Genomic DNA, 55,959 nt, shown 5'->3' on the forward strand with positions numbered 1-55,959 from the left:
CATCGATATCCTTGTTGCGATTGGCATTCGCCCAATGATCAAACAGATCGGCAATCGCCTGGCGATCCTTGGCTTGTTTTTCTGACATCAGACATATCCTTGCGTTGGTAGTGCGAGGGGTTTGGCTTCATGATTGGTTGGCCTGATCAGCCGTCGGCGACCGCACGCTCAAGTGCCGCGATATCGATCTTTTGCATGGTCATCATCGCGGATGCCGCGCGTGCGGCGATGGCCGGGTTCGGATCGCTCATCAATTCAATCAGACGGGTCGGGGTGATTTGCCAAAACACGCCAAACCGGTCTTTGACCCAGCCGCAATCGCGCGGCTCCCCGCCGTCGGACAGGCAATCCCAGTAATAATCGACCTCTGCCTGATCCTTGCAGTCGACGACGAAGGAAACGGCTTCGGTAAATGTGAAGTCAGACGGAAAGTTAAGCGCGACAAACTGTTGACCGAAAAGTTCAAAGCGGATGGTCAGAATGCTGCCCTCCCGATCGGCGAAGGCAGAACTTCCGCGCATGGTTTCACCGACTTTGGCATCGGCAAACACCGAAACATAGAAATTCACGGCTTCTTCAGCGGTTTGATCAAACCATAAAAAAGGACTGATCTTCTGCATGGGGCATTCTCCTTGCCGGGCAGAATGGGCCTATGGGCAATCACGATCAAAAAGGGCGATTTATCAGCATTTTCTTGTTTTCCCATTTGACAAATACGTTGATATCAACATAATTTATCCATGTCAAAAAAAGATTTCAACCATAGCGATCAGATCGTCCCCTATGCCGATACCATAATGGTAAGGGACTCGTGTCTTTGCCTGCATGTCCGGCGTGCGGCACGTACCGTCGCAAGACGGTTTGATGACGCCTTTCGCCCCCTTGATCTGACCAGCGGACAATATTCACTTTTGATGTCGTTAAACCGGCCACATCCGCCGCACATGAAAGATGTCGCCGACCTTCTGGCGATGGATCGCACCACTTTGACGGCCAATCTCAAACCGCTTGAACGGCGTGGATTGATTGAGATTACACCAGACCCCAAAGACAAGCGCGGCCGCCTGCTGGCTTTGACCAAGGACGGCTTACACCTTCTCAGTCGCGCCTTCCCGATCTGGCAGGAAACCCAGCAACAGCTGGAAAATCAGGTCGCTGACACGGACCCAAAGCAGCTTCTGGCAGCGTTGATCAACCTGTCCCAGGAACCGGGCAACTAAGCCCGGGCTTGGCAAAGCCAAACGGGATTAGCCGATCTTTAGCCGGAATTTTTGAAAGCAGGCCCCGTCATGGGAAACCGTTGCTTCGAACACGGCACCAAGTCGCCTTAACGCGGCGAGTTTGGTGCGGGTTGGCGGTAACAGGAAGGTCACCGACGAAATACGCGGATCAGATCGGGCAAATTCAAGCGCCTTGTGCGTGATTGCTATGCCAAGCCCGAAGCACTCCGGTCGCAGCACCAGCCCGTAATCCCAGTCATCGCCTTCTTTCTGAAACCCGCCCCAGCCGACATAGGTGCCATCATAAAAGATCGCCCAATGCCCCAGGCCATCGCGCTGCCAACAGGCCTTCTTGGCTGCCATGAAACGGGCAACATCATCCTGATCCCACGGACCGTTTAGTAACGGCATATGATCCGCCAGGCGCGGATCGGACATATGGGCAATCAGGGTTTCGGGCGCGATATCGTCAAGCGAACCAAACGAAATCGCATTGGATCGGGTTGTCATCAGGCAAGACCAAAATCAGGCAAAGAAAAAGGCGCAAGAACCATCGGTTCATAGCGCCCTTCATCGGCCTCTTTGTCAATCAAGCCCACCGGCATCGGCCATCACATTTGCGATAGCGGCCTAGTCCGAGGTTTCGTCATCCGTTTCGCGCGGCGGAAGGAATTCCTTGCGGCACGGCACGGCAACCTCATCAACCACGGTCCAGCCGAAATTACGGAACTTGCCGAAACTGGCCTTTTTCATGGTGATGCCGCTTTCCTTGTGCTTGCGCACTTCCTTGGGGTCTTCGCCCTCAATCCGTTCAGCGCGGACCCAGGCGCGTTCACGCATGGCTTTGGTAATTGTCGGTTCGGTCATCGGCTTTTCGCAATTCAATCTTCAAAAGGCGGCGATAGCATGTCTGGCGGCGTTTGTCGCAGGTAATCGAAGGATTTTCTGATCAATCACCATCATGGGGCAGGTGGAAGGTGGTCTCGGTAAAGGATTCACGTTCCGACATGATCGCCATCCAGTCGCGCACCCGCACCGGGATATCAAACCGCCGGTCCGGCCAGCGGAAATCAATGTAATAAAGCGCAATCAGCACCGACCAGGTGCCAAGATGTGGCGCCTCGGTGCGAAGCGCCGGAAGACCATCAAGAATCGCCTCGATGCCAGAAGTAATCGCCTGCGCCTGTCTTTCCATTACGTCTTCGGAACGATCACCGTCTTCGCGTTGGGAGTCGGCATAAAGTCGGGCGGTTGCCGCCATCATGCCATCGGCCAAACCCTGCCATTTAAGCGCGCTTAAGCGGGCTGGGCCGCTTTCGGGGATCACACCCTTTGAAATGCCCTGGGATTTGGCAAGTTGGTCAAGATAATCACAGATCACGGCCGATTCAAAAACCGCCATGCCGTCTTCAAGGATCAGGGTCGGCACTTTGGCAAGCGGGTTATGGGCACGCAGCGCCTCATCCGTCCACGGGTCAATCAGGATCTCGCTGATCTGTTTTTCCAGACCCAACTCACGCAAGACAACGCGCACCTTGCGCGAAAAGGGTGAAGTTGGCGCGTAATAAAGCTGCATCATGATCCAAAGCCCCTTGCCATTGGCACATTTCCGTCGGCTACGCTTCGCGGTCAAACGCGCAAATCCGGCGTCCAGCCAATTCCTTCGAGATGCCAGTTGGCATGCCAGTTGGTGTCTTTACGTAACAGTGTAAGGTAATTTCGCGCCGCACAATAGGTACCTTTGCGTTCCGGCAGCGGTTTTAACTCTGTCGGCCGACCCGGAAGCGGGTTCTCCCCGATCCATGCCAGAAGGCCCAAAACCCTGGCAAAGGTGGGGGGCGGTGCGGTGTGCGAAATGCCCGATGCCACCAGTTGATGGATGGTTTTACCCCGTGTTTCAAAGGTGCCCCGGGTTGCAACATGGATTTCCCCCGAAAGCAGGGTGATCTCATGGTCATGCTCGTTGGCGATTTCTTCGATCAGCTCAAGGAAACGGCACCATTCGCGCCGGTGCCAGCGGCTTTGCCACTGATCGCGCAGGTCATCCTCGTATTTCTGGGCACGCGGGGAAAGATGCAACACCATCTCGATCAACGATAGTCGTGGCCCGATCACCGGCACGCTCGACATCAGAAGAATACGATTGCCATCCGGCACGGTTTTGAGCATCTCGGGCAAATCGCGCCAGCCATGGGCCCCCATCACGTCATTTGGTGTCCGTTCGGATCGCAAATCGGGCGCAACAATACTGACCCCCGGAAAATCGGTGCGCCAGCCAAGGCTTATGCCCTCACGATCCTTGACCATATCGGGCAAATCATCGGGTGTGCAGCCAAGCTGCATCAGGCAAAAGGCCTGTCGTGCGCAGTCAAACATGCCCTTGGCAACGGCACTGCCCTGAAACCACTTCTTGTGGCTGCCCCAGCCATCAAAAATGTCATGGTCATCCCACATCATAAGCGACGGCACGCGCGCCAGCATGTGGCGGATCTGCGGTTGGCCATAAATCGCCAGATAATGATCAAGATAGAATTTCAAAACGGCGTCGCGCATGACATCGGAAAACGCGGTCGCCAACCGTTCGCTTCGCCCGGCCTTGTCCCAGGCAATGATATCCTCGTGGCATTCCCAGACGCCGTCGGCGTAAATCTGATCGCCACCATGCAGCAAAAGCGAGAAGGGCTGTTTTGCGTGTTCTTTGCCCAAATCCGTCCATAACGCATTGCGGTCTTCAAGCGGCCGGTCCAGATCGCCGTCTTCCTGTCCGTTGCACGACACAAACCCGATGCGAAGATCACCCCCAAGATCGGTGCAAACCTCGTATGTTTCGTTTCCGAAACTATATGATGCCGCCCGGTTTGACGGCAATTCAAAATCAAACCGCCAATAGCTTCGGCCAAACAGCGTTGCAAGCTTTGACGGCGCAATGACCTCACGGCCATTTGCCTTCAATTCCGGGATTTCTGCACCATCATCGGCAACCACAAGGGCGGCGATTTTTGCCGTCTTGGCATCAGCACCCCGGGCAAACAGGAACGGCCCGAAAAGATCCTGATCGGTGATTTTTGTCGCCTCGGAGCTGGTCATGCGCTGTTACTACCTGCCAAAATGATGTGAACTTGACCCTTGAAACATACGTTTGATCGCCGCGTTAGTTCCAGCTTAGCGGAACCGGACGGCGACGGCATCGTCAAAGTCACACAAGAGGCCGACATAAAAAAGGCAAGCAGCATGAGGGACTTGTCGCTATCATCAACGGGTTAACCGCAAAAATTGGAGAAACCCAGTGACTGCACAGCGCCCCAAAGCCATTCCCACCGTTCAGGTTGATGACGATGCTGTCAAGGTGACCGAATGGCACTTCCCGCCCGGCTCCGAAACCGGTGATCATGTTCATGGCATGGATTATGTCGTCGTCCCGATGACGACTGGCACCCTGACCATTGTTAATGATGACGGTACAACGTTTCCGTCCGACATGACCGCCGGGAAATCCTATGCCCGCAAGACCGGCGTGTCCCATAACGTGATCAACAACAATGACTTTGCCATCACCTTTGTCGAGGTCGAGGTCAAGGCGCGCTGATCAAAGCCCGCCTCAAGCCCCACAAAAATCACCCAGCAAAAAGGGCAGGTGATCGTCACCTGCCCTTTTTAGCTTCACCGAAATGGGGAGCTCGGCCTAGCCAAGCCGCGTTTCAATCGCATCCCAGATCAGGCTTTCAAGTTTGGAGCCGTCAAACCGGTTGATCTCCTGCAAGCCCGTCGGCGAGGTGACGTTGATTTCCGTCATGTAATCGCCGATGACGTCGATCCCGACAAAGATCAGATCGCGCTTCTTAAGCTCCGGCCCGATGCGATCGCAAATCTCGCGCTCACGCGGGGTCAGCATCGATTTCTCGGCCACACCGCCGACATGCATGTTCGAACGTGCCTCACCCTCGGCCGGAACGCGGTTGATCGCGCCCACCGGTTCTCCATCAACCAGAATGATTCGTTTGTCGCCCTTGCGCACATCAGGCAAATAGGCCTGCACCATCAGCGGTTCACGCGACTGGGCAGCAAACAGTTCCAAAAGCGAATTGAGGTTCTCGTCACCGGGTTTAAGGTGAAACACACCCGCCCCGCCATTGCCAAACAGCGGCTTGACGATGATGTCCTTGAATTCTTCGCGGAATTCCTTGATGCGGGCTGCCGACCGGGTGATCAGGGTCGGTGGCATCAGATCGGGAAATTCGGTGACAAAGATCTTTTCCGGCGCATTGCGGACATGGCCCGGATGGTTGACCACAAAGGTTTCCGGGTGGATCGCCTCAAGCAAATGGCTTGCGGTGATATAGTTCATGTCAAACGGCGGGTCCTGACGCATCAGGATCACATCGGTTTCGCGCGCCAGATCAATCACCCGTGCTTCGCCCAGATCATGGTGGTTGCCATGTTCGTAGCGCAACGTCATCGGGCGGACTTCCGCCTTGATCCGGCCCCGGTCATAGAACATGTCATCGGGATGATAGTGCAAAAGGTCATATCCCCGCGCCTGGGCTTCAAGGCCCATGACAAAGGTCGAATCCCCCTTGATATCGATGCTCTCGATCGGGTCCATCTGGATGGCGACGATACGGCTCATTAAACGTGTTCTCCTGCTTGCCGGTGGTCAAATGACCTGCAATTAAGGCTCAAAACGGCCAATTAAGGTCATTTGCGGGCATGGCTTGACCCGGCTGGCCTTCCCGGCCAAATGATGCGATATGTTACTCGCAGTGAGTGGTTACTATTTGGCACGATTTTTATCATCCGCCATTCACCTTCTGCAATCGCCATGATTGCGATCAACGAATTGTTACGAACACCGGTAAGACACATGACCCGTTTGACCCAAGAACCGAAGACTCGCTGGAAATTGTTTGGCAAGAAAGGCCGCGCCGTTCTTGCGGCAAGTGTCATTGCGTCCGCCATCGGTCTTGGTGCCGTCACCAGTCTGACCCTGTTGCCAAGCACAGCCCACGCGCAAGCAAGCGATCAGATCACGCCTGAGATGATCGAAAAAATCGAAAACTATCTGGCCGGGATCACGACGCTGAAGGCCGAGTTCGTTCAGATTTCATCGGATGGCGGTGCGGCCGAAGGCGATCTTTATATGGAACGCCCGGGCAAGATGCGGTTTGAATATAATCCGCCAGCCCAGATCCTGCTGGTCTCGACCGGTCATGATTTCATCTATTATGACAAGGAAATCAACGCACCGACCTATTTCGACATTGATGAAACCCCGGCCGGGATCATCCTGGCGGAAAACATCTCGCTGACCGACAAGGTCAAGATTGTCGATTATCGTCGCACGGCCGAAACTGTGCGCGTTGAGCTGGTGCGCAAATCCGATCCGGGTGCCGGAAGTGTAACCCTGGTGTTTACGGAAAAGCCGATGCAACTGCGTCAGTGGAGCGTCAAGGACCCGACCGGGGTCGAGACCACGGTCACCCTGTTCAATACCGAAGAGGGCATGCAGCTTGACCCGGAACTGTTCAAATTTGAACGCATCTGGCCAAATCAGCGCAACTAGCCCAAAAAAATTTCCCATCCGATTTTGATGTCTTTGAACCGCCCGTAAACCGGTGCCGGATCAAGAATATTTTCTGATTCAACTGCTTGGCCAAGTAGTGAATGTAATTGTGATTTCGTAACGAAATCACCGCCGATTGGAATCAGCGAAAAGTTTCAAAATTTGTCGGCTTTTTCGGGCCCAAACCCATGGCATGGACGCCCTGTGCTTCCTATATGTGAGTCTGTCACAAGGTTCCCCTAAACGACGGGAACCCGGTGTGAGGAAAAGGTCTCCCCTACCTTTCCTCACGCTCCAGATTATCGGAGCGCTGGCGTCCGGTTCTCCCCCCTGGCCGGACGCCTTTTTTTTGCCTGATGCCTGCGATAGATGTCGCATTCTTGGGAAATCTGCAAAGCCACCCCCTGATTTCACAGGCTGTTAATTTTAATTGCCTACTAAACTGATGCATGATTCCCTTGCGGATATATTCCGCAGACTCGACACATGACAGGACAGGACCAACATCTTCCATGATCAATGACTTTCTGAAATCCGTTGCGCAGTTTTCCGACCCGCGTTTTCGCAAAGTTGTGCTGATCGGTGTTGCCGGTGCGCTGGCAACCATTGTCGGGTTGTGGGTCCTGATCTGGTTCGGCCTGAATTCCATCACCTTCTTCACTGATGGTGGCTGGCTTGAAACCGCCGTGGACTGGCTTCTGGGCATCGGTCTGACCCTTCTTGTGCTGTTGCTGTTTCCCGCCGCCACGGTCCTGATCTCGAGCCTTCTGCTCGATCAGATTGCCGACGCGGTCGAAGACAAGCACTATCCGACCCTGCCCGATACCCGTCCGCAGCCGATTATTGATGCGCTGATCAGCGGTCTTAAATTCGCCCTGACGGCTTTGGCGCTTAACATTTTGATTTTGCCGCTTCTTCTGGCCGGCCCGCTCTATGTCATCGCGTTTTACGGGATGAATGGCTATCTTTTGTCGCGTGAATATTTTGAACTGGTTGCCGCACGCCGCTATGATGCGCGGACGGTTGAGGCCATTCGCAAAAGTCGCCAGAAAAAGCTTTGGATTGCCGGGGTCGGTTTGACCTTCCTGATGACCATTCCCTTGGTCAATCTGGTCGCACCGATCATCGCCACCGCCTTTATGGTCCACTATTCTGTGCGTCTTGGCACCTATGTGCCCGAGACTGCCTGACCGGTAACCGCAAGGCCGATACACCTAGACCAACACCGAAACTGCAACTCTAAGGATCTGGTCATCCCATGTTTGGAAAGAAAAAAGCCAACAAAACAGTCGACAGAAGTGCGACTTCGTCAGATACATCTCGCCTGGATGGATCAGACAAGCTTTCCGGGACGATGACCTCGGCCTCTGATGCTGCATCTGACAAAGCCAGCGAAACCCGCACGTTCGAAAAAACAGAAAAACGAACAGAGCCGCGGCTCTTCACCCAACCGCGCACAAAGGATGAACCGCAAATGTCCAGCAAACCGCACTCCACCAACTTCCGCCCGGAAATCCCGAAGCGCCCGCTTGAAATCCCGACCCGCGGCAGTTCCGGTCGCCCGGGAGGATCGGGTAGCCACTCCTCCGAGGGCAAGAAACTGACAGTTGGTCGCGACATCACGCTTAAAGGTGAAATCGGTTCCTGTGACGTTCTGGTCGTCGAAGGCGTTGTCGAAGCCCAGATCAAGGAATGCTCGCGCCTCGAAGTTTCCGATGGCGGCAGCTTCATCGGTTCTGCCCAGGTGGATGAGGCCGAAATCAGCGGCAAGTTCGAAGGTGAACTGACGGCTGGCCGTGTGGTTGTCGTCCACTCGGCTGAAATCAGCGGCAAAATCACCTATGGTGCGCTTCAGATCGAAAATGGTGCCCGCATCAAGGGCGAGCTGGAATATGTCGAAGGCGCTGACACCGGTATAAGCCGCGGCGGCAGCACCGGCGCAATCACCATCCCGCGCAAATCTGACGATTCCTGATTTTTAGCGCGCATGATTGCCCTGACCCAAACATCACCCCGAACAGACGTCACCCGTCCATTCGGGGTGATTTTGCTTCTGGCGCTCATTGCCATGGGTCTATCGGCCTGTGGCGGCGGGTCGTCAGTGCCACCGGGTTCGACAAACACCAATTACGGCGAGCTCAATACCAAGGGCAACGTCACCACGACCCAGCCCGAATCCCGCAGGCGGCCTGAAAATTCAAAATCACGCACCACCACGGCCGCCATCCCGTTCAAGCCGGTGCCCAACGCATCGCTCAAGGGGCTGTCAGAACCGGAAGTCGAAGCCAAAATCGGCGAACCGGAAATGATCCGCGGCGAAGGTGACATCCGCGTCTGGCAATACAGATCCGATCAATGTTCGTTTGATGCCTTCTTTGCCCCGGCAACCGAAGGCGCGCCTCGTGAACTCCGTCACATGCTGGCGCGAATGCGGCGCGGAAATCAGCCGATCACGGTTCAGGATTGTTTGGATCAGGTGGTCAAAAAGAATCTCGCACGCGGCTGACACCTGCCGATCAATTTTAGTGGTGTGACAACGGTTTACCGGTAATCCCGTCAAGAAGGGCATCACCAGCCATGGCTGGCGTCCGGCGCCATCCACAGAATAATTTGTAAAATTTGCCTGTTGGCACCCGGTTGGACGCATTCCTTGGTTTAATCTTTACCTTTTGGCGGCAATCTCGGAAAACGAACCTCATAAATTTGCCATATCCTTTGGATTTTATGCGTCCTAACGTGGTCCGGTCGGACCGATCCCGAAACTTCAGACACGATACGCGACCTCATGAAAAAACACGCCCATCGTCTCGTCAGAAATTCGTTTGCCGCCGCTTTTGGCGCGGTTGCCTGTCTGCTTGCGCTTGGTTTTGCGACCAATGTGGCACAGGCCCAGAACTCCCCGCAGCTGATTGATGTTTACGGCAAGTGGGAAGCCTACACCTATTCCGAGGATGGCCAGAAAGTCTGCTATATGGGCAGCCAGCCGACCTCGGCCAAAGGCGACTACACCCAGCGTGGCAAAATCTATGTCATGGTCACCCATCGCCCGGCACTCAAGCTGCTTAATGAAGTCAGCTTCATTACCGGCTATACCTACAAATCGGGCAGCGAGGTTGATCTTCGAATCGATTCCAAAAGTTTCAAGCTGTTCACCCATGATGACTCCGCCTGGGCGGTAAACAGCGAAGAAGACCGCAAACTGGTCAGCGCGATGAAAGCCGGATCGACCATGGTTGTGGTTGGCTATTCGTCACGCGATACCAAGACCACCGATACCTATTCGCTGTCGGGCTTTACCAACGCCTATAACGCGATTTCAAAGGCTTGCAACACCAAGCCGGTCAACTGATCCTAGCTGATCAAACCGGTTGGTGGGGCCGTCACAGCCTGCTTTGCAACCGTGATTGCAATGCTGTGATAGCTGCAATGTGAAATTTATCGTTTCTAAATCGACCCGGCCCCGCTATATGCGGGGCCAAGCATTTTTGCATCATTTCTGGTATAGTCCCGCTGACGCCAGAACAAGACGGCCAAAAAGCTGTCTGGCAAACCCACACTACGCAAAAGAGAGAGCCCGGGATGACCGACGTCCTGACCGAAAACGCACCCCTGACCGATGCCCCTGCCAAGCAGGATGGGCCGTCGCTGTCCGACTTCGTTTCGCGCGCCGCCAATGGGCAGGCTGCCGACGGGCGTCGTGATCTGGTCGGCATCACCCGCGAAGAACTGACCGAACTCATGGCTGGCATGGGCGAAAGCAAGTTCCGCGTCAAACAGCTTTGGAACTGGATCTATAACCGCGGTGTTACCGACATCGAGGACATGACCAACATTTCCAAAAAGCTGCGCGATCGCCTGGCGCAGGATTTCTATGTCGGGCGTCCGGTTTTGACAGCCGATCAGAAAAGTACTGACGACACCCACAAATGGCTGATGAAGTTCCATGACGGCAACGAGGCCGAGACGGTCTATATCCCTGATCGCAACGAAGATCGCGGTGCTGTCTGCATTTCATCGCAGGTGGGTTGCACGCTGACCTGCAAATTCTGCCACACCGGTACCCAGCTTCTGGTGCGTAACCTGACCCCGGGCGAAATCGTCAGCCAGTTCATGGTCGCGCGCGACAGCTACGGCGAATGGCCGACCCCGGCCAATGGCATCCGTCGCCTGTCAAACATCGTCATGATGGGCATGGGCGAGCCGCTGTTTAACTATGAAAACGTTCGCGATGCCCTGCGCATTGCCATGGACGGCGAAGGTATTTCGATCTCGCGCCGCCGCATTACGCTTTCGACCTCGGGCGTGGTGCCGGAAATCGTGCGCTGTGGCGAAGACCTTGGCGTTGGTCTGGCGATCTCGCTGCATGCGCCTGATGATGATCTGCGCAACGAAATCATGCCGATCAACAAGAAATACCCGCTAAAAGAACTGATGGATGCGTGCCGGAACTATCCGGGCATGTCGAACGCCCGTCCGATCACCATGGAATATGTCATGCTGAAAGGCGTGAACGACAAACCCGAACATGCGCGTGCGCTGGCCAAACTGGTCAAAGGCGTTCACTGCAAGTTCAACCTGATCCCGTTCAACAAATGGCCGGGTTCGGATTACGAATGCACGCCGACCAACGATATCAAGAAGTTCGCGCAAATCCTGCTTGATAACGGCTACGAAGCGCCGATCCGCTGGCCGCGCGGCCGCGATATTCTGGCCGCCTGTGGTCAGCTCAAATCCGAAAGCCAGCGCCAGCGCAAATCACGCGTTGGCAGCACCGGTGACGCAGGTGGTTGCGGCAAATCGGATGCCGGCAATGAAGGCATCGTTGCCGCCCAGTAAGCCTGACACCAACAACGACCCAAAATCGATCAACACCGGATGGCCTTGCTGTCCGGTGTTTTTCTTTGCGCTGTCCCTGTTTCAGGTCGCTGCGCCGAAATATCCCAAAAACCGTGATTTAGATCGTCGGTTTGATCTTGGTCGGTATTTTGATCGTAATTATAAGATCATTTGACGTAATCTAGTTCAGATCCAGCGTAATTCCGGCTTCTTGTCCGATCCCTTGTCAGGGGTATGGATGTCATCGACATTGACGCTTATGGCAAGAATACCGCCAAGGCCGCCTTCGGTCATTTCCGACAATCGAATGCCAATCCAGTCCTGATCAAGGCCGCGCACATAGGTGTCGCGCGCCGCCAGATCAGTAAAATCAATGGTAATGGCATGGGTAAATCCCTGACTAAGGCCGCTTCCGGTCATCTTTGGTCCGCCGCTAAAGGCCAATGCGCCCGGCACTGAAAAGGCAACTTTTTCAAGTTCGCCGATCATGGTGTCGATGTCGCTTTGCGCGATATGGCTTGGGATCTGCAGCAACACAATATGACGGATCATGAAGTGCCCCCTGTTTGAGTATCCGCATCCTGCCAGCTTGCCGGATCGATGCTGTTGGGCAACAGGACATATTTGCGGCCCTGCCGATTCATGTGGCCGGCATAAAGGGCCGCGTCCTCGCCCGGGCCAAAAAAGATGTCACCGCGCACCGGCCCACGAATGGCCCCGCCGGTATCCTGGGCCACCATCAGGCGGCGGAATGTACGGTCCGCATTCATCGGATCGCTGGTTTCAAGCCAGACCGGCACCCCCATGGCATGGAACCTGCGATCCACTGCCAATGACCGGCCCGGTTCCAACGGCACCCCTTGCGATCCCAGCGGCCCCGCTTCGGGGTCATTCGGATCAACCTTGAGCGGCTGGAAAAACACGTAGGATGCGTTGGTATTCATCACCGCATCGGCTTCGCCCGGATTGTCATGCAGCCATTTGCGGATCGATTGCAGCGATACGGTTTCACGCGTCAGCACCCCGCGCGCAATCAATTCCCGCCCGATGGCAAAGTAGGGATGACCGTTGGTCGCGGCATATCCCACCCGAAGCACACTTTCATCGGGCAGAACCACCCGACCAGACCCCTGAATTTGCAGGAAAAAGGCATCTACCGCATCATCGACCCAGACCAGTTCAAGATCGCGGTCCGATAATGCCCCTTCCTCGATCGCTTCGCGGTCGTAATAGGGTTTGATTGCATCACCCGCGATCCGCCCGACCAGCTTGGTGCCTTTCAGATCCTCGCGGAAATCGCCAAGATCGATTGAGACCATGTCATTGGGCTTAAGATAAAGCGGTGTCTGATACGCCCCGCCGCGGGTCAGTTGGCCTTGCAATTCCGGCTCGTAATAGCCGGTAAAAAGGCCCTCGGCCGTATCGCGATTGCCACTGAGATAGGGTCTGAAACCGCTTTCAAAGAACGCACGCGCGTCTTCTTTGCGAAGGCTTTCAACATCAAGGGAAACCGCGGTTTCGCAGCTATCCCGCCACTGGCCGATGGTCCCCATGCGCGGATCAGGCCCGACGGGTTTGTCATCACTGCGTCTTAGCATCGCCTGGCACGACCGGGCAAAGGCCCGCACAGTGCCGCGCATATCATCGGTCTGCCAGCCATCAAGATCGGCGAAAGTGGCCGGGCGCAGGGTCAGTTTGTCTTCCACCTCGGCCGGGGGTTCGATCTGTCCGGTGATTTGTGGCCAAAACATCCAGATCAGGGCAGCAGCCGCACCGACCAGCACAGAAACAAGGGACAGGCTGCGCGATAAAACCAGTCGTCTTTTCAAGATGGAAACCCGCTTGTAACAAGGCAAACGTTACCGTCTCGGATTCTGCGCCCAAGATCGGCTTTGCGAAAACCCGATTTTGCCCCTGACATGCTTAACAAGCCGATAATTGCGCCGCGCCCGGTGCCCCGCAAACATGAAAAAAGGCGACCCGGTTTATCGGATCGCCTTTGATATGTTTGGTCTTTGCGAAACCCGCGTTAATCGGCGGTTTCTTCTTCCGGGGTTTCGGTCGCAACCAGCTGCCAGTTCGGATCGCGGCTTTCGATATTGCGCGCGAATGTCCAAAGGTCTTCAGCCTCGACCACCTTGTTGGGGTCGCCATCGACAACATCGCCCTCGGCATTGCGAATGACCGAGACTTCCTCGGACACGAACTTGACCGTGACATAGGCGGTGCGGCCTTCAAGGCTGGCGTCATGGATAGACGCGCTCTTGATACCGACCAGGGTGGTTTCCTCGTGCTCGCCCTTTTCAGCGCGGGCATCGATGGCAGCGGCGAAATTCTTGTAAACCTCGGCCGAAAGCAACGGGTTCAGGCCATCCTTGTCGCCCTTGGCAAAGTATTCGACGATCATTTCGAACGCCATGCGCGCGCCATTGAGGAAGTCCTGCTGGGTGAAGTTCGGATCGTGCTTCTGGATCTCCTGCAGGGTTGCAAACGTGCCCGAAGGAACATCTGCCGCATCCTGATCGTTACCGGAGTCCGGCAGGCGATAAACATTATCGGTCTGAGCTGCGGCGTCTTTCTGGCCTTCATTGTCATGAGTCTGACGGCCAAAGATATCGGACGGCCCCTGCTTTTCATTGCCGGTGCGACGGCCAAGCACGCCGCGCAAACGCAGCACAAGGAAAACCGCAATCAGAGCGAATAAGAATATATCGAAATACTGCAAGACGGTCTCGTGATCCTAATGGTTTCAAACTGGTTGTCTGTATATCACAACCGTGGTGGAGAGATGGTATGAACTTAACCAAATGCAAGGGCAACTGCCGATTACCCGGCAAGATGTGATCATCTTCACCCTTCACCGGTGCGATATGCGCCGGGGCAAGGCCAAGATGACGATCTGCCGCATTTTTGTCGCGTTGTCACATTAGCGTTCCCACCAACTAACCAACGAACTTAAGTGTGCAGATTAATGAGAAATCGCTGAAAACCAAGTTGTTTTCTGCAATAGTTTCAGCAAGACGTCAGCTTTGGCCGTAAAATGTATGTGATAATACGACATTTGCGGCACATACAGGCAATCGATCGCCAGTAAACGGAGAAACAATGGGCTTTTACTTTCTCGCGATATTCGTCGCCATGCCAATCATCGAAATCGCGGTCTTCATTCAGGCCGGCGAACTGATCGGGCTATGGCCGACCATTGGCGTGGTTGTTCTGACAGCCATCATCGGCACGTCCCTGATGCGTGCCCAGGGGTTGCAAACCCTGGCCAAGGCGCAAAGCCAAATGGATCAGGGCGAAATGCCCATTGGCGCCCTGTTTGACGGCATCTGCATTCTGATTGCCGGTGTATTGTTGCTGACGCCTGGCTTTGTCACCGACACCTTTGGCTTCCTGTTGCTTGTCCCGCCGCTGCGCCAGCTGATCGGGGCCAAGGTCATCATGAAACTGGTCCAGTCGGGCAATATCCGGACAAACTTCCGCGGTGCGACCTATTCCAGCGGTGCGCAAGGCGGACCAAACGGGCGCGGACCGAATGGACCCGGTGGACATGGCGGAGCACGGGCGCGCGGTGCCGGGCCGATCATTGATGGCGATTTCGAAGATGTCAGCCCGAATGACCCGTCAAACGACACCGATCGCAGCAACGATCCGGGCGACAATCCCGAAACACCGCGCAATTTGCCCCCGCGTGACGAGACGCGCTGAATTCATCCGAAAATCACTAAATCAGAAGGTTGACCGACACCCCCGGTCAGCCTTCTTTGTTTCAAAGGCCTTTGTCCGTAATCGGGACAACCAAACCCCCGGAAATACGGGCTTTGATGTGGGCTTTGAGCCGCTCTGATTGGCTTGCCCGTGCAGGCCAGACGTGCTAGGCCAACAAGTCCAATTTATCTGCCGCAACCGGGCGGCGTCAGTAATAAGCATTTCAGCCAAGGCAAAGCCTTCAAGCCGAAAGCTTTTTTCTGATCAAGACGAAATGACCTCTAAGGGAGCTAGACTTTAATGGCCGAGAATACCACCGGTGCAGAAGGCGCAGCAGAACAGAAGCAGCAGCCGGCCGCAAATCCGATCACGATCCACACCCAGTACATCAAGGATCTGTCGTTCGAAAACCCGAACGCACCGGAAAGCGTTGCCCTGCAGCAGCAGCCGAAAATCAATATCGATGTTGATGTTGAGGCCCGCACCACCCAGGACCAGAAACTTCACGAAGTCACCATCAAGATCAACGTCAAAGCCGACGTTGGCGACAAGGTGGCCTTCATTGCCGAACTGCAGTATGGCTGCGTTGTGACGCTGAATGTTTCTGACGAACACCGCCTGCCGGTTCTGATGATCGAAGTTCCGCGCCTGCTGTTCCCGTATGTCCGCAAGATCGTCGCAGACCTGACCGCAGATGGTGGCTTCCCGCCGCTGATGATGCAGCAGATTGATTTTGCTGATCTTTTCCGCAAGAAATTCGCATCCAAGATGGAAGGTCAGCCGGCCGGTAACGCCTGATTGACCCCATTCATCGGATTTTGGTTCGATACCAAAACGATTACAGAACAAAGGCCGCCAGTTTGGCGGCCTTTTTATTTTAAAATCGAAACGTTTTCGCTGATTGGCCGTCAAACAGGCCCGATCAGAAGGGACGAGCGATCACCATGAAGACGACAATGATCATCAGGATCGTCGGTACTTCATTGAAAACGCGATAGAATTTTTGCGATTTCGTATTGGCATCCGCTTCAAACGCCCGGCGGTAACGCGCCATCATCATGTGCGCGATGGTCATCAGAACCACACACAGCAGTTTGACGTGGAACCAGCCTTCGGTCATGACACCGGCCGCATGGATCAGATAGCCGCCAAAAATCCAGGTCGCGATCATTGCCGGGTTCATGATGGCGCGCAAAAGACGGCGTTCCATCACCTTGAATTTCTCGCTGGCTTCCGAGCTCGGCGCGACTTCGCAGTGATAGACATAAAGCCTTGGCAGATAAAGAAGACCCGCCATCCAGGCGATCACGCTGATGACATGCAGGGATTTGATAATGCTGTAGCTATCCATCTCTCTCTTCTCTGGATGTGACGGTCAGGATCGGCAGGTTTAAGACCGCGTAAGCGGGAATTTTTTGAATTTTTCCGACCATAACAGCAATCAGGCCGATCCAAAAACAGAACCGGCCCGATTGGCGTTATAACTGTGATCTAAAGCGCGTCGCGCTTTAGGCCAATTCAGGCCCCGGCAGGTTTCAGCGATGGCTGCTTGGCGACCGCACAGGAATGTTCATCCGGGCACCACCAACCGCGCGTTTCGACCGTGTAGTCATCCGGGCCTTTTTCATCGAGCTCGTCCTGGGTTTGTTTTACAACCGAAACAAGTCCGGCAATAAACTTCGGATGGGAACAGACCGTGCGCACACGTTCATAGATCGGCACGTGTTTTTCATGCGCCAGTTCGCCATATTCGATATCAAGCTCGACCAAGGTTTCCGAATGCTCGGTGACAAAGGCAATCGGCACCACGACGATGCCCTTGTTTTCCTTGCCAGCACGCGCGATCTCGTCCTCGGTCGATGGGCCAATCCATTCCATCGGCCCGACCCGGCTTTGATAACAAACGTTCCAGTCCAATCCATCGATCGCCATTTTCTCGACCACGGCGGCCGATGTTTTTTCGATCTGCGACTGATAGGGGTCACCGCGCTTGGTAATCACGGCTTTGGGCACACCATGGGCGGAAAACAGGATGCGCGGCTTATCAATGCCAAGTTCTGTAGCCTTGGCCAGGGCACGGTCATAGCCCGCCTTGATCATCTCAGCCGATGCTTCGACAAAGCCCGGATTGGTCGGATAGCAGCATGCGGTTTTGATCGGGGATGTCAGGCCAACCTTGGCACAGGCCCGTTTCCAGTCCTTGACCGACGATCCGCTAGTGGTGGTTGAAAACTGCGGATAAAGCGGAAGCAGGATCTGTTCGTCCGCGCCCCATGCCTTGACCGCGGCTGCGGTATCATCGGCAAACGGTTTCCAGTAGCGCATGGCGATAAAACAACGGTTTTCATAACCGTCATCTTCGCCATTGAGCGCCGTTTGCAAGGCATCGGCCTGCTCCTGGGTCAGTTCCAGAAGCGGCGATTTACCACCGATATGGTCATAAATCTCGCGCGCAATCGGCGCACGGCGACGCGAAATCAGCTTTGCCACCAAATAACGGAACGGATTGGGCAGGCTGATGATCGCCGGATCGTTAAACAGGTTGAACAGAAACGGCTCAACAGCTGCCGGACTGTCCGGCCCCCCCAGATTGAAAAGAACAATGGCGCGTTTCTTGCGCGTCGTCTCGGACATTTGGCTATCCTTCATGTCAGATCGTGTCTGGACCGGTTCCCGACAAACCGGGAATGATGTAAACCCGTCGCGCTCCGGCGCCTATTTTGGTCAAACCGGACCCAAGCGCAACAGGCAACGCCCATCATACGCATTGAATTTTTCAATCGATTTGATTGATTTCAAAAATCACAAAATAAAATGCAGCAATTGCCGACATTTACCCTTTGTAATCCCGAATGAAGTCGACCAGCTGGCCAACATGTTCCGGTGGGGTTTCCGGCGTGATGCCATGGCCAAGGTTAAAGATGAACGGCCCTTTGCCCAGCGTATCAAGGATGCGCTTGGTTTCATCAAACATCGGATCGCCACCCGTGATCAGCAACATCGGATCCAGATTGCCCTGCACGGGCCCCAGTTTCTGGAGGTTTTCCGCCACCCAGTCGAGTTTCACCCCGCTATCAAGGCCAACCGCAGTCACACCGGTTTTCTGTTTGAAATCAACCAGATGCAAGCCACAGCCGCGCGGGAAGCCGATAATCGGCAGATCCGGGTGCACGGCGCGCAAATTGGCAACGATCTGTTTGGTCGGCTCGATCACCCAGCGATTAAAGCCGGTCTCGGACAGAACCCCGCCCCAGGTTTCAAACAGCTGAATGCATTCTGCCCCGGCCTCAACCTGCTTCAGAAGGTACTGCGTGGTTGCCTCGACCAGAATGTTGATCAGCTGGGCAAAACCATTCGGATCGCCATAGGCAAAGCGGCGGATATTCGGGAAGTCCTTGGAACCCTTGCCCTCGACCATGTAGGTCGCAACGGTCCAGGGCGCACCGGCAAAGCCGATCAGTGCTGTGCCGGATGGAATGGCATGTGAAAGCTTTGAAACCGTCTCATAGATCGGACCAAGCGTGTCATGAATGCCTTCAACTGAAAGCTTGCCCAGGCCTGAAGCATCGCGGATGGCCTCAAGCTGTGGGCCTTCTCCCTGCTTGAAGGCCAAATGCTGTCCAAGTGCCTGCGGTATAACGAGGATATCGGAGAACAATATTGCCGCATCGAAGTCAAAGCGCCGCAGCGGCTGGAGCGTAACTTCGCAAGCAAGATCAGGATTATAGCAAAGATCAAGGAAAGAGCCTGCTTCTGCGCGGGTTGCGCGGTATTCTGGCAAATAGCGGCCAGCTTGGCGCATCAGCCAGATCGGCGGTACCGGCAAGGTTTCACCAGCAAGGGCACGCAAGAAGGTCTTTTGGGTGTTAGGCATCTGGTTTCCTGTTTCTCTGTCCCGATCGCTTTTTTGATCTTTGGCCTGACACGTGGCGTTCGGCCATCTGTCAGAACCGGCTTTGTTATTTCGTGAAATGTGCCCTGGGGCCTTTGCCAAGACGTTTTCCACGTTCTGCCTAACAAAACCTTATTTAATAAAAAAGGATGTTGTTTGTGAGTGGTTCCCTGTGGATAACAGGGATTAAATTTCACGCACAGTTTATTCACATTCCGACTCGGGAAAAATGATTCATCTCAACCGGCCTTGGGGAAAACTGTGTACGACTCCGAACGACTCCCGGACTCTGCCTTGGGAAAAGACGTTTTTGAATAATGGGGATAAGGTGAATAAGTCTGGTTTTTGCAGTCTTATCCCTGTTATTACGGGAAAAATTTGGCACTTATCCCGCTCGGGACAGAGCACTTGAGAAAGTTTGTATGAGCGGGAGGATAATTCCTGTGGAAAAAATCGGGCCGGAGTCGCACCCGTTATCCACATTTATCCACAGGGCCGACTCCGATCCGCTAACTTCGGGTTGCGATAAAACTCTTATCCATCCGGTTAGTGATCGGTATTTTGAACAGCCGTAACGTTGTTTGAATAAAGTTAGAAAAATCGTTTGGTCGGCAAAAAGTGGATAAGATTCTGCTTGGGTCGCCAAAAATTGACCAAAGAAACGGACAGGCATGGTCGGGACGGACAAAATTTTCCATCTTCATCTGGTCTCGGACTCAACCGGCGAGACGGTCGATGGCATTGCGCGCGCCTGTGTTGCGCAGTTTCCCGATGTGCGTGCTCATGAACATGTCTGGTCGCTGATCCGGACCGACGCGCAGCTCGCCCGTGTCTTGGCCGATATCGAACGCAATCCGGGCATCGTTCTTTACACCGTCTTTGACAGCGACATCCGCCGCAAGCTCGAAGAAGGCTGTCGTCGTCTGCAGGTCCCCCACAGCCACGTGCTTGATAATACCGTCACCATGATGGCCGGGTATCTCGGCCAGCAATCGCACGGCCGGACCGGTGCGCTCCATAAAATGGACGAGGAATATTTCAACCGGATCGAGGCGATTGATTACACCTTGACCCATGATGACGGGCAATCGGGCTGGGATCTGGAAGATGCGGATGTGGTGATTGTCGGTGTCTCGCGCACGTCCAAAACCCCGACATCGGTTTATCTGGCCAATCGCGGCATCAAAACCGCCAATATTCCCTTTGTGCCGGGCTGCCCGTTGCCGCCGGAACTTGATCAGCTCAAAAAACCCCTGGTGGTTGGCCTGATCAAGGATGTTGATCAGCTGGTCTCGATCCGCAAAAACCGCCTGCGCCAGATCGAACGCGGCGAGGGCGGCGATTATGTTGACCCGGTCGCAGTCCGCGATGAAGTTCATCAGGCACGGCGATACTTTACCGAACGCGGCTGGAAGATCATTAATGTGACCCGCCGATCGATTGAAGAAACCGCCGCCATCATTTTATCGACCATGTATGACCGCCGCGGTCATTAAGCTGCACCAACAGGATAAACATATGCCCAACACCCATCGTCTTATTCTCGCATCCAGCAGCAAGGCCCGCCATGCCATGTTGACCAATGCTGGTGTCAATTGCGAAGCCGTCGCCTCGATGATTGACGAGGATGGCTATAAACAGGCGATGAAGGCCGAGGGTGCGACGGCGGCCGAGGCCGCGGAAACCTTGGCCGAAATGAAGGCGCTGCGCATGTATCGCCAACAACCAGATGCGATTGTGATTGCCGCTGATCAGATGTTGGAATGCAATGGCATCTGGTTTGACAAGCCGATGGACCGTGACAATACCCGCGCGCAACTTCTGGCCCTGCGGGGCAAAAGTCACAAGCTGGTCTCGGCCGCTGTTATATATAAGGAAGGCTCGCGCATCTGGGGCACGATTGATACCGCCCATCTGACCGTGCGCAACTTCACCGATGAATGGCTCGAAGAATATCTCGATGCCGCCGGCGAAGAGATTTATCACTGTGTGGGCGGCTATCAGCTTGAAGGCCTCGGCGCGCAGCTGTTTACCGAGGTGCGCGGCGATTACTTCACCGTGCTGGGCATGCCGCTTTTGCCGCTGATTGGCTTCTTGCGCGATCACGGTGTTCTCAAGGCATAATCACAAAAACGCATCAAAAACCCATCAGGCAGGAAACAGTACGCAATGACCTCGCGAAATCCTTATCGCACCCTATCGGGCACATCGCGCCTTGCCGGCGTGATGGGCTGGCCGGTATCGCATTCGAAATCGCCGCGCCTGCATGGCTATTGGCTTGCGAAATACGGCATTGATGGCTGTTATATGCCACTGCCCGTGGAGCCGGAAAACTTTCAGGCAGCCTTGATTTCGTTGCGCAATCTGGGATTTTCCGGGGTCAATGTCACCATTCCGCAAAAGGAAATGGCGATGCCCGAATGTGATGAACTATCCGATCGCGCGCGCCGCATCGGGGCGGTCAATACCGTGACCTTTGCCAAGGATGGGCGTCTTTTGGGCGACAATACCGACGGATTTGGCTTCCTTGAAAACCTGCGCCAGGAAGCCCCCGATATCGCTTTTGCCAGCGGTCCGGCGGTGGTGCTGGGGGCAGGCGGGGCGTGCCGTGCGGTGCTGGTCGCCTTGCTGGATGAAGGCTGCCCGGAAATTCGTCTGGCCAACCGGACCCGCAAACGGGCCGAAGACGTCGCGGCCGAAATCAAGGACCCGCGGATCAAGGTGATTGACTGGCCGGTTGCACCTGATGCGCTTGCTGGCGCATCGCTTGTCGTTAACACAACAAGCCTTGGCATGGTCGGCCAGCCCAAGCTTGAGATCGATCTGTCCGGTCTGCCGCAAACTGCCCTTGTCACCGATATTGTCTATGCGCCGCTGATGACTGACCTTTTGGTGCAGGCCAAAGCCCGCGGCAATCCGATTGTCGATGGGCTTGGTATGTTGCTCCATCAGGCACGACCGGGTTTCCATCGCTGGTTCGGGATCGATCCCGAAGTCACCCAGGAACTGCGCGATTTCGTTCTTTCGCCGGATTAAGATCCGAAGGGTAATCTTATCATGAAAATTCTTGGGTTAACTGGCTCCATCGGGATGGGCAAATCAACCGCGGCGGCGATGTTTCGCACCCTTGGTGTGCCGGTCCATGATGCCGATGCCACAACCCATGAATTGATGGCCCCAGATGGCCTCGCCTTTGATCCGATCGCCAAGGCCTTTCCCGATGTGATCGTTAATGGCCGGATTGATCGGCAGGCATTGGGCAAGATCGCCTTTTCCAATCCGGATGTTCTAAAAACGCTTGAAACCATCCTGCATCCGCTGGTGCGCGCAGCCGAAAACCGGTTCCTGGCCGCCCAACGTCGTTTGGGGCGCAAGCTGGTCGTTCTCGACATCCCGCTTTTATATGAAACATCCGGTGAAACGCGCTGTGATCATGTTGCGGTTGTATCGGCCCCGGGGTTCATACAACGCCAGCGTGTTCTTTCGCGAGAAGGGATGACGGAGACAAAATTTTCCGCCATTCTGTCCAAACAGATGCCAGATATCGAAAAGCGAAAGCGCGCTGATTTTATCATCCCGACCGGGTTGGGGCGTGCGGTCACTTTTCAATATATTCAGGGTATTATCGACCAACTCAGTTGATGACTGGATAACGACTACATGCGTGAGATTGTTCTTGATACCGAGACCACCGGCCTTGATCCCTATGCTGACCACAGACTGGTTGAAATCGGCTGTATCGAACTGATCAATCACATGCCCACCGGGAGGCAGTATCACCAGTATATCAATCCCCAGCGCCCGATGCCCAAGGAGGCATTCGACGTTCACGGTCTGGGTGATGAGTTCCTCAAAGACCAGCCGGTCTTTGCCGAGGTCGCCGATGAGTTCATTGAATTCATTGGCGAGGATTCGGTTCTGGTCATTCACAATGCCAGCTTCGACATGAAGTTCCTCAATGCAGAGCTTGAATGGCTCAATAAGCCGCGCATTGCCATGGAACGCGCCCTTGATACCGTTCAGATGGCGCGCAAGAAATTCCCCGGATCCCCGGTCAGCCTCGATGCGTTGTGTCGCCGGTTCAAGATCGATAACTCCAACCGTACCCTTCACGGAGCCCTGCTTGACTCCGACCTTCTTGCCCAGGTCTATCTCGAACTTCTGGGCGGCCGTCAGCACGGCCTGTCGCTTGATCCCAATGCGCTAAACGGTGATCAGGATGAAGATAACGGTGGTCGTCGGGTTCTGGGCCCGCGGGGCAACCGGCTGGAACCAAGGCCGCATGCGATCAGCGACGAAGAACTTGCTGCTCACCGCGCCTATATCGAGGCCAAAGTCAAAGACGCGCTCTGGCTTATAAAGCAAGAGGCATAAGATGGGAAAACAGCGGTGTCCATCATTGCGGTTTTCCGAACTTACAGTTTCTCAATACGCCAATCGCCTCCTTGCGATGCTTGTTTTGGTCTGTGCGCTGATCACGGCTTTAGGTAATCTTCGCGCCCAGACACTCACTGACGAAAAAGCTCCAGAAAACTCCACGTTTAATGGCACCTACATCATCCATCTGTCTGAAAGTACGCGGGTTCAGTCATCGGGCCGGCCGGAGCCAGGCTACTTCGATACGCTTGCCATCGAACTGTTTACCAAGGCCGGTCTGGCTGTTGAAATCGTTCCGCAAATGCCCTGGAAACGGCAGATGGAGCTGGCCGGACGTGAAGTCGGCCACGTAATTTACCCCACCACCCGAATTGATTATCGCGAAGATGTTTTCCAATGGGTTGGTCCGGTCAGCCGGACCTTCTGGAACCTGTTTGGCTTTGTCGATACCGGTTGGTCGGACATGGCGTTTGACACACTTTTGCGCGATGCCCGCATCGGGGTCCTGATGGGATCGGCGCGTGAGGGGTATCTTCGTGATCGCGGGGCCCAACAACTGGTTATGGTGCCGCGTGAAGAACTTCTGTTGCCGATGATGATGGCTGATCGCGTCGATCTGATCGCCATCGGCGGCAATATCCTGCGCCATTATCTTGATAAGGTCCGTGCCGAATATCCCGAAGTCAGCATTCCTGATGTGACTGGTTTCAAGCCCTATCGCACCTGTTATCTCTATATCGCGATCAGTGGTGATGTGCCGCAAAGCGATATCACAAGGCTGCAAACCCAGCTTGACCGCTTCAAAACCAACGGCTTTTTTGTTGAAAACCGCCGGATGCACGGGCTTTCGACCAATCTCGACAGTGCGTTTCTCAAGGCGATGCTTGATCTTGATAATAACGGGGTCACCTGTGTCGATCTGACCGACATCGATACCTGAAACACAACCCCGTAGGGTCACCTTTCCCGGTCTGGCCTGTTTTTCCTGCAAACATATTGTTGCCGTGACGGCGAAATGCGCGATGGGCGCGGTTGCGCGAAAAGCAATGACACGGCAATATGCCGCGAACATTCCTTTGGGTGACCGGGCTGTTGCAAACAGGTGATATCGAATGGACGATAAAGCCTTGCGTATATGGACCGCGCCGCTTGCATATTGTCTTGGTCGATGAGTCAGAAGAAACCAAATAAGCGACGCCGCACCGTCACGGATGACGAAAAGACCCTGTGGGAGGTCTTTACCCGTGACGTCAAACCTTTGCGCAAGAAAAGGCGCAAGGCCGGCGATGACGTGGTCGCGTCTGATGATGACATCCACACCAGCGATACCGCGATTACCTTGCCCGATAATCTTGGCGAAAAACTTGAACAGTCCGAACAAAGCCGGGCGGCGCGCAATCTGCCCTCGGCCCGCCATGCCGACCGTGGCCCAAAGATCAAAAAACAGAACCTTTCCGAACTGAAACCGGGTGTCACCGACGGGATTGATCGATCAACTGCCAACAAATTCCAAAAGGGCAAGATGTCGATCGACGGGCGCATTGACCTGCATGGCATGACCCAGGAAGTCGCCCATAATGCGCTCAATGCCTTTATCGAGGATAGCTGGCGGGCCGGAAAACGTTGCGTTCTCGTAATCACCGGCAAGGGATCGCGCGCTGATGAATATGGCCGCACGGGTCTTTTGCGCGAACGCACCCCGCAATGGCTGAGTGCGCCAAACCTGCGCAATCGCATCCTTGCCATCCATCAGGCCCAGATCCAGCACGGTGGCGCCGGGGCCTTTTATGTCTTGTTGAAACGGAGACGCCCGTGACACCTTTTGGCAATCGCATCCGGGAACTCCGTGCGCGCAACAACGTGACGCTGACCGATATGGCAACCGCACTTCAGCTGTCACCGGCCTATCTGTCCGCGCTTGAACACGGTCATCGCGGGCGACCCAGCCCCGGCCTGGTGCAGCAAATATGCGGCTATTTCAATCTGGTCTGGGACGAGGTCGATGACGTCAAACGTCTGGCCCAGCTCTCGCACCCGAAAATCACCGTCGATACCGCCGGTCTGGAACCCCAAGCCACCGAACTGGCCAACCTGCTGTCAGAACGCATCGCCGGCCTGAGCGAGGATCAGCTCAACCGGATGCTTGAAATTGTGCGCGAACAGCATCGCTCTTCGTGAAACAGGATTTCCTGAACACCTTTTAAGTTGAAACGTAACCATTGAATTTAATCCAAGGGTTACAATATCCAAATGTGCCGTGCAGATTATTTTGCGCCGCACAAAGTCCAGGCGCGTCACCACACCAACAATAAAAGGCAATTGATACGATATCGTATCAATATAAAACCTGCGCGCCCCGGGAGTTGGAAGAACGCATATTTGGCGGCCTCGCATTCCACAATGCACGGGGCTTTACATGTTTGCGAATATTCAGATTGGCAAGAAACTTGCGATTTCTCTGATCCCACCTTTGTTGGGACTTGTTGTTCTGTCCGGCGTCATTATTTCCGACCGCTATCGGGAAATGGATGAACTTGGCAAAATTGGCGGCTTGACCGAACTTGCGGTTCAGATCGGTGCAACCGTACACGAATTGCAAAAGGAACGGGGCGCATCGGCGGGCTTTATCGGCTCCAAAGGTGAACAGTTCGGACCGCAACTTGCCGATCAGCGCAACTTGTCGGATGCGCGCATTCAGTCTTTGCGCGATGCGTTAAACGACTTTGATCTTTCCGCCTTTGACCCGGGTCTGGCAGAGCAGGTCGGCGTCTTTGTCGGGCTGCTTGATACCGTGCCCCAAACACGTGCCAAGGTCTATGCGCTGGATATCGAACTTGGCGAGGCCGTTCGGTTCTATACCTCGATCATTTCCGGCATGCTCTCGACCGTCAATGTCATGAGCACAATCAGCAACGATCCCGAACTGGTCCGCTCGATCGCGGCCTTTAATGATTTCATGCAGGCCAAGGAACGTGGCGGGCTTGAGCGCGCCACAGGTGCGGCCGGGTTTGGCATGGGCAAGTTTGAACCCAACCTTTATCGTCGATTTGTCGAGCTGATCACCCTTCAAAACGCTTATCTTTCTGTGTTCGAGGAAATGGCCGCACCAGAGATCAGGGAATTTTACGACCGCGCGATGCAGGACCCGGCGGTTGCGGCGGTCAACAAGCTGCGTGATGTGGCGCTCAGTTACCCGGTAACCGGAACCACCAATGGCATTGCGGGGACGGACTGGTTTGCGACCATCACGGTAAAGATTAATATTTACAAGATGATAGAAGACCATATTGCCCAAAGCCTGGTCACCCTCTCGGCGCAAAAGCTCTCTGAAGCGCAGCTTTATTTTTATGGCACATTGGCCGGTTTGCTGATCATTATCGCACTTGCATGCACATTGGTTGTCATCGTTGGTCGCGATATTTCTGCGCCGATCCGCGCCATGACCAAAACCATGAGCGATCTGACCGCAGGCGACCTGTCGGTCAAGGTATCCGGGGCCGCGCGCGGGGATGAGGTCGGGGCCATGGCCCGTTCGGTGCAGTTTTTCCGCGACAGCCTTGTCGAGAACAGGGAAATGGCCGCCCAAAGTGAAAAGGAACAGGCCGCCCGATTTGCCCGTGCTGAAAAAGTCAGCCGGCTGGCCGAACGGTTTGAAGCCAGGATCAACGCCTTGCTGGGTGATATCGGCCAGTCGACTGATGGTTTGCGCACCACGTCTTCAAACATGACATCAGCCATCGACGAGACCCGCGACAAGGCCCGCCTGGTGGCAGATGATGCCAAATCAGCGTCCGAAAATGTGTCGGCGGTTTCCTCGGCAACCGAACAGCTGGCCAATTCGATCCTTGAGATTTCCCGGCAGATTTCCGCGTCGTCGGATAATGCGACCGCCGCCGCCGACGAGGCCCGCGAGGCCGAAGTCATTGCAACTGCGCTGAAAGAAGGTGCTGAAAAGATCGGCGAGGTGATTGGCCTGATCCGCGATATTGCCGAACAGACCAATCTTTTGGCGCTTAATGCGACAATCGAAGCCGCCCGAGCTGGCGAGGCGGGCAAGGGATTTGCCGTCGTCGCCAACGAGGTCAAAAACCTTGCGACCCAGACATCGCGCGCAACCGACGAAATTTCCGAACAGATGGGCAATCTGCAGGACGCGACAGAACGCGCGGTTGATGCCTTTTCGCGGATTGGCGAAAAAATCGGCCAGATTGATGCGACCTCGTCCTCATTGGCAGCCGCGGTCAATGAACAGGAAGCCGCAACCTCGGAAATTGCCAATAATATTGATCGTGCGTCGCAAGGCACGACCGAGGTTTCGGGCAATGTTGCCGGTATCCGCGAAGCAACCGACAATGCCGGCGAGGCCGCCGATCACGTTATCGTTGCCTGTGATCAGGTTGCCAATGTTGCGACCAGCCTGCGCAAGGAAGTGGCCGATTTCCTTGCTTCCGTGCGCGAGGCCCAGACAGTTTGATGCAAAAGGATCGATGACAAAGGACACGGAATTTTGGCTCAAACCCGGCATGGGCGAGCGGAATGCGGTCGGTTAGCGGGGGCGAGATGTGATATTTTCGTATCAATGGCTGTAAAATTGCCCGGTTCTTTCGAATCACGGTTTGACTATTGCGATTTTCAAGGGTATCAATCGGGGGTGTTTCGATCCAGAAACATGAAAAGACCTGCCTTTCTTGCAACTCCAAGGTTTCGAACCGTCCGCACGCCCCAGCAAAAGCCTGAGCGCCTTGCCTGACGGTCAACCGCACATTCTCTTTTCTATCTCCATAAAATCTTCGCCCTTTCGGCAACCACAGATCATTAAACGCACATATGCATCTTCAGGACCTTAAAAAGAAATCTCCGACCGAGCTGCTTGCTCTGTCTGATGAACTCGAAATCGAAAACGCCAGCACGCTCCGCAAGCAGGAGCTGATGTTCGCGATCCTCAAGCAGTTGGCCGAGAACGACCACGCCATCTTTGGCGAAGGCGTTCTTGAAGTTCTGCCCGATGGTTTCGGCTTCCTGCGCAGCCCCGAGGCAAACTACCTTGCCGGCCCTGACGACATTTATGTCAGTCCGAGCCAGGTGCGGCGTTTTAGCTTGCGAACCGGCGACACCGTCGAAGGCCAGATCCGCTCCCCGAAAGAAGGCGAACGGTATTTCGCCCTGCTCAAGGTTGATAAGGTCAATTTCGATGCGCCGGAAAAAGTCCGTCAGCGCGTTAATTTCGATAACCTGACCCCGCTCTATCCTGATGAGCCGCTCAAGATGGAGCGTCAATCCGATCAGGAAGGTGCGAACAAGGACACCACCAACCGCGTGATCGAACTGGTTTCGCCGCTTGGTAAAGGTCAGCGTGCCCTGATCGTCGCACCGCCGCGCACCGGTAAAACCGTGATGCTGCAAAACATTGCGCACGCGATCGAGGAAAACCACCCGGAAGCCTATCTGATCGTTCTTCTGATTGATGAACGCCCGGAAGAAGTGACCGACATGGACCGTTCGGTGAAGGGCGAAGTCATTTCCTCGACCTTCGATGAACCGGCCCAGCGTCACGTTCAGGTCACCGAAATGGTTCTGGAAAAGGCCAAACGTCTGGTCGAACACAAGCATGATGTTGTCATCCTGCTGGACTCGATCACCCGTCTGGCACGTGCTTACAACACCGTGGTTCCGAGCTCGGGCAAGGTCCTGACCGGTGGTGTTGATGCCAACGCGCTGCAACGTCCGAAACGTTTCTTCGGTGCGGCCCGTAACATCGAAGAGGGCGGCTCTCTGACCATCATCGCAACCGCCCTGATCGATACCGGTTCGCGCATGGACGAGGTCATCTTTGAAGAATTCAAGGGGACCGGTAACTCCGAGCTTATCCTGGATCGCAAACTGTCTGACAAACGTATCTTCCCGGCGATTGATATCCTCAAATCGGGTACCCGTAAGGAAGAGCTTCTGGTCGACAAGAGCGTTCTGTCCAAGATGTGGGTGCTGCGTCGTATCCTCAACCCGATGGGTCCGCAGGACGCGATGGAATTCCTGCTTGGCAAGCTCAAGGGTACGAAGAACAACGACGACTTCTTCGATTCCATGAACGGCTGATGCCGCGCGGGCCTGATGGGCCCGATGTACTGGATCGTAAAAAACAAACGGGACCCTCTGTGGTCCCGTTTTTTTATTTCAATATCGAAATAACCGTTAAACAACCTCTATCCAAGGGCCAGTGTCACCTCTGCCAGACCGCTCCCCAGTTTCTGCCTATCCACACGGGCATCACCCGGCTCGATGGAAAAATTGTCGTCGCTCAGATGAATGCCGATATGATGCGTGCCGTAATTGAGCGTAATCGCCAATGTGTTGGCAGCCGTGATCTCGCACACCACCGATTCACCGGCCTCGATCCGGTTGGGCGGGGCGCTTTGCCAGCCATCCTTGGGGGCAAGGGCACTCAGATGCAGCGGGGTCTCGGCGTTTTCATTCCACAAGGTCAGTTTCAGGCGCATTTCCTGTGACATTATTGGCCTCTCCCGGGTCATGGCTTTGCTGTCAGTCTATCCTGTTTGCCGCTGTTTTTCACGGCTCTGCATGATTTTCATCGGGCGGAACGGATCAAGGCTTGAAACCGCGCAAAAGCCGTGGGACTCTGGGCAACCCGTTCACGATCATATCGCGCTTTATGCAGCTTCTACTCAAATCCGTTGATTTCGCCGCCCGTGCCCATCGCGACCAGCGTCGCAAAGGCGCTGCCCAGGAACCCTATATCAATCACCCGATCGAGGTTTCCCGCCTGATTGTTGAATGCGAACCGGGGACGGACGAGGATATTCTCTGTGCCGCCGTTCTGCATGACGTGATCGAGGATTGCGGGGCGACCCGCGATGAAATCGCCGCCTGTTTTAACGACATCATCGCCGATATCGTGCTCGAAGTCAGTGATGACAAGGCCCTGCCAAGGGACGAGCGCAAGGCAAAGCAGATCGAAACCGCCCCCAACCTTACCAACGGTGCCAAGCTTGTGCGACTGGCCGATAAGGTCGCCAATGTCGGTGCGATGCTGACCGACACGCCGGTTGGCTGGGATGAAAGGCAGATACTGGCCTATGTCGACTGGGCCGAAGCCGTCATCGCCCCGTGCCGCGAAGTAAGCGAAGGCCTTTCAGACCGCTTTGACGCGATTGCGCGCGATGTGCGGATGACCCACGGCAACTAAAAACCCGGTAATTCAACATTTACCGGGTTTCCAAGGCTGACTTGATGTCGCTTTGAACGTTATTTGACGTAGCTATCGGGGAAGGGCAGTTGTTCAACAGCCCGCCAGTCCGGCGTGACATAGTTGATAATCAGCGACTTCCGGATACCCGGAATGGTCCGTTTTTCAAAGCCGTGCCAGGTATTGTTGGAAGGCACAAAAATCAGGGCCGAGTTCGGCTTGAACGGTGATGCGCCGACATGGGTATCGGCATCCTTGTAGATATCGGTACCCAGGTTTTCATGCCCCGGCTCGTCGGAAAGATAGAGCAACATGGTAAAGCGCTTTACGCCGATATCTGTATGCGGCTGCAGCCAGAAACCATCGCGATCCTGGGCAAATTCCAGTCGAATGCGGGAATCACTCAGATCGGCACCAAACACTTCCTCGACCGTGTCGACAACTTCGCGGGAATGGAAAGCCTGCGCGATATTATTGGCGGCCTCGAATTTCGCAATGTTTTCCTGATCGAAGTAACGACGGCTTGAATTGTTGGCTTCGCGCGTGCCGGCATCATCAACTTCAAGAAACGGCGCATCAATCGGAAGGGCGCAAACGGCCTCTGCCATGCCTTCTGGCAAGACGTCTTCAAGGAACCAGTGCTGATAAGGATCCTGATAGGTTTTCGCCGATTTGAAGGCGGCGATGACAGATTGTTGTACTTTTGAAACAGACATTGCAGAGGTTCCGATATGCGAAGGCACAAGAAAAAAGCCGATCGCGCAATGTATCGGCTTTTTATCAAGTGTCCTATACTTTTCGCGTCAGGATTGATGCCTTATCAGACGGTAAAGACGATCGAACCGTTGGTTTTGCGGCTTTCAAGGTCGTCATGCGCCTTGGCAGCATCGGCAAGCGGGTAGGTCGCGGTGATGTCAATCGTGACAATGCCCGATTTCAAAACCTCAAACAGCTCATTCGCACTGGCCAGAAGCTCTTCACGGGTGGCGTTGTACTGGAAGATGCTCGGTCGGGTCAGGAAATAGGCGCCCGGGGCAAGCTGGGCCAGCGATACCGGCGGAACTGCACCCGAAGACTGACCAAAACTCACCATCATGCCAAGCCGTTTGAGGCACTTAAGCGAATCCTCAAACGTGTCCTTACCGACCGAATCGTAAACAACTTCAACGCCTTGGCCATTGGTGATTTCCTTGACCCGCTCTGAGACGACCTCGTCGCGATAGAGGATCGGATAGTCACATCCCTTGGCCTTGGCAATCTCGGCCTTTTCCTTGGACCCGACCGTTCCGATCACGGTCGCCCCCAGATGCTTGGCCCACTGGCAAACGATCTGGCCAACCCCGCCAGCCGCCGCATGGATCAGGATGGTGTCGCCCTTTTTGACGTTATAGGTCCGGCGCAAAAGATATTGCGCGGTCATGCCCTGAAGCATGGCGGCTGCGGCCAGTTCGAAACTGACATCATCGGGGATCTTGACCAGACCCTTGGCCGGCATCACGCGCGCCTCGGCGTAGGCACCAAGTGGCTGTGCGGCATACGCCACGCGATCGCCCACGGCCAGATCCGTCACACCCGGACCGACTTCCTCAATGATACCAGCCCCTTCAAGCCCAAGGCCCGATGGCATGCTGGGTGCGGGATAGACGCCGGAACGGAAATAGATATCGATATAGTTGAGGCCAACGGCCTTTTGCGCCAGACGGACTTCGCCTTCGCCCGGGGTGCCGACGTCGACGTCTTCAAATTTCAGGACATCACTGCCGCCGGTCTCGTAAAATCGGAATGCTTTGGTCATGGAAGACCTCCCTTTCTGCGTTTTCCAACGCCTGTTTCGTTAATGGGAGGAGTGTAGGTTAATCGCGATTGCTTTGCAGCACAGGATTGGAAGAATTCCATCCGAAACGACGTGATTAATCAATCCGATCGGGCAACCCTTTGCCGTTGTTCCACCAGCGATTGGGGTTGTCACTTTGCGGATTGTAGGCGGCGCGACTTGCCCAGTCCTCACGGACAAAGATCACCGGTTCCTCGTAGTGATGCGCATAGATGATCGCGTCCATGACTTTGGCGAGCGCCTTCTGGTCGCGATCAATCGAGATTTTGAGCTCGACCATCGGGTAGGTCTCAGTCGAACCGGCCGCAAATCCGTCAACATGTGTTGTGGTGGTCGATCCCGGTTCTGGCTGCGCGGTTTCTTTTCCCACTGCGGAAATGCTCGCATTGCGCTGATACCGTCCAAAGCCAAGCGGATGGACCTTCATAACTTCGTCAAGAATGCGATCCGTATCTTCGGGCAATGTCTGCACCTCGATGGTGAAAACCGGCACAAGTGTCCCGGATTTGGCGGTGTATCCCTGCAGGCTGTCCATCATGGTTCTCCGGTTGTTCACTTTATGTTCTATGCAACCGCATGGATTAATGCAATAGTGAACAGACCAAAAGACCAATGCCCATAACCCGGATTGCCCCATGTCAGTTATCAGCCACATCACCCTCGGAACCAATGACAAGGCCCGTTCCGCGCGTTTCTACGATGCCGTACTGGGCGCGCTGGGCTTTGACCGCTTGCCAAAACCGCCCGAAAAGCCGCTGGCTTATGAACGGGATGGACAGATGCCAACGATCTATATCTACAGCCCGGCAGATGGGCGCCCGGCAACGTGGGGCAATGGTACTCATATCGCGTTTCAGGCAGACCATCGCGATCATGTCGATGCCTTTCACGCAGCGGCGCTTGAACATGGTGGCATGGATGAAGGCCAGCCCGGCCTGCGCGCGCATTACGGGCCAAACTATTATGCCGCCTATGTCCGTGATCCGGATGGCAACAAGCTGCAAGCCGTGTGCTACGCCGAAGAATAATATTAAGTCTTTGAAAAACAGGACTAAAACGGAAGAGCGCCCTGATCACTCGGCAGCGGCAAATCCACACCTTCGATCTTTAAAAGCGCGCGCTTGGTTTCAAGCCCGCCATGGCCGGAATAGCCGCCCGGCTTGTCGCCGGTTGCCAGAACGCGGTGGCAGGGAATAAGGATCGGGATCGGATTAAGGCCGCACGCCGTGCCAACCGATTGAAATGCCTTGGGCGATCCGGCCATGGTGGCCAGTTCCTTGTAGGTCGCAGTCTTGCCCATCGGGATCTCGCACATTGCTTGCCAGACGGTTTTCTGGAAATCCGTCCCGTCAGGTGCGAGTGGCAAATCAAAGCTGTGCAAGCGCCCTGCGAAATAGGCGTTCAGCTGCTTTTGGGCTTCTTCAAGCAACGGTGTGCTTTCAATCTCGTCAACAAATCCCCAGTCAAGCGCAACGATTTGATCTTCAAATGCGAAAACCGTGAGTGCGCCGACGGGGCTGTTGAGCGAGATTTGCGGCATCGGGGCTAGGCCGCTTTGGCCGGCAAATCTGCCAGCATTTCGGTTAATTCTTCGACGCCTGTGACGGGTGCCGAACATACCGGCCCCTGACAGATATAGGCGGTTTCCTTGCCGTCAATCGCGGTCTTGCCCTGGGCCGGATGGCCATCGGGCAGGGGATCACCATCAGACAGGATCGTGATCGCCCGGTTGGGCAGATATGCACCAAAAATGGCACGCCGCATATCAAGATAGGTCTGGCTGCGCTCGTTGGCGATCAGCACGATCTGCACCGGATTTTGCAGCATTTCGGCCGCCATCATAAGGCCCGGCATGTTCGGGAATTGCTCGCTGATCCGCCCGCCAAAGGCCGCAAGGGTGATTTCCGCCTGATCGCGGTATTGCGCATCGCCAGTCAGGGCATAAAGCTTGGCCAGGTTCTGAGCCATGATCGCATTGCCCGATGGCACGGCATTATCCATGAAGGGTTTTTGGCGCACGACAAGGTCGCTGGCATCCGATGCCGACTGGAAATAGCCGCCCTTGGCATCGGCAAACAGGGTTTCGACCGCGGCCGACCACCGGATGGCTTCATTAAGATAGGCATCCTCGCCAAAGCATTCATAAAGCCTCAAGGCCGCGCGGATCATATGCGCATAGTCTTCCAGCATCCCGGCATGCTGCACGCGACTATTACGATAGCTGTGCAGGAAGCGGTCATCCTTCATCAGGGTGTTGATGACAAATCCATAGGCAAGCTTGGCATAATCCAGCCAGTCGGCACGGTGGAAGGTCATCGCGGCCTCGGCAAAGGCGGCAATTGTCATGGCGTTCCAGTCGGTCAGTGCTTTGTCATCCCAGCCCGGGCGAATGCGTTTGGCCCGTTCGGTCAGAAGCTTGGCGCGAAGCTCCACCAGCCTTTCCTCGGTCGCGTCATCGGCAAGCTCGAGCCCCGAGGCGGTGCGGTTAAGGATATTATGGCCTTCCCAGTTGCCACCCTTGGAAACGTCATAGAATTTCTTAAACAGTTCGGCATCACTGCCAAGGATCTGGTCAATTTCATCCTCGGACCAGACATAGAACTTGCCTTCGACCCCTTCGCTGTCGGCATCAAGGCTTGCGGTAAAGGCACCCCCGGGAATGCGCATTTCGCGCAAGATCCAGCCAATGGTTTCCTCGACCCGCTTGGCATAAAGCGGATTGGGATCAACCCGCCAGACATCACACAAAAGATCAATCAGCTGGGCGTTGTCATAGAGCATCTTTTCGAAATGCGGCACCAGCCACTGGTCATCGACGGCATAGCGGGCAAAACCGCCGCCCAGATGATCATAAATGCCGCCCTGGCACATGCGATCCAGGCTGTGTTTGACGATGCGTTTCAGCCCGTCATCCTCGGTGCGCACACCGGTCCGCCAGATATAGGATAAAAGGCTGGGCTGCGGGAATTTCGGCGCGCCGGATGTGCCGCCATTTTCCCCGTCCATGATCTGCAAGCAGCCATGACCGCAGCGATCAATCATCTCAAGACTGGGGACCGCGCCAACCGCCGCACTGTTCATTTTGATCAGGGCATTGGAAATCTGGCTGACATTGTGGCGGACATCATCGGGTTTTTCGGCATAAATCTTTGCAACGGTCTTAAGCACATCGCCAAATCCCGGCCGGCCATATCGCGCTTCCTTGGGGAAATACGTGCCGCCCCAGAACGGCTCGCCATCCGGGGTCAAAAACATCGTCAGTGGCCAGCCGCCCTGTTGGCCCAGAAGGGCCAGCGCATTCTGATAAAGCGCATCAAGGTCCGGGCGTTCTTCGCGGTCGAGCTTGATATTGATGAAAAGCTCGTTCATCAGGGCCGCAATACCCTCATCCTCAAAGCTTTCATGCGCCATGACATGGCACCAGTGACACGCAGCATACCCGACCGACAGCAGGATCGGTTTGTTCAATTCCTTGGCTTTGGCGAGAATTTCGGTACTCCAGGGCTGCCAATGCACCGGGTTGTCGCGATGCTGAACAAGATAGGGGCTGGTTTCCGAACCAAGATTATTGCGTGCGAGTTCCATTTTGTGTCCTGTGCCATCCATTAAGCCGATGGCTTTATCGTTTGCGGTAGCGCGATCTGCAATCACGCGCCAGTCATCAGTGCTGGCAATGCTTTATAAGGCTGTTTGCGTGATTCTAAGGGTTATGGCCTCATTCATAAAGGCAAATGGCCGAAATCTTTTATCGCAATATTGTGAAAGTTGCGGTCGCCGCATGCTCTTGCTTCCCATATGGTAGGGGCTGGTTGGCGTTATTGTGATTGCGAAGGCGGTTCTGGTGGGGATAATGGGCCAGCCATGCAAACAGCCAGTCACATAAAGTGACAGAGACCAAAAAACAAAACAGATCAGGAGACCAGGGCGATGAAAGTAACCGTGAACATTGATTGCACGCCGGAAGAGGCACGGACCTTCTTTGGTCTTCCTGATGTTCAGCCGATGCAAAAGGCGATGATGCAAGATATCGAAGACCGCATGAAAGCCAACCTGGCGGCGATGGATCCGGAAACCATGCTTAATACCTGGCTGCCACAGGGCATTCAGAACTGGGAACAGCTTCAGAAAGCCTTCTGGGGCCAGTTCAATGCGGGTACCGGCGGTACCGGTGACAAGGACAAAGGCTAGGCAGGCCCGCTATCATGCGTGAACACTACTATCAGGCACATGTCTTCGTGTGCCAGAACGAACGCCCCGCCGGCCATGAACGCGGATGCTGCTATTCCAAGGGCGCGACCAAACTTCGCAACTACATGAAGGTGCGCGCCAAGGAACTTGGCCTGCCACAGACCCGGATCAATACCGCCGGCTGTCTCGATCGCTGCGAACTGGGCCCGGTGATGGTGGTCTATCCCGAAGGTACCTGGTATCACTATGAGACGATGGAAGACATCGAGGCGATCCTCAATGATCATCTGATCGGTGGCAAGATCGTTGAACGCTTAAAGCTTAATCCCGATCAATAAGCGCCCCTGCGTGACCTTGCGTAATCAAACCGGCCCGCAATATATGTGTGGCCTGTTTTTTTGTGCCCTACTGCAAGGGATGCCCGTACCCGCCGCCGCGCGCACAGACTCTGTGCGGGCATGATGGGTCTTTTGGGCATTGTGGCCCAAGATGAGGCTGGATGCCCGCAGCAGAAACGATATCTAGCTGCCGTCTGCAATCCCGTCACCCCCGCGCAGGCGGGGGGTCCATGACGGGGCGAGGGCGGCTGCCAACGCGCACCCGATGATCCGCGCCACCAACACAAAGGTCATTAAACCCCTGTTGGTTATTTTCTGCCATATGTTGACCTTTGCGCCTGTCTGGACGATATCCTCCTCTGCCACGCAACCGCATTTTCAGAACTGACGGATCCGCCATGATTGCCAGCCGAGAAACCATTTTTGCCCTGTCCTCCGGCGCGGGGCGTGCCGGTGTTGCCGTGATCCGATTATCCGGGCCGCGTTCGGGGGCGGTGCTGTGTGCGTTATTGGGCCGCGATACAATGCCCAAGCCGCGCCATGCGATCTATGCCCCGATCCGCGATCCGCAATCGGGTGAGCGGCTTGATGATGCGGTGGCGATCTATTTCCAGGGTCCGGCAAGCTTTACCGGTGAAGACGTGGTTGAACTGCATGTCCATGGTGGGCGGGCCGTGATCGAAGGGGTTCTGGATTGCCTGTCGCGTCAGGACGGTCTGCGCGTGGCGGACCCGGGTGAATACACACGGCGTGCGTTTGAAAACGGCAAGATGGATCTGACCTCGGCCGAGGGGATCGCCGATCTGATTGACGCCGAAACCGCCGCCCAGCGCCGCCAGGCGGTGCGCCAGATGGCAGGCGAGCTGGGCACGCTGTATGAAGGCTGGCGTGCGCGCCTGATGAAGGCCTTGGCCCATATCGAGGCCGATATTGATTTCCCCGACGAAGATTTGCCCGATGGCATCGTGCCGGTGGTGCATGGCGATTTGCGCGCGGTGAATGACGAGGTCAAACGCCATCTGGCCGATAACCGCCGTGGTGAGCGCCTGCGCGAAGGGTTCCAGATTGTCATTTTGGGCGCGCCCAATGCCGGCAAATCGAGCCTGCTTAACCGGCTGGCTCAGCGAGATGCCGCCATTGTGTCCGAGATCGCGGGGACCACGCGCGACATGATCGAGGTTCATCTCGATCTGGGGGGCTTTCCGGTCACCATGGTCGATACCGCGGGCCTGCGCGAAAGCGGCGATGTGATTGAGTCCGAGGGTGTGCGCCGTGCGACCGAGCGGGCGGAAAATGCCGATCTGCGTCTGGTGGTGATTGATCGCAATGACTGGCCGAAGATTGATCCGGAGGCTGCCCGCCTGATAGATGACAAGACGCTGATCCTGATCAACAAGGTCGATGCGACCGATAGCAGCGCCATTCCGGCAAGCTGGCAGGGAACGTCGGTCGATGGTCGGGCGCTGGAGCTTCCCGTTTTACCCATATCGGCCATGACCGGGCAGGGGATGGAAAGCCTCTTGCAACTGCTGGAGACTCGCGTAAAAGAGGGGCTCGATTTTGCCGGGCCCGTGCCGCTGACACGGCTGCGCCATCGGCGGGCACTTGAAAGTGCCAGCGATCATCTGGATCGCGGATTGCAGACCGATATCGCAGAACTGGCGGCCGAGGATGTACGCCTCGCTGTCCGCGAAATCGGCAAGATTACCGGACGTGTCGATGTGGAAGATTTGCTCGATATTATCTTCGGGGATTTCTGTATCGGCAAATAGAGTTAGGGAAGAGTCGTTAGACTTGTCTCCCGAGAATGTTTCACGTGAAACATTCGTCACAAGGTTGACCATATACACCTATTCGAACCAAACAGGGTTCACACCCGCCGCGTGACAAGCAGTGGGGATTGAGTGAGGAAGTCGATGTCACAGAACGTGCCAAATAACCGCTTTGACGTGATCGTGGTCGGCGGTGGCCATGCCGGATGCGAAGCCGCTGCTGCCGCCGCGCGCATGGGCGCATCCACGGCACTGGTCACCCACCGTGCGGATCGCATCGGGGAAATGTCGTGCAACCCGGCCATCGGTGGTCTGGGCAAGGGGCATATGGTGCGCGAAGTTGATGCGCTTGACGGCGTGATGGGCCGCGCGATTGACCGCGCGGGTATCCAGTTCCGTATGCTCAATCGTTCCAAGGGCCCCGCAGTCCGTGGGCCGCGTGCGCAGGCAGATCGCAAGCTGTATCGCCAGGCGGTGCAGGATATGTTGGCTGAACAGGAAAACCTCACCATTCTTGAAGGCGGTGTCGAGGACCTGATCATTGATGACAATAATCGTGTTAAGGGCGTCGTCACTGGCGATGGCACCGAATACCTTGCCGGTGCGGTGGTGCTGACCACGGGCACGTTCCTTAATGGTTTGATCCATATTGGCGAGAAATCCGAACCGGCAGGTCGCATGGGCGACGCCCCGGCAACCGGACTTTCTGAGACGCTGGCAAAATATGATTTCCGATTAGGCCGTTTGAAAACCGGAACGCCGGCCCGCCTTGATGGCCGGACCATTGATTGGGCAAGTTTGCAGGAACAGCCGGGCGACACGCCGCCAGAGCCGTTTTCGTTCCTGACCCGCGAAATTACCGTGCCGCAGATTCCGTGTCATATGACCTGGACGACCGAGGCGACCCACGAAATCATTCGCGCCAATCTCGACCGTGCGCCGATGTATAGCGGCAAAATCAAAAGCAGCGGTCCGCGCTATTGCCCGTCCATCGAAGACAAGGTCGTCCGCTTCGCCGAGAAAAATCAGCATCAGATTTTCCTCGAACCCGAAGGGCTCGACGATCCGACCATCTATCCGAACGGCATTTCGACCTCGCTGCCCGAAGACGTCCAGCTTGCCATGCTCGCCACCATTCCGGGTCTGGAAAAGGTCGAGATCTTCCGTCCCGGCTATGCGGTGGAATATGACTTTGTTGATCCGCGCGAGCTGCGTCATACGCTGGAAACCAAAAAGGTCGCGGCCCTGTTCTTTGCCGGTCAGATCAATGGCACCACCGGCTACGAAGAAGCCGCTGGGCAGGGGCTTATTGCCGGTGTGAATGCCGCCCTGATTGCCGGGGGTGCTGAGCGCGAATTCGTTCTCGATCGGGCTGACGCCTATATCGGTGTAATGATCGATGATCTGGTGACCCTTGGCACGCGCGAGCCATATCGCATGTTCACCTCGCGCGCCGAGTATCGCCTGATGCTACGCGCCGATAACGCCGATCAGCGTCTGACGGATCGCGGTCTTGATATTGGCTGCATCGCATCGACACGCGCGCAGGCATGGGATGCCAAGAAATCTGCATTGAATGCTGCCAAGGCAGAAGTATCCGAGCTGACCGAAACCCCGAATGGTTTGGCCAAGTTTGATATCAAGATCAATCAGGATGGTGTGCGCCGCTCGGCCTATGACCTGCTGGCCTATCCCGATATTGATTTCGATACCCTGACCAAGGTCTGGCCGCAGCTGGGCGCACTTGACCCGGCGATCAAGGAACAGGTGTCAATCGATGCCCAGTATAAAGGCTATCTCGACCGCCAGGCGGCGGACATCGCGGCCTTCCGCCGGGACGAGGAATTGCGCCTGCCGCGCGGGCTTGATTTCGATAAGGTCGGCGGGCTGTCGGCAGAGATCCGGTTGAAGCTTAAAGAAATCCAGCCGGAAACCATCGGCGCCGCATCGCGCATTCCGGGTGTTACTCCGGCGGCGGTGACCGCATTGCTCGGTCATATTAAAAGCCACAAGCATCAGACGGCCGCCGTCAGCAAGACCGCCTGATCGGTCTTCGTCCAAACACACTATATAATGGGTCCGATCCGGACGCTTCTGATCCCCATTATAACGCCCGGCCAAATTCACTGGCCGGGCGTTTTGTTTTGGCTGGCGCGTCGGATGTAAGGGCAGGCGGATGAGACAGCCGGGTCATGTGGAAGTGTGGCTGGTCATCACCGGCTTCTGCCGAGTCGCAGGGGATTGTGGTTGGGCAAGGTGCCGGAGTCGCCCATGCGGTGTCGGTGGGGAGTCAAACTTCATCGAATGTGCGGTGTTTTGGGTCTGGAATGATGCGTTTTGGTGTCGGAATGTTTCACGTGAAACATTCGACGCTGTTTTTAGGTGTTTTATCGCATCCGACGCGGCCAAAAACACAAACGGACGAAAATCAAGACTGGTGTGTTTTTTGGGCTCGGCCTATAACTCAAATATGCAGACAATTTCCACACCCGTAAAAACATGGTTTGAGCAGGATTTGAATGTTTCACGTGAAACATTGGATCGCCTCAGCCAGTATGCAGACCTTGTCGTGAAGTGGCAGCCACGGATTAATATCGTTGGCGCCAGCACGGCCGAAGACGTTTGGGGACGTCATTTACAGGATTCTGCGCAGCTTTGGCCGTATGTTGAAGACATCGCCACAACCGGCAAAATCGTTGATTTTGGATCGGGTGCCGGGTTCCCGGGCATCGTTCTGGCGATCCTTGGCGCCAATAACGTCACCTTGATGGAATCCAACACCAAAAAGACCGTCTTCCTGATGGAAGCCGCCCGGGTTTGCGGTGTGCTGGATAAGACCGAAATTGCCCGTGAGCGGATCGAGGCGGCTGCCCCGCGGCAGGCCGATGTGATTACGGCGCGCGCCTTTGCCCCCTTGCCGAAGCTGTTGGAGTTGGGGCAGCGCCATTTGAAAGACGGCGGCCATTATGTGCTGCTGAAGGGACGTGCCTTTGAGGATGAGCTGGCGGACGCACGTGACGCTGGTTGGACATTTGATGTAACCACGCATGCCAGTCTGGTCGATCCGGACGGTGTCGTGATGATCTTAAAAGGAGTGGGCCGGTGACGGATGTTATTGATTTGCCGCTTTCGACGAAATCTGATGGTGCCGCGCATCGTCCGCGGATTATCGCCGTGGCCAACCAGAAGGGCGGTGTGGGCAAGACCACCACGACGATCAATCTGGCAACTGCACTGGCCGCGGTAAACCAGCGGGTTCTGATTGTCGATCTTGATCCGCAGGGCAACGCCAGTACCGGCTTGGGCCTGCGTCCGTCCGACCGCGAAATCAGTTCCTATGACGTGCTGATCAACGGCAATACCTTGGAAGAGGCACGCAAGGAAACCTCGATCCCGCGGCTCAGCATCGTGCCGTCGGGCATGGATCTTTCGGGGGCGGAGATCGAGCTGGTCGATTTCGACCGTCGCGAGATGCAGCTTAAGGAATCGCTTGGCAAATTGCCGCACGATGTTGATTACGTCCTGATCGATTGCCCGCCGTCGCTGGGTCTTTTGACCCTGAATGCGCTGGTGGCATCCGATGCGGTTCTCGTACCGTTGCAATGTGAATTCTTTGCCCTTGAGGGGGTCAGCCATCTGGTGCGGACCATCAAGCGGGTCAAGAAGGCGTTCAATCCGAACCTTGAAATCCAGGGCATTGTGCTGACCATGTATGACAAGCGCAACAACCTGTCGGCCCAGGTTGCCAATGATGTGCGCGATTATTTCGGGGATGTGGTGTATCGCACGGTGATTCCGCGCAATGTCCGTGTTTCCGAAGCCCCCAGCCACGGAACACCGGTGCTGGTTTATGACATGAAGTGCCCGGGTTCACGGGCCTATCTGAATCTTGCGAGCGAAGTCCTGAAACGCGAAGGGGTGAAAGCATGAGCGAAGCAAAAAAACGCGGGTTGGGCAGGGGACTGTCTGCACTTCTGGGCGAAGAGGATGAAGAAGTTGCGGTTGCCGCCAGTGGCGATAGCGCCGAGGCGGCCCATCCGGGACCGGGCGGGACGACGCAGCATATTGCGATTACCGATCTGAAACCCTCGCCGTTTCAGCCGCGCAGCAATTTTGATGATGACGCGATTGATGATCTGGCGGCCTCGATCCGCCAAAAGGGCATCATTCAGCCTATTTTGGTGCGGGCCTCTTCGACGGGTGAAACCAAATACGAAATCATCGCCGGTGAACGTCGCTGGCGTGCGGCGCAACGGGCACAGCTTCATGAAGTGCCGGTTCTGGTGCGCGAATTTGATGATCGCGAAACCGCCGAAATTGCCCTGATTGAAAACCTGCAGCGTCAGGATCTGTCGCCGCTTGAAGAGGCCGAGGGCTATAACCGCCTGATGAGCGAGTTTTCCCACACGCAGGAAGCACTTGGTCAGGCACTGGGTAAAAGCCGCAGCCACATTGCCAACAGCCTGCGTTTGCTGGGCCTGCCAGCCCCGATCAAGCAGATGCTCTCAGACAAGGTTCTAAGCTCCGGCCATGCCCGTGCATTGCTTGGGGCGGACAATGCCGTCGAGCTTGCGGCCCAGATCGTGAAAAAGGGTTTGAATGTTCGCCAGGCGGAGAAACTGGTCAAAACCGATGGTGGCAAGTCCGCGCGTCCGAAGAAATCATCAGGTCGGTCTTCGATCGAGAAAGACCCAGATACGGTGTCTTTGGAGCGCGACCTCAGCAACATGTTGGGGTTGGCGGTCAATATCGACTTTGACGGATCGGCGGGTAAAATCTCGATCCGTTATGAAACGCTTGAGCAGCTTGATGACATCCTGCAGCGCCTGACCCATGGCAAGGCCGCCGACATTTCCGATGACGCCGATGCTGATGCTGCGCCCGGCCCGGATGAAAACGAGTTCGATTCGATGTTTATCGAAGATGACGAGTTTGAAGCCGAATCGGTCGATGATGCGGAAAACGAAGACGAGGATGCGCTGACCAGCGAGCTCGAATCGATTGCCGATGCGGTTGATGGCGGCCGTGATCTTGACAGGATCGATGACGACAGCCCGATGATCGACGATGAGCCCGAGGGCGATATGCCGATCGCGCAGGAAGAAGTCGACGAAGATGTGCTGGAGGAGGTTGCAGATGGCACGGGAAAAAAGCCGTAACCAAAACCAGCATGAAGGATCTTGATCGCGACAAGATCGATCAGCTTAAGAAACTGAAAGCCGAGCAGGCAAAGGCGGCCGGCAAATCGGTTGAGGTGAAGCGGATCCTTTAGATATTTAACGCGGTGCGGGGATCATATCCCGGACCGCGTTTTTGCGTTTTGGACGCATTCCAGTCCTAGCACGCCAATAATATGGCAACGGCCTCAGTTAGCACAATGGCGCTGAAGACTGGCGAATCGGGTTGGTGGTTACCGTCTGACCTGTTTCTGGCGGGCAACGGCGACCTTGATCATGGCGCGATGGGCGATGGTTTCGGGGATGGCCAGGCCGCTTTTGCAGTCCTTTTCAGCTTCCAGCAGGATTCGCAACGCACGCTGCAGGTTATTAACCGCCCAGTAATTCAGATTGGCGCGAAACTGATCAGCAGCCTTGAAAAACAGCGGTGGGCGGAGCGATTTCATCGCCTGATCGGCGCTAGTACCCTGGGAAACCTGTCCCTTGACCAGATGAAGCTTCTGAAAATAGCTGATCATCATGCGCAATGCGCCGACCGGGTTAAGGCCTTCTTCGACCAGGCGGGTCAGGGCGGCATCGAGATTAACCACATTGCCCTGTGAGACGGCCTGAATGACATCGTCATAGTGGCGTGCGGAACTGTCGCCAACGCAGGCCATGGCGTGTGCCAGCGTGACCTGACCGTCTTTGAGCGCATAGAGGGCGAGTTTTTCAAGCTCGCTTCGTGAAATCATGCGGTCCGAGCCGAGATTGGCGACCAGATAGCCGGTGGCATCGCGGTCAATGCGCAGTTTGTGTTCTTCCATGATCGACTGGATCAGGCTTTCGATGTCGCGCGCGCCATCGGCATAGCAGGGCAGGGTCATGCCATTGCCGGCTTTTTCGACTGCCTGACGCAGTTTGGAGCGAGTCGGAAGGCTTCCGGCCTCAATCACAATCAGGGCATCGCCGGCCGGATCGCCGAGGAAATCGGCAATGACAGGAGCCTGCGCATCACCGATATCGCGGAGTCGGATCACACGGCGCCCGCCGCCAAAGCTCATGGCGGCGGCCTCGTCGCGCAGGCGGCTGGGGTCTTCCTTGAGTTGGGCGGTGCCAAGCTCGATCACGCGGAAGGGATCCTTGAGGTCCTCGACCACGGTTTTGGCCAGTTTGGTCGCACGTTCACGCACAAGGCCTTCGTCCTCGCCATAGATCAGGACCAGCTGCGCCTTCGCATCCGGGGCGCGCAAGAAGTTTTCAACCTGTGCTGCCTTGAGCTTCATGATGCGCCTTGTGGTTCATTAGGGGAGTGGGCGTGACGTGTGAACGGTTCGGAGAACGACGTTATTGGGACCGCAGGCCAATCGCCACCTGGTTGGCCAGCTGCTGGGCGAGGTTGCGTGCGGCATCTCTGCGCGCAGCATTTTTGGCCTCGATGCTGGCAAAATCCGAATCGACGATGTTGTAGCTGGTTCGGGCGCGAACCGATCCTTTGCGCAGGACCTTGGTATCGGTTCGGCGGACCAGTTCGTATTGTGCGTTAATCAGGAAATCGGCAATCGTTGCCTCGTTTTCCTTGGTAAAGCCTTGCTCGCTTGTCGATTCGCTCAGGGTCAACTGTAGGTCATAGAGCGGGTTGGCACTTTGCCCGCGTGGGGTCAGCGTCTCAAGCAGTGCATTGCGGGTCAGTTGGCCGACACGGTCATTGATCAGGGCGACTTTCACCTGGGCCATATTGGCTGCGGTGTTGTAATCGTCACCCGCTGTGGCATAGAGCGGGCGAAATCCGCAGGCGCTGAGCGTTGTCAGGGCCAGGAGTGCGAGAACCGGAAAAACCGCGCGCAATGTCATTCAGCTATACCTTCTTTATCTTTGGTCCGGGGCCGGCTGATGGGATCCTGTTCAATCCGGCCTTGGCGCCACAATAGTTCGGTTGCGATAAAAGGGCAAAACAGAGATAGGCTGCTGAGAAAAGAAATGTACAGTTCAGCATTGTGCGGATCCTGCTGCACCTTTTTGAACAGATTGCGCAGCTCGGCAATGGCGAGATTGTTTTTGCCGTTTCGTAATACCTCTGTCACCGCGTTCCGGGTATCCATGGTAGCCGTAAACTGTGGGCGCGAGTATCCCACACGCCAGACGTCACGTAACCAACGCCAATGACCAATCAGGCTGTTTTGTGTCAGGTGTAAGGGTCGGTGGGCTGGCACATCGGCTAGCAAAGCGAGTGACATGATATCGAACCCGACTTCATGATAGAGCTGTGCGCCATTGCCCACTGTTTCGTCGGTTGTTACCTTGGCAGGATGATCGCGCTGAGACGGGGGCGGCGAAAAATCCGGTGGTGATGCCTTAAGAACTGAGAAATAGAGTGCAGTGCGAATCGTCGCAAGACTGTCTGGTATCACCTCAAAAACATCACGTCGTTCTGCCGATACAATAAACCCCCAGTCGCATTGCAGCGAATGGGGGTTGTATTCAGACGATATATAAAGTGTGTCTTGCGACATCAGCCTTATTGAGAATTCGCACTGTCAATGCGCAGTTGACGGGCGCGGGTCAGGATAGCGTCTTCCATCGAGGTGACAGTTCCCGGTTCAACAACCGCATCCTGCCACTGGTTAGGCCCGACATTGACCTGGCGGAAGACGGAAACCTTAATGGCATCCGAGCGCAGGGCTGTGCCAAGGATGTAGGCTGTCAGTTTGAAGCGTTCATCTGAAGATTCCGGCGGCGTGTACCAGTCGGTAATAATTACACCACCAAACGGATCAGCAGAATTCAAGGGCATGAAGGAGAGGGTATCAAGTGTCGCACGCCATAGGAAGCTGTTAACACCGATGCCGGAACCGGAGCCTTCTTGCTTCTCTTCACCGCCGAAAATACTCAGTCCGTCCGATCCGAACAGTGAGCCTTGTTCCCTAATATCGTTGACTGTAGCACTTCTGCCATTGACACGTTGATCACCTGGTGCGGAACCGGGCATGTTTGCGTGGTCTGATTTACCCGCACAGCCGGACACGACGGTTAGAATGAAGAGAATGCCCAGTGACTTCGCGAGATAAGTCTGCACGTTGCGAACCTTCTTTAAGAATGCCTTTGTAATACGTGACCGCACTATAAGGCGGTTGGGCCAAACGGCAAATAAAAACATGTGTGGTTTTTGTGCAACATTTCTGAACAAATGTCGCATTTTGATCACACTATGATTGACGGGACGGACAAATGCTGGCTCCATAGCGTCGAACCGGACGGCAAAAGCTGTCCAAAATATTTGTATTGCGTAAAACGCATTCAAAGACGTTGAGGGAAAAGATGAAAAAGATTCTGGTAGCTTCCAGCGCACTCGTCGCTGTTGGTTTCGCAGGTGCAGCTCAGGCTTCTGAGCCGATCAGCCTGTCCGTAGGTGGTTACATGGAGCAGTGGGTAGGCGCTGCATCTGAAGAAAACCGCTTCGAATCCAAAAACAAAATTCAGTCCGACACTGAAATCCACTTCTCGGGTTCGACCACCCTTGATAACGGCATCGAAGTTGGTGCAACTGTCGAGTTCGAAGGTAACAACGGTGAAACTACCGCTACGAACGCTGCTGGCAATAACGTGACGACCGCTGCTTCGACCGTTGACGAATCCTGGATGTATGTCAGCGGCGGCTTCGGTGAAGTTCGTCTCGGCGCGGAAGACGGCGCAGCAGCTGACATGGGCATCACCGCTCCGTCCGTTGGTCCGGTTGGCGCAAACGACGGCGACCTTGGTAACTGGGTAACCACCAACGCAGTCCCGGATACCGTTCCGGCTGGTGGTGACTCCAAACGCGTTACCTACTACACCCCGACCCTTGGCGGCTTCAAAGCTGGTATCTCCTACGCAGACGACGACTCCTCTGAAAACAACAACACTGCCCAGACCGGCGATAGCCGCGTTTCTGGTGGTCTTGAGTACCGTGGTGACTTCGACGGCGTTTCCCTCGGTGTTTCGCTTGTTGGTGAGAGCTTCGGCGAAGGTGAATGGTACGGCGTAGGCGCGACCGTTGGCTTCGGCAACTTCACCGTTGGCGCTTCTGTATCTGAAACCGATGGCGAATTCGGCGCTGGCAAGCCGGCTGCAGGCGCGAACAAACTCGAAGACACCACCGATTTCGATATCGGCGTTTCCTATGCAATGGATGCAGCGACCGTTTCCCTTACCTATGCATATGGTGAGAACGACGGTTCCGCAACCGTTTCGGGCGTTGACGAAATCAACACCGTGCATGCGGGTCTCGACTATACCCTCGGTGCAGGCGTTAGCTGGCGTTCGTCGATCTTCTGGTTCGACGATCAGGGCGAAAACCCGGGTGCAGCTGACGACAACGAAGGTTACGGTGTTGTTACCGGCTTCCGTCTTGGCTTCTAATCTTTCCTAAGATTGGACGACAGATTGAAGGGGGTGGATTTTCCACCCCCTTCTTTTTTTTCCCGCCTGCCAATTCAGAGACGAACGCGTGTCTCCATCGAGCACAGTTTTGGCGCTACGTAACAGCGTTAAAAACTCGGTCGTAGTCAAAAAATCCGGGTGATGTCAAAGACGTCGTTCGTCTTGTTCATTGCCTTCCTCCGTCCAAGGTTCACCTTATCAATCGATATCAAGACTCAGATTTGTGAGAGAATCGAAACGCTATCATTAAATGACCAGAAGTTAGTTAGGTGTGCTTATGTGGGGTAATGTCGTATTACCTAATAAGTAACTGACTGATATATACCCTAATAGTTCCGATATCCCCCATATAAACGGCACAAACCAGTTGCAAAAATACAACACACCGTTATTTAACTGACCAAAATCCATTTATTATAATTGACCCTTATTCATTTCAATGGCCATATCACTCTCGACAGAACGAAGGGCCGTCCGGTTCAAACCCCTTCGTCCCAAAACGTCATTCTATTGAGGGTTATTATGAAAAAGATTCTTTTTGCTTCCAGCGCACTCGTCGCTGTCGCAGCCGCAGGTACCGCGCAGGCTTCCGAGCCGATCAAGCTTTCGGTTGGTGGTTACATGGAACAGTGGGCTGGTGTAGCTGACCAGGATGTTGGCGAATCCAAGAACGCCTTCCAGTCCGACACCGAAGTTCACTTCTCGGGCAAAACCACGCTTGATAACGGCATCGAAGTTGGTGCGAAAATCGAACTCGAAGGCGAAACCTCGTCTGACCAGATCGATGAACAGTACCTGTACATCAATGGTGGCTTCGGTGAAGTACGCCTCGGCAAAGACGACAGCGCTGCTGACTCGATGGGCTTCACTGCACCGTCCGTTGGTCCGGTAGGCGTCAACGATGGCGACCTGACCAACTGGGTTGATGCATACCTGATCGATACCGTTCCTTCGAGCGGCGACCAGAAACGCTTCACCTACTACAGCCCGAACATCAGCGGCTTCCAGCTTGGTTTCTCTTATGCTGATGATAGCGGTTCGAACAACAACGACACCGCAACTGATGGCGATAACATCCTCTCGGCTGGCATCAACTATCAGGGCGAATTCGATGGTATCGCGCTCGGGTTCTCTGCAACTGGTGAAAACCAGGGCGAAGGCAATTGGTATGGCCTTGGTGCGACCGTTGGTTTCGGCAACTTCGTAGTCGGTACCTCCTGGGGTCACATCGAAGACGATTATGCACAGGGTGAAAACTCCCGCACCGGTGACGACACCGACGCATTTGACGTTGGCGTCTCCTATGCGATGGATGCAGCAACCGTCTCTTTGACCTATGGTTATGCGGAATACGGCAACCGCGACATCGACAGCTCCTCTGATGGCGTTGATCTGTCCGGTACCGGTGAAGTCAGCACGGTTGACCTCGGGATGTCCTATGCGCTTGGCGCAGGCGTTGCATGGAAATCGTCAATCTTCTGGTTCGATGACGAATCCGATAACGCAGCGATCGCCGACAACGACGGCTACGGTGCGGTTACCGGTATCGCACTTACCTTCTAATTCTTCGGAATTCTGCAGGGCTTTGAAAGGGTGGCTTCGGTCGCCCTTTCTTTTTGCTTGTTTGGATGTTTTTCGACGCGATCACTGCGAACGGATTACGCTTTTGGTGGATTCAAGCTTTGGCGAGGTCTTGGGATATCAAGTCGCTGATTGCTGGAATGTCCGCGTCCAACTTGGAAACGCAGGGCACCGGTTTGTTTGTGACCAATGCCCGGGCCAATTCGGGATCACTTTTTTCCGGTGTGCCCGGCAGTGCCGAGATGGGGAGACCAAGACTGCCCATACAGCCGATTTTGCCATCCGGCGTTGCGCGCAGTTTTGCCAGCCCGCAGGGGGCGCTGCAATGTGGTCCCGTGAAATCACTTTGCCAGGCGCGTAAATTCGTATGTCGGCCCTGGAGCGTTTTGGCGTCGGCCGAACTGTAAATGCCAGTTCCTGGGGTCTGGAACAGTTTGGAGATGTGGGCGGGGCCGCTGTCGGCGACGACAAGATAATCCTGCTGTGCGACAAACGAGACCAGATCGCCAATCGTTTTGAAGCCATCGACAACCCGAATACTGTTTCCTGCAAGGGGACCAAGTGCGGCCTTGTAGGCTTTCATCACGCCCTGATAGGCATTGAGCACGAGGGTGATGTCACAATCCCGTTTGGCCAGCATGGCTGTAATTTCACTGACGAGCTTGGGGGGCAGGGTTCGTAACGGTGAGGATGCCATGGGCACAATCCCGACTTTAAGTCGCGTTCCCTTTGGTAGCTGTCGTTTCTCGAGTGGGACCGGGGGGAGGCCAAAGGCCTCGCAGAGTGCTTCTTCCGGATTGACCGGCATGGTGGCGATATCCCGCCAGCCTTCCATTTCACTGAGATCAATTAGGTAATCGAAACGTTTGAGCTGTGCGCTCGAGATAAACAGCTGAAAAATCTCGATTCCCTGCACCAGCGCAAAGATGTCCGATGCGCTGCCAGCGTTAAGAACGCCAATCCGGATATCGCCAAACCGTTGTTTGAGCGCCCGGAAAAACAGCGCCATGCCGACACAGTCGCCCAGCGCGTCATCGGGGATCAGAAACAGCACTGATTTTCCGGAAAAATCCCGTTCGCCCCAGCCATCACGCGGCAGAACCTGAAACCGATAATTGTCAGATTTGATCTTGACCCCGGACGCCGTTGCCAGAACCTGCCGCCGCAGCAGCGATGTTGCCCGAGTGAAATAGATCGGGCTGTTGTCTGAGCTCTGGCTAAGTTCGGAACTGACATTGGGCAGGCCAAACTGAAACGGCTGTTTGGAAGCAAAACGGGTGAATGTCTTGCGCGATGGGTGCGGGGCCCGGGGCATTTTGCGGGAGAACTCCGGTCAACGGGTGGATGGGGTGGTGGCAACAGAAAACCCGATCCCGGCGATGGAGGCAAGTGCGGAAGTCCGCAGGTTTCCGATTGTTTGTGCAGTTATGCCACCCAACCCAATCGGTGTGATGCCGAGCATGTGGCACATCCTTGAAATCTGGCGGATATCGGCGCGTGACATCAGATTTGCGCCCGGATGACTTTGGGTGGGGAAGATCGGGGAAATCAGGACACCGTCGGGACGCGCTGTTTCCGGAAGAAGGCCAAGACATTGAACCGTTTTTGGGGCGTGGCAGGCAGATGTGCGCATAAAGTGTACCGGAATTCGCTGATAAATACCGGGATCGGCCAGGGCACGGTATTCAGGGAAATGTAGACCGTCGGCATCGAGCCGGAGTGCGAGCCCAACGTCATTTGCCACAAGAAAGGGAATGCCCTTTGCGCGGCAGATTGTGCGGAGCTTTGCGCCGAGCTTTGCGCGCATTGGATGATCGTAATGGCGGAAAATGACCATGCTGTCGCGGGGCAGGGCGCGGATGGCGGGTTCCGGGTTGGGTAATCTTTGATCATCGGTCATCAGGACAATCGGCGGAATCGGGCAATTCGGGCCGCCATTGCGCAGGTTGAGCCTGCGTGCCTGCTTTAACAGGGCCTTATCCATTGATACACTCCCGACTTGGCAGCTATACCTGCCGTTCCTGAATGCGTTACCGATGAAGGACCACCCTCCATGAGCCATCATGATCTGTCATCTGGCAAAACCGACGTTGCCGACAACCTTGCCGAAATCCAGAGCAATATCAATGCGGCATGTGACGCCGCCGGTCGTGATCCGGGTGATGTGACGCTGGTCTGTGTCAGCAAGAACCATGATGCCGATCATGTGCGCAAGGCATTGGTGGATGGCAGGCGTGTGTTTGGTGAAAACCGCGTGCAGGAGGCGGCCGGGAAATGGCCGGAATTGCGTGCCGAGTTTCCTGATATCGAGCTGCATCTGATCGGGCCGCTTCAGACCAACAAGGTCAAGGATGCGGTTGCCCTGTTTGACGTGATTGAAACGGTGGACCGCCCGAAGCTGGCCAATGCATTGGCCAAACACCGCGATAAAACCGGTGCCTGCCCGGATCTGTTCATTCAGATCAATACTGGCGAGGAAGAGCAAAAGGCCGGCATCGCGCCAAAGGATGCCGATGATTTCATCAAGATGTGCCGCGAAGAGCTTAAACTTCCGATCATTGGCCTGATGTGCATTCCCCCGGTCGATGAGGAACCCGCTCCGCATTTCACTCTGCTTGGCAAGATTGCCGATCGCCATGGTCTTAAAATCAAAAGCATGGGCATGAGCGGCGATTACGAGGCTGCAATCCGGTTTGGCGCCACCCATGTGCGGGTTGGGACAGCACTTTTTGGCTCCCGGGGCTATTGATTGGCCTTAAAAGGCCTAAATTTCGGTATCTAAATCGATATTCGGGGCGAAAACCTGTGAAAAAGGCCATATTTTAGGTCGGTTTTGTGTATTTAACGCCAGATTGCATGATCTGGGCTGTTCTGTGGATAATCAGGGCGATAACATAGACGCCGTAACCCGACATCTGTGACAAAAAAATCCCGCATCAGCGGGATTTTCTTTTGGTGGGTTCTAAAACCAGTGTCTGATCAGGGGATTAGCTTGTAACCGCCTGGTTCGGTGATCAGGATCGCCGCGTTTGACGGATCTTTCTCGATTTTCTGACGCAGGCGATACACATGGGTTTCAAGCGTATGGGTGGTAACGCCAGCGTTATAGCCCCAGACTTCGTCCAGCAATGTTTCACGGCTGACCGGTTTGTCACCAGCCCGGAACAGGAATTTCAGGATCGAGGTTTCCTTTTCCGTCAGGCGGACTTTTTTCTCGGTCGCGGTTTCAATCAGGATCTTGGCACTGGGCTGGAAGCTATAGGGGCCAATAACAAAGACGGCATCCTCGCTTTGTTCATGCTGGCGGATATGCGCACGAATGCGGGCCAAAAGCACATTAAGGCGAAACGGCTTGGTGACATAGTCATTGGCGCCCGATTCCAGACCCAGAATGGTGTCAGAGTCACTATTGGCGCCGGTGAGCATGATGATCGGTGATTTCACATTGGCGCGCCGCATCAGTTTGCAGACATCGCGGCCATCCATATCCGGCAGGCCAACATCAAGCAGGATCACATCAAAATAGGAATCCTTGGCAAGATCGAGTGCTTCCTTGCCACTGTTGGCAACCACGCATTCGAAATCTTCATGAAGTCTGAGCTGTTCCGTCAAAGACTGGCTGAGCGCTGCATCGTCCTCAACCACCAGAACCTGTTTACCTGTCGACATTCACCATCCCTTGCTGCTTGTCAGATCCGCCGTCATATCCGGGGTCTGCGCCTGATGTTGATTTTACCGGCTTGTTTTTGTGGCGCTTTCGGGTCCGGCCCGCCATATATGCATTACGTATTCCGCGCTGAACCATAGGATCAGCATCTTAAGTTGTATTTTCAAGAACAAACTGTTTTCTGTTTGGTCCTTTAACTCCCGGCCCAACCGGATTAGGTAGTAGGGGCGATTTGTCTGCGAAGTCGTGTCGTAAAATCTTGAAAGATGCTCGTCTTCCTGCGATTTTGCGCATCACCGACCAAGCAGGTTCGCATCGCCTGATGCGCTTATATGAATTAAACCGGGTCTTTATCCAGCCCCATAGCCACCGGATCGCGATGTTGTGATCACAAAGACAAGATGCCGATGACCCAAAGCTCCGCCGTGACGGCCCAAAATGACAGCAATCTGATCCCGGCAACCGATCTGGTAACGGTTTCCCGCGCCGTGGCAGATTTGCGCCGTGGCGAGATCGTCCTGGTTCAGGGGCATGACAATGGCGAAGCCCACAGCGTTGCGGTGATTGCCGCCGAGCCGCTGTCACAACATGGCCTGCAACGTTTGTGTGACATCGCCGGAAGCGACACCGCACCGGCGATTGTGCTTCCGCGCGTGCGGGCCAAATCGCTTGGTCAGACGGCCAAGGATGATCCGTTTGTCGCCTTTGTTTCAGCCGACCAATCGGCTGTTGATGCCAATCGTCTGGGTGAGATTGCCAATCCGTTGCTTGATCTTGATGCGTTGCCTGCGGGCGATTGGCGACCGGTCAGCATGGCGGAAAATGCCGCAATCCGTTTGGCAAAGCTTGCGCGCCTGTTGCCCGCCGTTGTGACGGTGCCGGTCAGTGCCGATCAGCTTGAAACCCTTGCCCGCGCGCAGAACCTGTTGGTGTTGCAGTCTGAAAGCATCAATGGTTATGAAAATGCCTCGGCAGCAAGCCTGCGCCAGGTCAGCGAAGCCCGTGTGCCGCTTGAAGATGCCGAAAACGTCACTGTGATTGCGTTTCGCCCGGAAGATGGCGGGCAGGAACATCTGGCCATCGTGATTGATGAACCGGCCAAGGACAAACCGGTGCTGATCCGCCTGCATTCGGAATGCTTTACCGGCGATCTGATCGGGTCGCTGCGTTGTGACTGCGGACCGCAGCTGCGCGGTGCGATTTCGGAAATCGCCAAAAGCGGGCAGGGCGGCATTGTGCTTTATCTGCGTCAGGAAGGGCGTGGCATCGGGCTTGTGAACAAGTTGCGTGCTTATGCGCTGCAGGATCGCGGGTTTGACACCCTTGATGCCAACGAGGAACTTGGCTTTGACGCCGATGAGCGCGTTTATCGCCCGGCAGCCGAAATGCTGCGTCAGATGGGCTTTGAAAGTGTGCGGTTGTTGACCAACAATCCGGAGAAACTCACCGGTCTTGAAAGCTGGGGTGTCACGGTTTCCGAACGTGTCCCGCACAAATTCCCGTCCAATGGTCATAACGAGTTTTATCTGCAGACCAAAAAGGACCGGGCAGGCCATTTATTTTAAACTGCGTGGGATGGCCTGCAAATAACGGTTTCTGCTGTGCATGGTTCACGCGCTTTAAGTAAGCTGCGCGCCAGTGCTCGCCGAACCCATCATTTTCGCCACATCTCACACAGTTTAAATCTCGCCTGACTTAAATATGCCGATGCAACCCGGCAGAAGATTCCGACAGGCAAGTCTGGCGAAATTCTTTCCCAATAAGATAACGATAATTCAAAGCGTTAGCGCGCGCTAAAACTGGCACTCCTTTTGCAAAACAGTTGGCAAGAGGAGGACAGACATGTCGATTGGTGAAAATTGGCGGCAAATTTCGCCCGGTAGCCTATCCGGTGGCGCGGGCGGTGCAGGTGGCACAAATGGGGCGGCAAACGGCAAGTTTGCCCAATCCAATGCTGCTGACCAGCTTTCTGGCACGGCCGAAGGCCGGACATTCTCGCAATATATGTTTGGCGAGGATGGCTTTGAATTCACCGATTTCCTCGATGTGATCAATCCTTTGCAACATATTCCCGGTGTCGGGATGATTTATCGCTCGCTCACCGGCGATGAGATCGGCAATGGCGCGCGCGTGGCGGGTGGCGGTCTGTTTGGCGGGGTGTTTGGCCTTGCCGGGGCGGCGATTGATGCCGTGGTCGATGCGGTCAC

60 protein-coding genes (2 of these 60 cut by a window edge) are annotated in these 55,959 nt (G+C 55.2%); 34 read left to right on the forward strand and 26 right to left on the reverse strand.

Annotated elements, in window-relative coordinates:
- Both WBY09_RS01600 and WBY09_RS01605 read right to left on the reverse strand, forming a co-directional pair.
- Positions 1–88, reverse strand: the 5' end (the start) of a protein-coding gene (locus WBY09_RS01600; RefSeq protein WP_336231842.1) for a YybH family protein. The gene continues 350 nt to the left of window position 1, outside the view; only the first 88 of its 438 coding nucleotides appear in the window; the start codon lies at positions 86–88; the stop codon falls past the left edge of the window.
- Positions 89–146: 58 nt separating this feature from the next.
- The gene (locus WBY09_RS01605) at positions 147–620 is read right to left on the reverse strand and encodes a VOC family protein (RefSeq protein ID WP_336231843.1); all 474 of its coding nucleotides are present in this window, start codon (positions 618–620) and stop codon (positions 147–149) included.
- Positions 621–740: 120 nt separating this feature from the next.
- Between WBY09_RS01605 and WBY09_RS01610 the strand changes: the two genes are divergently transcribed.
- A complete protein-coding gene (locus tag WBY09_RS01610; protein WP_336231844.1) occupies positions 741–1,220 on the forward strand; it encodes a MarR family winged helix-turn-helix transcriptional regulator in 480 nt (159 codons plus the stop codon).
- Positions 1,221–1,247: 27 nt separating this feature from the next.
- On the opposite strand, the gene WBY09_RS01615 is transcribed toward WBY09_RS01610, so the two are convergent.
- The 4 genes from WBY09_RS01615 to WBY09_RS01630 all read right to left on the reverse strand — a co-directional run bounded on the left by WBY09_RS01615 (position 1,248) and on the right by WBY09_RS01630 (position 4,307).
- A complete protein-coding gene (locus WBY09_RS01615) occupies positions 1,248–1,730 on the reverse strand; it encodes a GNAT family N-acetyltransferase (RefSeq protein ID WP_336231845.1) in 483 nt (160 codons plus the stop codon).
- A 120-nt stretch (positions 1,731–1,850) separates the two neighbouring features.
- On the reverse strand, positions 1,851–2,087 hold the full coding sequence (locus tag WBY09_RS01620) for a hypothetical protein (protein ID WP_008888791.1): 237 nt from the start codon (positions 2,085–2,087) through the stop codon (positions 1,851–1,853).
- 82 nt (positions 2,088–2,169) lie between these two features.
- On the reverse strand, positions 2,170–2,799 hold the full coding sequence (locus WBY09_RS01625; protein WP_287456019.1) for a glutathione S-transferase N-terminal domain-containing protein: 630 nt from the start codon (positions 2,797–2,799) through the stop codon (positions 2,170–2,172).
- 50 nt (positions 2,800–2,849) lie between these two features.
- Entirely contained in the window at positions 2,850–4,307 is a 1,458-nt protein-coding gene (locus WBY09_RS01630; protein ID WP_336231846.1) for an alkaline phosphatase D family protein, read from the reverse strand.
- A 199-nt stretch (positions 4,308–4,506) separates the two neighbouring features.
- Between WBY09_RS01630 and WBY09_RS01635 the strand changes: the two genes are divergently transcribed.
- Positions 4,507–4,806: a cupin domain-containing protein gene (locus WBY09_RS01635; RefSeq protein ID WP_008888786.1), complete on the forward strand. Its 300-nt coding sequence runs from the start codon at positions 4,507–4,509 to the stop codon at positions 4,804–4,806.
- Positions 4,807–4,902: 96 nt separating this feature from the next.
- On the opposite strand, the gene gshB is transcribed toward WBY09_RS01635, so the two are convergent.
- The gene (gene gshB, locus WBY09_RS01640) at positions 4,903–5,847 is read right to left on the reverse strand and encodes a glutathione synthase (protein WP_008888785.1); all 945 of its coding nucleotides are present in this window, start codon (positions 5,845–5,847) and stop codon (positions 4,903–4,905) included.
- A 234-nt stretch (positions 5,848–6,081) separates the two neighbouring features.
- Here gshB and WBY09_RS01645 point away from each other — a divergent pair, with 234 nt between their 5' ends.
- From WBY09_RS01645 to rlmN, 6 genes are all read left to right on the forward strand, one after another.
- Complete coding sequence (locus WBY09_RS01645; protein ID WP_197146336.1) at positions 6,082–6,780, forward strand: LolA family protein; 699 nt, start codon at positions 6,082–6,084, stop codon at positions 6,778–6,780.
- Positions 6,781–7,292: 512 nt separating this feature from the next.
- Entirely contained in the window at positions 7,293–7,970 is a 678-nt protein-coding gene (locus WBY09_RS01650) for an EI24 domain-containing protein (protein WP_008888783.1), read from the forward strand.
- A gap of 284 nt (positions 7,971–8,254) precedes the next feature.
- On the forward strand, positions 8,255–8,755 hold the full coding sequence (locus WBY09_RS01655; RefSeq protein ID WP_246878909.1) for a bactofilin family protein: 501 nt from the start codon (positions 8,255–8,257) through the stop codon (positions 8,753–8,755).
- 12 nt (positions 8,756–8,767) lie between these two features.
- Positions 8,768–9,286 (forward strand): hypothetical protein, encoded by a 519-nt coding sequence (locus tag WBY09_RS01660; protein ID WP_336231847.1) that lies wholly within the window; start codon positions 8,768–8,770, stop codon positions 9,284–9,286.
- Between the two features lie 279 nt (positions 9,287–9,565).
- On the forward strand, positions 9,566–10,129 hold the full coding sequence (locus tag WBY09_RS01665) for an invasion associated locus B family protein (protein ID WP_008888780.1): 564 nt from the start codon (positions 9,566–9,568) through the stop codon (positions 10,127–10,129).
- Positions 10,130–10,359: 230 nt separating this feature from the next.
- A complete protein-coding gene (rlmN, locus tag WBY09_RS01670) occupies positions 10,360–11,616 on the forward strand; it encodes a 23S rRNA (adenine(2503)-C(2))-methyltransferase RlmN (protein ID WP_336231848.1) in 1,257 nt (418 codons plus the stop codon).
- Between the two features lie 186 nt (positions 11,617–11,802).
- Here rlmN and WBY09_RS01675 read toward each other — a convergent pair whose 3' ends face one another.
- The 3 genes from WBY09_RS01675 to WBY09_RS01685 form a co-directional block, all read right to left on the reverse strand.
- Entirely contained in the window at positions 11,803–12,168 is a 366-nt protein-coding gene (locus WBY09_RS01675) for a Dabb family protein (protein ID WP_120223867.1), read from the reverse strand.
- Positions 12,165–13,445 (reverse strand): murein transglycosylase A, encoded by a 1,281-nt coding sequence (gene mltA, locus WBY09_RS01680; RefSeq protein ID WP_336231849.1) that lies wholly within the window; start codon positions 13,443–13,445, stop codon positions 12,165–12,167. The genes WBY09_RS01675 and mltA overlap by 4 nt, the downstream gene beginning before the upstream one ends.
- A 200-nt stretch (positions 13,446–13,645) precedes the next feature.
- On the reverse strand, positions 13,646–14,341 hold the full coding sequence (locus WBY09_RS01685) for a Tim44/TimA family putative adaptor protein (RefSeq protein WP_008888776.1): 696 nt from the start codon (positions 14,339–14,341) through the stop codon (positions 13,646–13,648).
- Positions 14,342–14,721: 380 nt separating this feature from the next.
- On the opposite strand from WBY09_RS01685, the gene WBY09_RS01690 reads away from it, so the two are divergent.
- Positions 14,722–15,327: an FxsA family protein gene (locus WBY09_RS01690; protein WP_336231850.1), complete on the forward strand. Its 606-nt coding sequence runs from the start codon at positions 14,722–14,724 to the stop codon at positions 15,325–15,327.
- Between the two features lie 300 nt (positions 15,328–15,627).
- Positions 15,628–16,125 carry a protein-export chaperone SecB gene (secB, locus tag WBY09_RS01695; protein WP_008888774.1) on the forward strand — a complete coding sequence of 166 codons (498 nt, stop codon included), beginning with the start codon at positions 15,628–15,630 and terminating at the stop codon, positions 16,123–16,125.
- A 124-nt stretch (positions 16,126–16,249) separates the two neighbouring features.
- On the opposite strand, the gene hemJ is transcribed toward secB, so the two are convergent.
- The 3 genes from hemJ to hemE all read right to left on the reverse strand — a co-directional run bounded on the left by hemJ (position 16,250) and on the right by hemE (position 19,201).
- Positions 16,250–16,678: a protoporphyrinogen oxidase HemJ gene (gene hemJ / locus WBY09_RS01700; protein ID WP_336231851.1), complete on the reverse strand. Its 429-nt coding sequence runs from the start codon at positions 16,676–16,678 to the stop codon at positions 16,250–16,252.
- A gap of 167 nt (positions 16,679–16,845) precedes the next feature.
- Positions 16,846–17,961: a ferrochelatase gene (gene hemH, locus WBY09_RS01705; protein ID WP_336231852.1), complete on the reverse strand. Its 1,116-nt coding sequence runs from the start codon at positions 17,959–17,961 to the stop codon at positions 16,846–16,848.
- Positions 17,962–18,160: 199 nt separating this feature from the next.
- Positions 18,161–19,201: a uroporphyrinogen decarboxylase gene (hemE, locus tag WBY09_RS01710; protein WP_336231853.1), complete on the reverse strand. Its 1,041-nt coding sequence runs from the start codon at positions 19,199–19,201 to the stop codon at positions 18,161–18,163.
- 689 nt (positions 19,202–19,890) lie between these two features.
- Here hemE and WBY09_RS01715 point away from each other — a divergent pair.
- From WBY09_RS01715 to rho, 10 genes are all read left to right on the forward strand, one after another.
- The gene (locus WBY09_RS01715) at positions 19,891–20,715 is read left to right on the forward strand and encodes a pyruvate, water dikinase regulatory protein (protein ID WP_008888770.1); all 825 of its coding nucleotides are present in this window, start codon (positions 19,891–19,893) and stop codon (positions 20,713–20,715) included.
- A 22-nt stretch (positions 20,716–20,737) separates the two neighbouring features.
- The gene (locus tag WBY09_RS01720; protein WP_336231854.1) at positions 20,738–21,343 is read left to right on the forward strand and encodes a Maf family protein; all 606 of its coding nucleotides are present in this window, start codon (positions 20,738–20,740) and stop codon (positions 21,341–21,343) included.
- A gap of 45 nt (positions 21,344–21,388) precedes the next feature.
- Complete coding sequence (locus tag WBY09_RS01725; protein WP_296988945.1) at positions 21,389–22,255, forward strand: shikimate dehydrogenase; 867 nt, start codon at positions 21,389–21,391, stop codon at positions 22,253–22,255.
- A gap of 21 nt (positions 22,256–22,276) precedes the next feature.
- A complete protein-coding gene (gene coaE, locus WBY09_RS01730; RefSeq protein ID WP_336231855.1) occupies positions 22,277–22,861 on the forward strand; it encodes a dephospho-CoA kinase in 585 nt (194 codons plus the stop codon).
- Between the two features lie 18 nt (positions 22,862–22,879).
- Positions 22,880–23,593, forward strand: coding sequence for a DNA polymerase III subunit epsilon (dnaQ, locus tag WBY09_RS01735; RefSeq protein ID WP_336231856.1), 714 nt, complete (start codon positions 22,880–22,882; stop codon positions 23,591–23,593).
- A gap of 1 nt (position 23,594) precedes the next feature.
- Positions 23,595–24,536 (forward strand): ABC transporter substrate-binding protein, encoded by a 942-nt coding sequence (locus WBY09_RS01740; RefSeq protein WP_336231857.1) that lies wholly within the window; start codon positions 23,595–23,597, stop codon positions 24,534–24,536.
- A 228-nt stretch (positions 24,537–24,764) separates the two neighbouring features.
- A complete protein-coding gene (locus WBY09_RS01745) occupies positions 24,765–25,412 on the forward strand; it encodes a Smr/MutS family protein (protein ID WP_063086289.1) in 648 nt (215 codons plus the stop codon).
- On the forward strand, positions 25,409–25,774 hold the full coding sequence (locus WBY09_RS01750) for a helix-turn-helix domain-containing protein (RefSeq protein ID WP_008888763.1): 366 nt from the start codon (positions 25,409–25,411) through the stop codon (positions 25,772–25,774). Before WBY09_RS01745 ends, WBY09_RS01750 begins: the two co-directional genes overlap by 4 nt.
- 238 nt (positions 25,775–26,012) lie before the next feature.
- Positions 26,013–28,070: a methyl-accepting chemotaxis protein gene (locus tag WBY09_RS01755; RefSeq protein WP_336231858.1), complete on the forward strand. Its 2,058-nt coding sequence runs from the start codon at positions 26,013–26,015 to the stop codon at positions 28,068–28,070.
- 353 nt (positions 28,071–28,423) lie between these two features.
- On the forward strand, positions 28,424–29,689 hold the full coding sequence (gene rho / locus WBY09_RS01760) for a transcription termination factor Rho (protein ID WP_008888761.1): 1,266 nt from the start codon (positions 28,424–28,426) through the stop codon (positions 29,687–29,689).
- Positions 29,690–29,796: 107 nt separating this feature from the next.
- Here the strand turns inward: rho and WBY09_RS01765 are convergent, their stop codons facing one another.
- The gene (locus WBY09_RS01765) at positions 29,797–30,102 is read right to left on the reverse strand and encodes a hypothetical protein (protein ID WP_286791097.1); all 306 of its coding nucleotides are present in this window, start codon (positions 30,100–30,102) and stop codon (positions 29,797–29,799) included.
- 101 nt (positions 30,103–30,203) lie between these two features.
- Between WBY09_RS01765 and WBY09_RS01770 the strand changes: the two genes are divergently transcribed.
- Positions 30,204–30,797 carry an HD domain-containing protein gene (locus WBY09_RS01770; RefSeq protein WP_286791098.1) on the forward strand — a complete coding sequence of 198 codons (594 nt, stop codon included), beginning with the start codon at positions 30,204–30,206 and terminating at the stop codon, positions 30,795–30,797.
- A gap of 59 nt (positions 30,798–30,856) precedes the next feature.
- Here the strand turns inward: WBY09_RS01770 and WBY09_RS01775 are convergent, their stop codons facing one another.
- The 3 genes from WBY09_RS01775 to WBY09_RS01785 form a co-directional block, all read right to left on the reverse strand.
- On the reverse strand, positions 30,857–31,513 hold the full coding sequence (locus WBY09_RS01775) for a 2OG-Fe(II) oxygenase (protein ID WP_286791099.1): 657 nt from the start codon (positions 31,511–31,513) through the stop codon (positions 30,857–30,859).
- Positions 31,514–31,617: 104 nt separating this feature from the next.
- Entirely contained in the window at positions 31,618–32,592 is a 975-nt protein-coding gene (locus WBY09_RS01780) for a quinone oxidoreductase family protein (protein WP_286791100.1), read from the reverse strand.
- A gap of 115 nt (positions 32,593–32,707) precedes the next feature.
- Positions 32,708–33,166: a hypothetical protein gene (locus tag WBY09_RS01785; RefSeq protein ID WP_286791101.1), complete on the reverse strand. Its 459-nt coding sequence runs from the start codon at positions 33,164–33,166 to the stop codon at positions 32,708–32,710.
- Positions 33,167–33,266: 100 nt separating this feature from the next.
- Between WBY09_RS01785 and WBY09_RS01790 the strand changes: the two genes are divergently transcribed.
- The gene (locus WBY09_RS01790; RefSeq protein ID WP_286791102.1) at positions 33,267–33,659 is read left to right on the forward strand and encodes a VOC family protein; all 393 of its coding nucleotides are present in this window, start codon (positions 33,267–33,269) and stop codon (positions 33,657–33,659) included.
- Positions 33,660–33,682: 23 nt separating this feature from the next.
- Here the strand turns inward: WBY09_RS01790 and WBY09_RS01795 are convergent, their stop codons facing one another.
- On the reverse strand, positions 33,683–34,171 hold the full coding sequence (locus tag WBY09_RS01795) for a methylated-DNA--[protein]-cysteine S-methyltransferase (RefSeq protein WP_286791103.1): 489 nt from the start codon (positions 34,169–34,171) through the stop codon (positions 33,683–33,685).
- Between the two features lie 5 nt (positions 34,172–34,176).
- Entirely contained in the window at positions 34,177–36,216 is a 2,040-nt protein-coding gene (locus WBY09_RS01800; protein WP_286791104.1) for a thioredoxin domain-containing protein, read from the reverse strand.
- Positions 36,217–36,558: 342 nt separating this feature from the next.
- On the opposite strand from WBY09_RS01800, the gene WBY09_RS01805 reads away from it, so the two are divergent.
- The 7 genes from WBY09_RS01805 to WBY09_RS01835 all read left to right on the forward strand — a co-directional run bounded on the left by WBY09_RS01805 (position 36,559) and on the right by WBY09_RS01835 (position 44,088).
- Positions 36,559–36,819, forward strand: a complete 261-nt coding sequence (locus tag WBY09_RS01805; RefSeq protein ID WP_008888754.1) for a DUF6489 family protein — start codon at positions 36,559–36,561, stop codon at positions 36,817–36,819.
- Between the two features lie 14 nt (positions 36,820–36,833).
- Complete coding sequence (locus WBY09_RS01810; protein WP_286791105.1) at positions 36,834–37,157, forward strand: (2Fe-2S) ferredoxin domain-containing protein; 324 nt, start codon at positions 36,834–36,836, stop codon at positions 37,155–37,157.
- A gap of 398 nt (positions 37,158–37,555) precedes the next feature.
- Complete coding sequence (mnmE, locus tag WBY09_RS01815) at positions 37,556–38,929, forward strand: tRNA uridine-5-carboxymethylaminomethyl(34) synthesis GTPase MnmE (protein WP_197146318.1); 1,374 nt, start codon at positions 37,556–37,558, stop codon at positions 38,927–38,929.
- Between the two features lie 144 nt (positions 38,930–39,073).
- Complete coding sequence (gene mnmG, locus WBY09_RS01820) at positions 39,074–40,975, forward strand: tRNA uridine-5-carboxymethylaminomethyl(34) synthesis enzyme MnmG (protein WP_336231859.1); 1,902 nt, start codon at positions 39,074–39,076, stop codon at positions 40,973–40,975.
- 148 nt (positions 40,976–41,123) lie between these two features.
- On the forward strand, positions 41,124–42,035 hold the full coding sequence (rsmG, locus tag WBY09_RS01825) for a 16S rRNA (guanine(527)-N(7))-methyltransferase RsmG (RefSeq protein WP_336231860.1): 912 nt from the start codon (positions 41,124–41,126) through the stop codon (positions 42,033–42,035).
- A complete protein-coding gene (locus tag WBY09_RS01830) occupies positions 42,032–42,859 on the forward strand; it encodes a ParA family protein (RefSeq protein ID WP_008888748.1) in 828 nt (275 codons plus the stop codon). The genes rsmG and WBY09_RS01830 overlap by 4 nt, the downstream gene beginning before the upstream one ends.
- Positions 42,856–44,088 carry a ParB/RepB/Spo0J family partition protein gene (locus WBY09_RS01835; RefSeq protein ID WP_336231861.1) on the forward strand — a complete coding sequence of 411 codons (1,233 nt, stop codon included), beginning with the start codon at positions 42,856–42,858 and terminating at the stop codon, positions 44,086–44,088. Before WBY09_RS01830 ends, WBY09_RS01835 begins: the two co-directional genes overlap by 4 nt.
- Positions 44,089–44,339: 251 nt before the next feature.
- On the opposite strand, the gene holA is transcribed toward WBY09_RS01835, so the two are convergent.
- The 4 genes from holA to WBY09_RS01855 form a co-directional block, all read right to left on the reverse strand.
- Positions 44,340–45,371: a DNA polymerase III subunit delta gene (gene holA, locus WBY09_RS01840; protein ID WP_286791108.1), complete on the reverse strand. Its 1,032-nt coding sequence runs from the start codon at positions 45,369–45,371 to the stop codon at positions 44,340–44,342.
- Positions 45,372–45,432: 61 nt separating this feature from the next.
- Positions 45,433–45,939, reverse strand: coding sequence for an LPS assembly lipoprotein LptE (locus WBY09_RS01845; RefSeq protein WP_286791109.1), 507 nt, complete (start codon positions 45,937–45,939; stop codon positions 45,433–45,435).
- On the reverse strand, positions 45,936–46,598 hold the full coding sequence (locus tag WBY09_RS01850; protein ID WP_336231862.1) for a hypothetical protein: 663 nt from the start codon (positions 46,596–46,598) through the stop codon (positions 45,936–45,938). The genes WBY09_RS01845 and WBY09_RS01850 overlap by 4 nt, the downstream gene beginning before the upstream one ends.
- Positions 46,599–46,603: 5 nt before the next feature.
- The gene (locus WBY09_RS01855) at positions 46,604–47,434 is read right to left on the reverse strand and encodes a DUF3576 domain-containing protein (protein ID WP_336231863.1); all 831 of its coding nucleotides are present in this window, start codon (positions 47,432–47,434) and stop codon (positions 46,604–46,606) included.
- Between WBY09_RS01855 and WBY09_RS01860 the strand changes: the two genes are divergently transcribed.
- Both WBY09_RS01860 and WBY09_RS01865 read left to right on the forward strand, forming a co-directional pair.
- On the forward strand, positions 47,404–48,483 hold the full coding sequence (locus WBY09_RS01860; RefSeq protein ID WP_286791111.1) for a porin: 1,080 nt from the start codon (positions 47,404–47,406) through the stop codon (positions 48,481–48,483). The genes WBY09_RS01855 and WBY09_RS01860 overlap by 31 nt on opposite strands.
- Before the next feature lie 543 nt (positions 48,484–49,026).
- On the forward strand, positions 49,027–50,067 hold the full coding sequence (locus WBY09_RS01865; RefSeq protein ID WP_064780465.1) for a porin: 1,041 nt from the start codon (positions 49,027–49,029) through the stop codon (positions 50,065–50,067).
- A 112-nt stretch (positions 50,068–50,179) separates the two neighbouring features.
- Here the strand turns inward: WBY09_RS01865 and WBY09_RS01870 are convergent, their stop codons facing one another.
- Positions 50,180–51,400: a glycosyltransferase family 9 protein gene (locus WBY09_RS01870; RefSeq protein ID WP_286791112.1), complete on the reverse strand. Its 1,221-nt coding sequence runs from the start codon at positions 51,398–51,400 to the stop codon at positions 50,180–50,182.
- An 18-nt stretch (positions 51,401–51,418) separates the two neighbouring features.
- Positions 51,419–52,069, reverse strand: a complete 651-nt coding sequence (locus WBY09_RS01875) for a thiamine phosphate synthase (RefSeq protein ID WP_197146314.1) — start codon at positions 52,067–52,069, stop codon at positions 51,419–51,421.
- A 69-nt stretch (positions 52,070–52,138) separates the two neighbouring features.
- Between WBY09_RS01875 and WBY09_RS01880 the strand changes: the two genes are divergently transcribed.
- Positions 52,139–52,834 carry a YggS family pyridoxal phosphate-dependent enzyme gene (locus tag WBY09_RS01880; protein WP_197146313.1) on the forward strand — a complete coding sequence of 232 codons (696 nt, stop codon included), beginning with the start codon at positions 52,139–52,141 and terminating at the stop codon, positions 52,832–52,834.
- A 230-nt stretch (positions 52,835–53,064) separates the two neighbouring features.
- Here the strand turns inward: WBY09_RS01880 and WBY09_RS01885 are convergent, their stop codons facing one another.
- Positions 53,065–53,754, reverse strand: coding sequence for a response regulator transcription factor (locus WBY09_RS01885; protein WP_008888737.1), 690 nt, complete (start codon positions 53,752–53,754; stop codon positions 53,065–53,067).
- 405 nt (positions 53,755–54,159) lie between these two features.
- Here WBY09_RS01885 and ribA point away from each other — a divergent pair, with 405 nt between their 5' ends.
- Both ribA and WBY09_RS01895 read left to right on the forward strand, forming a co-directional pair.
- Complete coding sequence (gene ribA / locus WBY09_RS01890) at positions 54,160–55,317, forward strand: GTP cyclohydrolase II (RefSeq protein WP_008888736.1); 1,158 nt, start codon at positions 54,160–54,162, stop codon at positions 55,315–55,317.
- A gap of 277 nt (positions 55,318–55,594) precedes the next feature.
- Positions 55,595–55,959: the 5' portion of a hypothetical protein gene (locus tag WBY09_RS01895; protein WP_336231864.1), read on the forward strand. It continues 1,105 nt past the right edge of the window; 365 of the gene's 1,470 nt are visible here — the first part of the coding sequence; the start codon lies at positions 55,595–55,597; the stop codon falls past the right edge of the window.

This window comes from Thalassospira sp. CH_XMU1458 (assembly GCF_037027205.1).
Classification (GTDB): Bacteria; Pseudomonadota; Alphaproteobacteria; order Rhodospirillales; family Thalassospiraceae; genus Thalassospira; species Thalassospira tepidiphila.

Excerpts from the sequence above, each read along its gene's own strand:
- WBY09_RS01850 (WP_336231862.1), bottom strand. The coding sequence starts at position 46,598 with ATGTCGCAAGACACACTTTATATATCGTCTGAATACAACCCCCATTCG.
- WBY09_RS01780 (WP_286791100.1), bottom strand. The coding sequence starts at position 32,592 with ATGACCAAAGCATTCCGATTTTACGAGACCGGCGGCAGTGATGTCCTG.
- WBY09_RS01835 (WP_336231861.1), top strand. The coding sequence starts at position 42,856 with ATGAGCGAAGCAAAAAAACGCGGGTTGGGCAGGGGACTGTCTGCACTT.
- rho (WP_008888761.1), top strand. The coding sequence starts at position 28,424 with ATGCATCTTCAGGACCTTAAAAAGAAATCTCCGACCGAGCTGCTTGCT.
- ribA (WP_008888736.1), top strand. The coding sequence starts at position 54,160 with ATGACCCAAAGCTCCGCCGTGACGGCCCAAAATGACAGCAATCTGATC.
- WBY09_RS01675 (WP_120223867.1), bottom strand. The coding sequence starts at position 12,168 with ATGATCCGTCATATTGTGTTGCTGCAGATCCCAAGCCATATCGCGCAA.
- WBY09_RS01795 (WP_286791103.1), bottom strand. The coding sequence starts at position 34,171 with ATGCCGCAAATCTCGCTCAACAGCCCCGTCGGCGCACTCACGGTTTTC.
- WBY09_RS01845 (WP_286791109.1), bottom strand. The coding sequence starts at position 45,939 with ATGACATTGCGCGCGGTTTTTCCGGTTCTCGCACTCCTGGCCCTGACA.
- hemE (WP_336231853.1), bottom strand. The coding sequence starts at position 19,201 with ATGCCTAACACCCAAAAGACCTTCTTGCGTGCCCTTGCTGGTGAAACC.
- WBY09_RS01625 (WP_287456019.1), bottom strand. The coding sequence starts at position 2,799 with ATGATGCAGCTTTATTACGCGCCAACTTCACCCTTTTCGCGCAAGGTG.
- WBY09_RS01665 (WP_008888780.1), top strand. The coding sequence starts at position 9,566 with ATGAAAAAACACGCCCATCGTCTCGTCAGAAATTCGTTTGCCGCCGCT.
- WBY09_RS01715 (WP_008888770.1), top strand. The coding sequence starts at position 19,891 with ATGGTCGGGACGGACAAAATTTTCCATCTTCATCTGGTCTCGGACTCA.
- WBY09_RS01720 (WP_336231854.1), top strand. The coding sequence starts at position 20,738 with ATGCCCAACACCCATCGTCTTATTCTCGCATCCAGCAGCAAGGCCCGC.
- WBY09_RS01655 (WP_246878909.1), top strand. The coding sequence starts at position 8,255 with ATGTCCAGCAAACCGCACTCCACCAACTTCCGCCCGGAAATCCCGAAG.
- WBY09_RS01725 (WP_296988945.1), top strand. The coding sequence starts at position 21,389 with ATGACCTCGCGAAATCCTTATCGCACCCTATCGGGCACATCGCGCCTT.
- WBY09_RS01690 (WP_336231850.1), top strand. The coding sequence starts at position 14,722 with ATGGGCTTTTACTTTCTCGCGATATTCGTCGCCATGCCAATCATCGAA.
- WBY09_RS01660 (WP_336231847.1), top strand. The coding sequence starts at position 8,768 with ATGATTGCCCTGACCCAAACATCACCCCGAACAGACGTCACCCGTCCA.
- WBY09_RS01605 (WP_336231843.1), bottom strand. The coding sequence starts at position 620 with ATGCAGAAGATCAGTCCTTTTTTATGGTTTGATCAAACCGCTGAAGAA.
- coaE (WP_336231855.1), top strand. The coding sequence starts at position 22,277 with ATGAAAATTCTTGGGTTAACTGGCTCCATCGGGATGGGCAAATCAACC.
- gshB (WP_008888785.1), bottom strand. The coding sequence starts at position 5,847 with ATGAGCCGTATCGTCGCCATCCAGATGGACCCGATCGAGAGCATCGAT.
- holA (WP_286791108.1), bottom strand. The coding sequence starts at position 45,371 with ATGAAGCTCAAGGCAGCACAGGTTGAAAACTTCTTGCGCGCCCCGGAT.
- WBY09_RS01740 (WP_336231857.1), top strand. The coding sequence starts at position 23,595 with ATGGGAAAACAGCGGTGTCCATCATTGCGGTTTTCCGAACTTACAGTT.
- mnmG (WP_336231859.1), top strand. The coding sequence starts at position 39,074 with ATGTCACAGAACGTGCCAAATAACCGCTTTGACGTGATCGTGGTCGGC.
- WBY09_RS01610 (WP_336231844.1), top strand. The coding sequence starts at position 741 with ATGTCAAAAAAAGATTTCAACCATAGCGATCAGATCGTCCCCTATGCC.
- hemJ (WP_336231851.1), bottom strand. The coding sequence starts at position 16,678 with ATGGATAGCTACAGCATTATCAAATCCCTGCATGTCATCAGCGTGATC.
- WBY09_RS01745 (WP_063086289.1), top strand. The coding sequence starts at position 24,765 with ATGAGTCAGAAGAAACCAAATAAGCGACGCCGCACCGTCACGGATGAC.
- WBY09_RS01755 (WP_336231858.1), top strand. The coding sequence starts at position 26,013 with ATGTTTGCGAATATTCAGATTGGCAAGAAACTTGCGATTTCTCTGATC.
- WBY09_RS01875 (WP_197146314.1), bottom strand. The coding sequence starts at position 52,069 with ATGGATAAGGCCCTGTTAAAGCAGGCACGCAGGCTCAACCTGCGCAAT.
- WBY09_RS01615 (WP_336231845.1), bottom strand. The coding sequence starts at position 1,730 with ATGACAACCCGATCCAATGCGATTTCGTTTGGTTCGCTTGACGATATC.
- rlmN (WP_336231848.1), top strand. The coding sequence starts at position 10,360 with ATGACCGACGTCCTGACCGAAAACGCACCCCTGACCGATGCCCCTGCC.
- mnmE (WP_197146318.1), top strand. The coding sequence starts at position 37,556 with ATGATTGCCAGCCGAGAAACCATTTTTGCCCTGTCCTCCGGCGCGGGG.
- dnaQ (WP_336231856.1), top strand. The coding sequence starts at position 22,880 with ATGCGTGAGATTGTTCTTGATACCGAGACCACCGGCCTTGATCCCTAT.
- WBY09_RS01645 (WP_197146336.1), top strand. The coding sequence starts at position 6,082 with ATGACCCGTTTGACCCAAGAACCGAAGACTCGCTGGAAATTGTTTGGC.
- WBY09_RS01630 (WP_336231846.1), bottom strand. The coding sequence starts at position 4,307 with ATGACCAGCTCCGAGGCGACAAAAATCACCGATCAGGATCTTTTCGGG.
- WBY09_RS01785 (WP_286791101.1), bottom strand. The coding sequence starts at position 33,166 with ATGGACAGCCTGCAGGGATACACCGCCAAATCCGGGACACTTGTGCCG.
- WBY09_RS01805 (WP_008888754.1), top strand. The coding sequence starts at position 36,559 with ATGAAAGTAACCGTGAACATTGATTGCACGCCGGAAGAGGCACGGACC.
- secB (WP_008888774.1), top strand. The coding sequence starts at position 15,628 with ATGGCCGAGAATACCACCGGTGCAGAAGGCGCAGCAGAACAGAAGCAG.
- WBY09_RS01810 (WP_286791105.1), top strand. The coding sequence starts at position 36,834 with ATGCGTGAACACTACTATCAGGCACATGTCTTCGTGTGCCAGAACGAA.
- WBY09_RS01860 (WP_286791111.1), top strand. The coding sequence starts at position 47,404 with ATGAAAAAGATTCTGGTAGCTTCCAGCGCACTCGTCGCTGTTGGTTTC.
- WBY09_RS01765 (WP_286791097.1), bottom strand. The coding sequence starts at position 30,102 with ATGTCACAGGAAATGCGCCTGAAACTGACCTTGTGGAATGAAAACGCC.
- WBY09_RS01885 (WP_008888737.1), bottom strand. The coding sequence starts at position 53,754 with ATGTCGACAGGTAAACAGGTTCTGGTGGTTGAGGACGATGCAGCGCTC.
- WBY09_RS01880 (WP_197146313.1), top strand. The coding sequence starts at position 52,139 with ATGAGCCATCATGATCTGTCATCTGGCAAAACCGACGTTGCCGACAAC.
- WBY09_RS01620 (WP_008888791.1), bottom strand. The coding sequence starts at position 2,087 with ATGACCGAACCGACAATTACCAAAGCCATGCGTGAACGCGCCTGGGTC.
- WBY09_RS01650 (WP_008888783.1), top strand. The coding sequence starts at position 7,293 with ATGATCAATGACTTTCTGAAATCCGTTGCGCAGTTTTCCGACCCGCGT.
- WBY09_RS01775 (WP_286791099.1), bottom strand. The coding sequence starts at position 31,513 with ATGTCTGTTTCAAAAGTACAACAATCTGTCATCGCCGCCTTCAAATCG.
- WBY09_RS01800 (WP_286791104.1), bottom strand. The coding sequence starts at position 36,216 with ATGGAACTCGCACGCAATAATCTTGGTTCGGAAACCAGCCCCTATCTT.
- hemH (WP_336231852.1), bottom strand. The coding sequence starts at position 17,961 with ATGTCCGAGACGACGCGCAAGAAACGCGCCATTGTTCTTTTCAATCTG.
- WBY09_RS01870 (WP_286791112.1), bottom strand. The coding sequence starts at position 51,400 with ATGCCCCGGGCCCCGCACCCATCGCGCAAGACATTCACCCGTTTTGCT.
- WBY09_RS01790 (WP_286791102.1), top strand. The coding sequence starts at position 33,267 with ATGTCAGTTATCAGCCACATCACCCTCGGAACCAATGACAAGGCCCGT.
- WBY09_RS01865 (WP_064780465.1), top strand. The coding sequence starts at position 49,027 with ATGAAAAAGATTCTTTTTGCTTCCAGCGCACTCGTCGCTGTCGCAGCC.